The sequence below is a fragment of the Ornithinibacillus xuwenensis genome, from assembly GCF_039614845.1.
In the GTDB taxonomy this organism is placed as follows: Bacteria; Bacillota; Bacilli; order Bacillales; family Amphibacillaceae; genus Ornithinibacillus; species Ornithinibacillus xuwenensis.
In genome coordinates this window covers 288,357-346,027 of sequence record NZ_JBDIML010000002.1, presented here as the reverse complement: position 1 = coordinate 346,027, position 57,671 = coordinate 288,357, and the positions used below count along the sequence as shown (strand labels likewise).

At 37.4% G+C, this 57,671-nt stretch carries 62 protein-coding genes (2 of these 62 cut by a window edge); 16 read left to right on the top strand and 46 right to left on the bottom strand.

Annotated features, from left to right (window positions below; genetic code table 11):
- The 5 genes from ABC228_RS07570 to ABC228_RS07550 form a co-directional block, all read right to left on the bottom strand.
- Positions 1-741, bottom strand: the 5' portion of a protein-coding gene (locus tag ABC228_RS07570) for a Gfo/Idh/MocA family protein (RefSeq protein WP_345824503.1). Its footprint begins 288 nt before the window's first position; the window shows 741 of its 1,029 coding nt (coding positions 1-741); it begins with the start codon at positions 739-741; the stop codon falls past the left edge of the window.
- Positions 742-752: 11 nt separating this feature from the next.
- Positions 753-1,736, bottom strand: coding sequence for an ABC transporter permease (locus tag ABC228_RS07565; protein WP_345824502.1), 984 nt, complete (start codon positions 1,734-1,736; stop codon positions 753-755).
- Positions 1,714-3,240, bottom strand: a complete 1,527-nt coding sequence (locus ABC228_RS07560; RefSeq protein WP_345824501.1) for a sugar ABC transporter ATP-binding protein — start codon at positions 3,238-3,240, stop codon at positions 1,714-1,716. The genes ABC228_RS07565 and ABC228_RS07560 overlap by 23 nt, the downstream gene beginning before the upstream one ends.
- 67 nt (positions 3,241-3,307) lie before the next feature.
- Positions 3,308-4,261: a substrate-binding domain-containing protein gene (locus ABC228_RS07555; RefSeq protein WP_345824499.1), complete on the bottom strand. Its 954-nt coding sequence runs from the start codon at positions 4,259-4,261 to the stop codon at positions 3,308-3,310.
- Between the two features lie 118 nt (positions 4,262-4,379).
- The gene (locus ABC228_RS07550; protein ID WP_345824498.1) at positions 4,380-5,369 is read right to left on the bottom strand and encodes a LacI family DNA-binding transcriptional regulator; all 990 of its coding nucleotides are present in this window, start codon (positions 5,367-5,369) and stop codon (positions 4,380-4,382) included.
- A gap of 193 nt (positions 5,370-5,562) precedes the next feature.
- On the opposite strand from ABC228_RS07550, the gene ABC228_RS07545 reads away from it, so the two are divergent.
- The gene (locus ABC228_RS07545) at positions 5,563-6,531 is read left to right on the top strand and encodes a sugar phosphate isomerase/epimerase family protein (protein ID WP_345824497.1); all 969 of its coding nucleotides are present in this window, start codon (positions 5,563-5,565) and stop codon (positions 6,529-6,531) included.
- An 88-nt stretch (positions 6,532-6,619) separates the two neighbouring features.
- On the opposite strand, the gene ABC228_RS07540 is transcribed toward ABC228_RS07545, so the two are convergent.
- The 15 genes from ABC228_RS07540 to ABC228_RS07470 form a co-directional block, all read right to left on the bottom strand.
- The gene (locus tag ABC228_RS07540) at positions 6,620-9,106 is read right to left on the bottom strand and encodes a bifunctional diguanylate cyclase/phosphodiesterase (protein WP_345824496.1); all 2,487 of its coding nucleotides are present in this window, start codon (positions 9,104-9,106) and stop codon (positions 6,620-6,622) included.
- A gap of 153 nt (positions 9,107-9,259) precedes the next feature.
- On the bottom strand, positions 9,260-9,871 hold the full coding sequence (locus ABC228_RS07535) for a response regulator (protein ID WP_345824495.1): 612 nt from the start codon (positions 9,869-9,871) through the stop codon (positions 9,260-9,262).
- Positions 9,846-11,240: a sensor histidine kinase gene (locus ABC228_RS07530; protein ID WP_345824494.1), complete on the bottom strand. Its 1,395-nt coding sequence runs from the start codon at positions 11,238-11,240 to the stop codon at positions 9,846-9,848. The genes ABC228_RS07535 and ABC228_RS07530 overlap by 26 nt, the downstream gene beginning before the upstream one ends.
- A 32-nt stretch (positions 11,241-11,272) precedes the next feature.
- Positions 11,273-11,863, bottom strand: a complete 591-nt coding sequence (locus ABC228_RS07525) for a DUF6305 family protein (RefSeq protein ID WP_345824493.1) — start codon at positions 11,861-11,863, stop codon at positions 11,273-11,275.
- Positions 11,864-11,942: 79 nt separating this feature from the next.
- Positions 11,943-12,854, bottom strand: coding sequence for a nickel transporter permease (gene nikC, locus ABC228_RS07520; RefSeq protein ID WP_427902214.1), 912 nt, complete (start codon positions 12,852-12,854; stop codon positions 11,943-11,945).
- 115 nt (positions 12,855-12,969) lie between these two features.
- Entirely contained in the window at positions 12,970-13,974 is a 1,005-nt protein-coding gene (locus tag ABC228_RS07515) for an ABC transporter permease (RefSeq protein WP_345824491.1), read from the bottom strand.
- 96 nt (positions 13,975-14,070) lie between these two features.
- Positions 14,071-15,663, bottom strand: a complete 1,593-nt coding sequence (locus ABC228_RS07510) for an ABC transporter substrate-binding protein (protein WP_345824490.1) — start codon at positions 15,661-15,663, stop codon at positions 14,071-14,073.
- Between the two features lie 68 nt (positions 15,664-15,731).
- Positions 15,732-16,727, bottom strand: a complete 996-nt coding sequence (locus tag ABC228_RS07505) for an ABC transporter ATP-binding protein (protein WP_345824489.1) — start codon at positions 16,725-16,727, stop codon at positions 15,732-15,734.
- On the bottom strand, positions 16,724-17,722 hold the full coding sequence (locus tag ABC228_RS07500; RefSeq protein ID WP_345824488.1) for an ABC transporter ATP-binding protein: 999 nt from the start codon (positions 17,720-17,722) through the stop codon (positions 16,724-16,726). Before ABC228_RS07500 ends, ABC228_RS07505 begins: the two co-directional genes overlap by 4 nt.
- A gap of 213 nt (positions 17,723-17,935) precedes the next feature.
- On the bottom strand, positions 17,936-18,985 hold the full coding sequence (locus ABC228_RS07495) for a siderophore ABC transporter substrate-binding protein (protein ID WP_345824487.1): 1,050 nt from the start codon (positions 18,983-18,985) through the stop codon (positions 17,936-17,938).
- Positions 18,986-19,251: 266 nt separating this feature from the next.
- Positions 19,252-20,019, bottom strand: coding sequence for an iron ABC transporter ATP-binding protein (locus ABC228_RS07490; RefSeq protein ID WP_345824486.1), 768 nt, complete (start codon positions 20,017-20,019; stop codon positions 19,252-19,254).
- Positions 20,016-20,972: an iron chelate uptake ABC transporter family permease subunit gene (locus ABC228_RS07485; protein WP_345824485.1), complete on the bottom strand. Its 957-nt coding sequence runs from the start codon at positions 20,970-20,972 to the stop codon at positions 20,016-20,018. The genes ABC228_RS07490 and ABC228_RS07485 overlap by 4 nt, the downstream gene beginning before the upstream one ends.
- Positions 20,959-21,915, bottom strand: coding sequence for an ABC transporter permease (locus tag ABC228_RS07480; RefSeq protein WP_345824484.1), 957 nt, complete (start codon positions 21,913-21,915; stop codon positions 20,959-20,961). Before ABC228_RS07480 ends, ABC228_RS07485 begins: the two co-directional genes overlap by 14 nt.
- Positions 21,916-22,157: 242 nt before the next feature.
- Entirely contained in the window at positions 22,158-22,652 is a 495-nt protein-coding gene (locus ABC228_RS07475) for a DUF4188 domain-containing protein (RefSeq protein ID WP_345824845.1), read from the bottom strand.
- Entirely contained in the window at positions 22,648-23,202 is a 555-nt protein-coding gene (locus ABC228_RS07470; RefSeq protein ID WP_345824483.1) for a PadR family transcriptional regulator, read from the bottom strand. The genes ABC228_RS07475 and ABC228_RS07470 overlap by 5 nt, the downstream gene beginning before the upstream one ends.
- A 222-nt stretch (positions 23,203-23,424) precedes the next feature.
- Between ABC228_RS07470 and ABC228_RS07465 the strand changes: the two genes are divergently transcribed.
- A complete protein-coding gene (locus tag ABC228_RS07465; protein WP_345824482.1) occupies positions 23,425-24,672 on the top strand; it encodes an MFS transporter in 1,248 nt (415 codons plus the stop codon).
- Between the two features lie 107 nt (positions 24,673-24,779).
- On the opposite strand, the gene ABC228_RS07460 is transcribed toward ABC228_RS07465, so the two are convergent.
- The 3 genes from ABC228_RS07460 to ABC228_RS07450 are packed head-to-tail and all read right to left on the bottom strand — an operon-like array spanning position 24,780 to position 25,830.
- Positions 24,780-25,061 carry a hypothetical protein gene (locus ABC228_RS07460; protein WP_345824481.1) on the bottom strand — a complete coding sequence of 94 codons (282 nt, stop codon included), beginning with the start codon at positions 25,059-25,061 and terminating at the stop codon, positions 24,780-24,782.
- Positions 25,062-25,070: 9 nt separating this feature from the next.
- Positions 25,071-25,454 (bottom strand): hypothetical protein, encoded by a 384-nt coding sequence (locus tag ABC228_RS07455; RefSeq protein WP_345824480.1) that lies wholly within the window; start codon positions 25,452-25,454, stop codon positions 25,071-25,073.
- Between the two features lie 13 nt (positions 25,455-25,467).
- Positions 25,468-25,830 (bottom strand): DUF2089 domain-containing protein, encoded by a 363-nt coding sequence (locus ABC228_RS07450; RefSeq protein ID WP_345824479.1) that lies wholly within the window; start codon positions 25,828-25,830, stop codon positions 25,468-25,470.
- Between the two features lie 253 nt (positions 25,831-26,083).
- On the opposite strand from ABC228_RS07450, the gene ABC228_RS07445 reads away from it, so the two are divergent.
- Entirely contained in the window at positions 26,084-27,781 is a 1,698-nt protein-coding gene (locus tag ABC228_RS07445) for a methyl-accepting chemotaxis protein (RefSeq protein ID WP_345824478.1), read from the top strand.
- A gap of 104 nt (positions 27,782-27,885) precedes the next feature.
- Here the strand turns inward: ABC228_RS07445 and pstB are convergent, their stop codons facing one another.
- From pstB to ABC228_RS07425, 4 genes are all read right to left on the bottom strand, one after another.
- Positions 27,886-28,680: a phosphate ABC transporter ATP-binding protein PstB gene (gene pstB, locus ABC228_RS07440; protein ID WP_345824477.1), complete on the bottom strand. Its 795-nt coding sequence runs from the start codon at positions 28,678-28,680 to the stop codon at positions 27,886-27,888.
- 84 nt (positions 28,681-28,764) lie between these two features.
- A complete protein-coding gene (pstA, locus tag ABC228_RS07435) occupies positions 28,765-29,649 on the bottom strand; it encodes a phosphate ABC transporter permease PstA (RefSeq protein WP_345824476.1) in 885 nt (294 codons plus the stop codon).
- Position 29,650: 1 nt separating this feature from the next.
- Positions 29,651-30,607, bottom strand: coding sequence for a phosphate ABC transporter permease subunit PstC (gene pstC / locus ABC228_RS07430; RefSeq protein WP_345824475.1), 957 nt, complete (start codon positions 30,605-30,607; stop codon positions 29,651-29,653).
- 108 nt (positions 30,608-30,715) lie between these two features.
- A complete protein-coding gene (locus ABC228_RS07425; RefSeq protein ID WP_345824474.1) occupies positions 30,716-31,720 on the bottom strand; it encodes a PstS family phosphate ABC transporter substrate-binding protein in 1,005 nt (334 codons plus the stop codon).
- Between the two features lie 284 nt (positions 31,721-32,004).
- Between ABC228_RS07425 and ABC228_RS07420 the strand changes: the two genes are divergently transcribed.
- Entirely contained in the window at positions 32,005-32,580 is a 576-nt protein-coding gene (locus tag ABC228_RS07420; protein WP_345824473.1) for a YpjP family protein, read from the top strand.
- Positions 32,581-32,624: 44 nt separating this feature from the next.
- Here the strand turns inward: ABC228_RS07420 and ABC228_RS07415 are convergent, their stop codons facing one another.
- On the bottom strand, positions 32,625-32,804 hold the full coding sequence (locus ABC228_RS07415; RefSeq protein ID WP_345824472.1) for an H-type small acid-soluble spore protein: 180 nt from the start codon (positions 32,802-32,804) through the stop codon (positions 32,625-32,627).
- Positions 32,805-32,819: 15 nt separating this feature from the next.
- Positions 32,820-33,008: a small, acid-soluble spore protein, H family gene (locus ABC228_RS07410; protein WP_345824471.1), complete on the bottom strand. Its 189-nt coding sequence runs from the start codon at positions 33,006-33,008 to the stop codon at positions 32,820-32,822.
- A gap of 170 nt (positions 33,009-33,178) precedes the next feature.
- Here ABC228_RS07410 and ABC228_RS07405 point away from each other — a divergent pair, with 170 nt between their 5' ends.
- Positions 33,179-33,649 (top strand): outer membrane protein assembly factor BamD, encoded by a 471-nt coding sequence (locus tag ABC228_RS07405; protein ID WP_345824470.1) that lies wholly within the window; start codon positions 33,179-33,181, stop codon positions 33,647-33,649.
- Here ABC228_RS07405 and ABC228_RS07400 read toward each other — a convergent pair whose 3' ends face one another.
- The 4 genes from ABC228_RS07400 to ABC228_RS07385 all read right to left on the bottom strand — a co-directional run bounded on the left by ABC228_RS07400 (position 33,650) and on the right by ABC228_RS07385 (position 36,378).
- The gene (locus tag ABC228_RS07400) at positions 33,650-33,862 is read right to left on the bottom strand and encodes a hypothetical protein (RefSeq protein WP_345824469.1); all 213 of its coding nucleotides are present in this window, start codon (positions 33,860-33,862) and stop codon (positions 33,650-33,652) included. It lies immediately after the preceding gene.
- Between the two features lie 51 nt (positions 33,863-33,913).
- Positions 33,914-35,056, bottom strand: a complete 1,143-nt coding sequence (locus ABC228_RS07395; protein ID WP_345824468.1) for a glycosyltransferase family 4 protein — start codon at positions 35,054-35,056, stop codon at positions 33,914-33,916.
- Between the two features lie 32 nt (positions 35,057-35,088).
- The gene (locus ABC228_RS07390; protein ID WP_345824467.1) at positions 35,089-35,637 is read right to left on the bottom strand and encodes a phosphatase PAP2 family protein; all 549 of its coding nucleotides are present in this window, start codon (positions 35,635-35,637) and stop codon (positions 35,089-35,091) included.
- A gap of 342 nt (positions 35,638-35,979) precedes the next feature.
- On the bottom strand, positions 35,980-36,378 hold the full coding sequence (locus ABC228_RS07385; RefSeq protein ID WP_345824465.1) for a hypothetical protein: 399 nt from the start codon (positions 36,376-36,378) through the stop codon (positions 35,980-35,982).
- Between the two features lie 137 nt (positions 36,379-36,515).
- On the opposite strand from ABC228_RS07385, the gene ABC228_RS07380 reads away from it, so the two are divergent.
- From ABC228_RS07380 to ABC228_RS07365, 4 genes are all read left to right on the top strand, one after another.
- Positions 36,516-37,007: a GyrI-like domain-containing protein gene (locus ABC228_RS07380; protein WP_345824464.1), complete on the top strand. Its 492-nt coding sequence runs from the start codon at positions 36,516-36,518 to the stop codon at positions 37,005-37,007.
- A 124-nt stretch (positions 37,008-37,131) separates the two neighbouring features.
- On the top strand, positions 37,132-38,649 hold the full coding sequence (gene dacB, locus ABC228_RS07375; RefSeq protein WP_345824463.1) for a D-alanyl-D-alanine carboxypeptidase/D-alanyl-D-alanine endopeptidase: 1,518 nt from the start codon (positions 37,132-37,134) through the stop codon (positions 38,647-38,649).
- Positions 38,650-38,959: 310 nt separating this feature from the next.
- Positions 38,960-39,520, top strand: coding sequence for an NADPH-dependent FMN reductase (locus tag ABC228_RS07370; protein ID WP_345824462.1), 561 nt, complete (start codon positions 38,960-38,962; stop codon positions 39,518-39,520).
- A 182-nt stretch (positions 39,521-39,702) separates the two neighbouring features.
- A complete protein-coding gene (locus ABC228_RS07365; protein ID WP_345824461.1) occupies positions 39,703-40,263 on the top strand; it encodes an NADPH-dependent FMN reductase in 561 nt (186 codons plus the stop codon).
- A 58-nt stretch (positions 40,264-40,321) separates the two neighbouring features.
- Here ABC228_RS07365 and ABC228_RS07360 read toward each other — a convergent pair whose 3' ends face one another.
- The 11 genes from ABC228_RS07360 to ABC228_RS07310 form a co-directional block, all read right to left on the bottom strand.
- The gene (locus tag ABC228_RS07360) at positions 40,322-40,504 is read right to left on the bottom strand and encodes an H-type small acid-soluble spore protein (RefSeq protein WP_345824460.1); all 183 of its coding nucleotides are present in this window, start codon (positions 40,502-40,504) and stop codon (positions 40,322-40,324) included.
- Positions 40,505-40,533: 29 nt separating this feature from the next.
- Positions 40,534-40,653, bottom strand: coding sequence for a DUF4023 family protein (locus ABC228_RS07355; protein ID WP_345824459.1), 120 nt, complete (start codon positions 40,651-40,653; stop codon positions 40,534-40,536).
- Positions 40,654-41,478: 825 nt separating this feature from the next.
- Entirely contained in the window at positions 41,479-41,784 is a 306-nt protein-coding gene (locus tag ABC228_RS07350) for a TFIIB-type zinc ribbon-containing protein (protein WP_345824458.1), read from the bottom strand.
- Position 41,785: 1 nt separating this feature from the next.
- Positions 41,786-43,033: a hemolysin family protein gene (locus tag ABC228_RS07345; protein ID WP_345824457.1), complete on the bottom strand. Its 1,248-nt coding sequence runs from the start codon at positions 43,031-43,033 to the stop codon at positions 41,786-41,788.
- Between the two features lie 121 nt (positions 43,034-43,154).
- Positions 43,155-44,321 (bottom strand): TraB/GumN family protein, encoded by a 1,167-nt coding sequence (locus ABC228_RS07340; RefSeq protein ID WP_345824456.1) that lies wholly within the window; start codon positions 44,319-44,321, stop codon positions 43,155-43,157.
- Positions 44,322-44,480: 159 nt separating this feature from the next.
- Complete coding sequence (locus ABC228_RS07335) at positions 44,481-44,897, bottom strand: Spx/MgsR family RNA polymerase-binding regulatory protein (protein WP_345824455.1); 417 nt, start codon at positions 44,895-44,897, stop codon at positions 44,481-44,483.
- Between the two features lie 44 nt (positions 44,898-44,941).
- Positions 44,942-45,229 carry a hypothetical protein gene (locus ABC228_RS07330; protein ID WP_345824454.1) on the bottom strand — a complete coding sequence of 96 codons (288 nt, stop codon included), beginning with the start codon at positions 45,227-45,229 and terminating at the stop codon, positions 44,942-44,944.
- A 24-nt stretch (positions 45,230-45,253) separates the two neighbouring features.
- Positions 45,254-45,685 carry a DUF5392 family protein gene (locus ABC228_RS07325; protein WP_345824453.1) on the bottom strand — a complete coding sequence of 144 codons (432 nt, stop codon included), beginning with the start codon at positions 45,683-45,685 and terminating at the stop codon, positions 45,254-45,256.
- A gap of 18 nt (positions 45,686-45,703) precedes the next feature.
- The gene (locus ABC228_RS07320) at positions 45,704-46,387 is read right to left on the bottom strand and encodes a zinc metallopeptidase (RefSeq protein ID WP_345824452.1); all 684 of its coding nucleotides are present in this window, start codon (positions 46,385-46,387) and stop codon (positions 45,704-45,706) included.
- A gap of 241 nt (positions 46,388-46,628) precedes the next feature.
- On the bottom strand, positions 46,629-47,993 hold the full coding sequence (locus ABC228_RS07315; protein WP_345824451.1) for a HAMP domain-containing sensor histidine kinase: 1,365 nt from the start codon (positions 47,991-47,993) through the stop codon (positions 46,629-46,631).
- Positions 47,986-48,660: a response regulator transcription factor gene (locus tag ABC228_RS07310; protein WP_345824450.1), complete on the bottom strand. Its 675-nt coding sequence runs from the start codon at positions 48,658-48,660 to the stop codon at positions 47,986-47,988. Before ABC228_RS07310 ends, ABC228_RS07315 begins: the two co-directional genes overlap by 8 nt.
- A gap of 178 nt (positions 48,661-48,838) precedes the next feature.
- Here ABC228_RS07310 and ABC228_RS07305 point away from each other — a divergent pair, with 178 nt between their 5' ends.
- The 3 genes from ABC228_RS07305 (at position 48,839) to ABC228_RS07295 (ending at position 52,000) form a co-directional block, all read left to right on the top strand.
- Positions 48,839-49,579 carry a CAP domain-containing protein gene (locus ABC228_RS07305; RefSeq protein WP_345824449.1) on the top strand — a complete coding sequence of 247 codons (741 nt, stop codon included), beginning with the start codon at positions 48,839-48,841 and terminating at the stop codon, positions 49,577-49,579.
- 164 nt (positions 49,580-49,743) lie between these two features.
- Positions 49,744-50,805, top strand: coding sequence for a helix-turn-helix domain-containing protein (locus ABC228_RS07300; protein ID WP_345824448.1), 1,062 nt, complete (start codon positions 49,744-49,746; stop codon positions 50,803-50,805).
- Positions 50,806-50,968: 163 nt separating this feature from the next.
- Complete coding sequence (locus tag ABC228_RS07295; protein ID WP_345824447.1) at positions 50,969-52,000, top strand: serine hydrolase domain-containing protein; 1,032 nt, start codon at positions 50,969-50,971, stop codon at positions 51,998-52,000.
- Positions 52,001-52,119: 119 nt separating this feature from the next.
- Here ABC228_RS07295 and ABC228_RS07290 read toward each other — a convergent pair whose 3' ends face one another.
- Together ABC228_RS07290 and ABC228_RS07285 are read right to left on the bottom strand one after the other, a co-directional pair.
- A complete protein-coding gene (locus tag ABC228_RS07290) occupies positions 52,120-54,138 on the bottom strand; it encodes a bifunctional diguanylate cyclase/phosphodiesterase (protein WP_345824446.1) in 2,019 nt (672 codons plus the stop codon).
- A 371-nt stretch (positions 54,139-54,509) separates the two neighbouring features.
- Entirely contained in the window at positions 54,510-55,259 is a 750-nt protein-coding gene (locus ABC228_RS07285; protein ID WP_345824445.1) for a class I SAM-dependent methyltransferase, read from the bottom strand.
- 129 nt (positions 55,260-55,388) lie between these two features.
- On the opposite strand from ABC228_RS07285, the gene ABC228_RS07280 reads away from it, so the two are divergent.
- The 4 genes from ABC228_RS07280 to ABC228_RS07270 form a co-directional block, all read left to right on the top strand.
- The gene (locus ABC228_RS07280; protein ID WP_345824444.1) at positions 55,389-55,805 is read left to right on the top strand and encodes a hypothetical protein; all 417 of its coding nucleotides are present in this window, start codon (positions 55,389-55,391) and stop codon (positions 55,803-55,805) included.
- Positions 55,806-56,054: 249 nt separating this feature from the next.
- Positions 56,055-56,186, top strand: coding sequence for a putative holin-like toxin (locus tag ABC228_RS19100; protein ID WP_427902219.1), 132 nt, complete (start codon positions 56,055-56,057; stop codon positions 56,184-56,186).
- Positions 56,187-56,525: 339 nt separating this feature from the next.
- Positions 56,526-56,903, top strand: coding sequence for a DUF4440 domain-containing protein (locus ABC228_RS07275; RefSeq protein WP_345824443.1), 378 nt, complete (start codon positions 56,526-56,528; stop codon positions 56,901-56,903).
- A 431-nt stretch (positions 56,904-57,334) separates the two neighbouring features.
- Positions 57,335-57,671 carry the 5' portion of a CBO0543 family protein gene (locus ABC228_RS07270; RefSeq protein ID WP_345824442.1) on the top strand. Its footprint extends 101 nt past the window's final position, so only the first 337 of its 438 coding nucleotides appear in the window; it begins with the start codon at positions 57,335-57,337; its stop codon lies beyond the right edge, outside the window.

Sequence of the window (57,671 nt, the reverse complement as noted above, 5' to 3'; positions counted from 1 at the left end):
TTCTCCATAGTATGTCCAAGAAAAGGATGCTGTCCCTATACGTCCCTGCTTTGTTTTTAGCGTGCATACAATATTATCACATACCTCAATGGGGTTCCCTTGTTCATCCACTTTATCCAAGCTACCTTGAAAAGCGCTAACCATCTCAATTTCATCCTCTAGTAAGTAATGGATTAAATCAATCTTATGAATCCCTAAATCTCCGGCTACCCCAATGCTTGAACGATCTTTTTTGAAAAACCAGGTTGAATTTGTACTGTTAATACCCCAGTGTTCTGGTCCTTTATGTCCAAAGGAGGTCTTAAAGGTTAGCACATCACCAAGCTCTTTACGCTTAATTAGCTCTTTTGCCTTCTGATGAGCCTTTGTAAAGCGCTGATTATGATCAATCATTAATTTCTTTCCTGATTGCTTCTCTGCATCAAGAATGATAGCAGCCTGTTCAAGGCTTAGCGATATTGGCTTTTCACACAATACATGCTTACCACTCAATAGTGCTTTGGTAGAAAACACATGATGGCTTTCATTTGAAGTACAATCACTAATCATATCAATTGTCGTGTCTTGTAATAATTCTTCAACGGTCGTGACAAAGCTCCCTTCGAACAGCATAGCAAGCGCTTCTGCCCGTTCTGGATTCCGGTCATAAAAAACGATTTCATCAACATATGGATTTGCCTTATATTCTGGCGCATGGCGATATTTTGCAATCGAACCACACCCAATAATCCCTGCCTTCATTCTTCATCCCCCTATTCTCTCTTCTGGAATACAACGGCGACTATAATAATAAGCCCCTTTACAAAACCTTGGAGGTGCGGTGACACATTCATTAAGTTCATCATATTATTCAATATCCCTAGTATGAGAACACCGAAAAAGGTTCCAATGATTTTTCCGCGTCCACCCGTCATTCTAGTACCACCAATAATGACAGCAGCAATGGCATCTAATTCATATTGCATCCCTGAGCTCGCAGATGATATGGAATTTAACCGAGATGTTTCAATAATAGCTCCAACACTTACCAATAACCCCGCTAGTGTGTATACGCCTATTTTTACACGGTCGACAGGAATTGCAGATAATAGAGCAGCCTTTTCATTACTACCCAGCGCATAGACATAACGGCCAAATCGCGTTTTATGCATCAGTACGTATACCATTGCAGTCATTACAATGAAAATAATTATAGGATAATCAATTATCCAAAGTTCACTGTTAGCAATCGAAGTAAACCCTGCTACTTCACTAGAAATACTTCCACCACTCGAAATATAGAGCGCAATCGAACGTGCTGCAGCCATCATTCCTAGTGTAGCAATAAACGATGCGATTTTCCCTTTTGCTACCATTAATCCATTCAACATCCCAGCTAATACCCCAACTGCACATGCTGTTAATAAAGCTACGAATATACTCCCCGAAGCATTTAATGCAATTACCGTTAGGACACCCACAAGCGCAAGAACGGATCCAACAGATAGGTCAATTCCTCCTGATAGCATGACGACGGTCATTCCCAATGAAATAATTCCAATGATGGATACTTGCATTAATATATTCATTTGATTGTTTAAGTCCAAGAACCTTGGACTAATAATGGATGCCGCGATAAAAATTATTAGAAAAGCAATAATGACACTATATTCAGACCAGAGCCAGTTAAAGCGCTGTTTCCATTTTGACGTTGACGAATCCTGCTTGTTCTCCTCAAGTTTTGGTTTGGTAAGCATCTTTTTCTCCCCCCTTTATTGAACCTGTTGCATAGCCCATAATTTCGTCCTCTGTCGCCTGATGCCCATTTAAATTTGCTACTATTTCACCTTGGAACATCACATAGATGTGATGACATATTTTTAATATTTCTGGTGCTTCCGAAGATAAAATAATAATACCCTTACCCTGTCTAGCCAAGGATACAATATGGTGATAGATTTCTAGCTTTGCCCCAACGTCAATTCCTTGTGTAGGATTATCAAAAATAAGGATATTGGTATTTACTTCCAGCCACTTTGCTATTACTACTTTTTGTTGATTTCCGCCACTCAGCTTATCAATTGTTATATTGGGATTATGTACCTTTATATTAAGAAGGTCTTTATAATGTAGGAACTTTCCTTTTTCGCGATTTTCTCGAATAAATCCATATGCTTCCACATTCCCAATCGAGGATAGCGTCATATTATGCATCACACTTAAATCCTTGATAATGGCATTTTCCTTCCGGTTTTTAGGTACTAGGCCTATACCAGATTTCACAGCCATTTGTGGATGGTTTAGTTGAACGTTCTTGGCATCCACTTTAATTTCACCTGTGTATTTTTTTCGATAACCAAATAACGTCTCAAACAGTTCTGTCCTACCATCTCCCGACAAACCTGTAAATCCGACAATCTCTCCACGTTTCACTTGAAAATTTATGGAATGAAATAAACCTTTGCAAGTGAGATCACGTACCTCTAATACGACTTTCCCAAAGTTGTTATCATGCACAATTCTTTCTTCTGAAATGGTCTTCCCAACCATCATCGTGGTAATGTTTTCTAGTGTTTCATGTTGAATTTGTCCTGTCCCAACTAATTCACCATCACGTAAAACCGTATAGGAATCACATATTTGCTTTATTTCATTTAATTTATGGGAAATATAGATGAATGAGACTCCCGACTCCTTTAAGCTTTTCATCAATGAAAATAAGCGTTCTACTTCATGCTCTGCAAGTGCAGTAGTTGGTTCATCCATAATGATTAATCTTGATTGATGGAGTAGGGCCTTGGCAATTTCAATCAACTGTTTATAAGAAGTATCCAAATTACGAACATATTCTTTAGGATCAATGTCTACCCCGAGCTTCATTAGAATGTCACTTGTTTTACGGCACATTTCTTCCACTTTTACAATCCCCAATTTATTCCGAAGCTCCAGCCCTAAAAACATATTTTCATATACTCGTAGGTCTGGAACTACATTAAGCTCTTGATGAATAAAACGAATTCCATGATCTTGGGAAGCTTTAGGGTTAAACAAGTTTACTGCTTTCCCGTGAATAAGGATCGTCCCTTCATCAGGTCGAAAAACTCCCCCTAATATATTCATTAACGTCGATTTTCCAGCCCCATTTTCTCCAAGTAGTGCATGAATCTCTCCAGGTTCTACTTCTAGAGAGACGTTCATTAATACCGAGACACCATTAAAAGATTTATTTATTTTTTTCATGTGTAAAAACGGCTTTGACATACAATCTCTCCTTTTAAGGAAAAGAGGAAATACAATAGATAATCTTCTACCGTATTTCCAATGTTATTTAGAACTTTGAATCTGGATCATAGTAATCATCTACATTATCTTTCGTAACTTCCGTAGCTTCAATAATAACCATATCTTTTTCTGGCTCTTCACCCTTCGCTAATTGTGCGGCGATATTCACAGCCTCTTTGACCTGTCCAGGCGGATATAAAAATGTGGCAGAAATCAATTCTCCCGCTTTGATGCTCTCAAATACATCTTTCGCACCACCAGCCCCTGTTACAAACTGGATGTCATCTCTACCTGCCTCCTTAATCGCTTGAATAACGCCCAACGCCATGCCATCGTCTTGCGTGAACACAGCATCAATATCTGGCTCTGCCTGTAGGATATTCTGCATAACCTCTAATGATTTTTCAGTTGAGAAATCGCCACTTTGGGACGCAATAATTTCCATTCCAGGTTCACTTTCGACCGCATCTCTGAATCCAGCACTTCTTTGCTCGGTAACAGAATTAGGCGGACCTGTAATCTCTACAATCTTCCCTTGGCCATTTAATTGTTCCACAAAATATTTCCCAGCGTTTATGCCTATCCCTTCATTATCCCCTTTTACGACTACTGTGGCTGCGTCATTTTCTAGCTCACGATCAACAATTACAAGTGGTATCCCAGCATCTTTCACCTTCTGCCCCGCCGGAGATAGTGCTGCAGATTCAATTGGTAGCATTACAATTACATCCACTTCCTGTGCAATTAAATCATCAATGTCATTTGCTTGTGAGTTTGGATCTGCTGCGTTCGTCATCACATAGTTAATTCCTTCACTTTCCTTGAATTCTTTTGCTTGTTCTTCTGCAGCTTCAATTAACGCACCCATCCACCCATGGGTTGCATCTGGTAGAGAAATCCCAATCGTTAAACTATCATCACCACTACCCTCTTCACTACAAGCTGCAAGTGCAAGGACTGCCACAAATAAAATCATTAACATTACTAATTTCTTCAACATATTCACCCCTTTATTTAATATAGATGCTCTCCTTTATGTAATCGATTACAATTACATCTAAGGTCAGCGCTCTGTCATTAATAGAACTTAATAACAGAGCGCTGGTCTTAGATGATTATTATCCTGAAGTTGATTCACGCGTAATTAGTTCATGATCCAGCGTGATGCTTTCCACTGTTTTCCCCTTTATTTTATCAATCAGCATCTCTGCAGCTATTGAGCCCATCTTGTACATAGGCTGTGATATAGTGGTTAAAGTAGGGTTTGTCATATTTGAAAAGTCAATATTATCAAATCCTACTACCGCGATGTCATCTGGAACGTTTAATCCACTTTGGTTAATTTCCTTTAAAGCACCAATTGCTAATAGGTCTGATACAGCAAAAACCGCAGTTGGCTTTTCTTCAAGCTTTAAAATCTTTTTCATTGCTTGCTTACCATAATCAAACCCTAATTGATGTGTGTACAAGCTATACGAATCTCTTGGATTTATTCCATGTTCCGCTAGCGCTCTTTTATACCCCGCCAGACGCTGTCTTGCATAAAGAAATTTCTCATCCGAATTTATGATGGCAATTCTCTCATGCCCTAGCTTCACAAGATGCTTTACAGCACGATATGCAGCTTCTTCGTTATTAATTGTCACGTATGGGATACCACTGTCTTCTGCATATTCACTACACTGAATAATGGAGTGTGTCTGCGCTAGTTTTATCAAGGTTTCAATATTAACTGCTGGATCCATTGATATTATTCCATCAGCCATTTTCTTCCGAACAAGATCATAATAAATATTCTCCCGTTCTGGATTAGAATCTGTTTCACAAAGTAGAATATTATAATGTTGACTTAATGCTGTTGTCTCAATCCCTTTAATTATTTCTGTATAAAACGGATTGGAAATACTTGGGATTAGGATTAATAGAATTCTGCTTTCTGAGGTCCTCAGATTTCTCCCTAATAAATTTGGTTCATAATTTAGTTTCTTTATTGCTTCTTCTACTTTAATTCTTGTTTTAGCAGTAACTGTTTCTTGTTGATTTAATACTCTAGATACCGTTGCAACAGATACGCCTGCCAGCATTGCAACCTGGTGTATATTCGCCATCTCTTGATCCTACTTTCCCTACACAATACATGTAATCGTTTACAAGGTAATGGTATTATAATTAGAATTGTCTGTCAATAGCAAAATAAATTTTATTGAAAACTATTGATTAAATCTATTTATTCTTATATGGTATTAATGTAATGGATTACATAACTGTTAATTCTGAAAACTCGAAAGGAGTGGTCATTTCATGAAATTAGGAGTTTTTACCGTTTTATTTGCTGAGAAAAGCTTTGATGACATGTTAAATTATGTTGCTTCAAGCGGACTTGAAGCAATCGAGCTCGGAACAGGGGGCTATCCGGGGGATGCCCATTGTAAAGTAGATGAACTTTTACTTGATGAAGATCAAATCAAACGATTTAAGGAGAAAATTGAAGAACATGGTCTTAGCATTAGTGCCTTAAGCTGTCATGCTAATCCACTTCATCCACAATCTAACATTGCAAAACCCGCAGATGAATTATTTCAAAAGACTGTCCAACTGGCAGCTAAATTAGGTGTTCCAGTTGTCAATACTTTTTCCGGATGTCCGGGTGACCACGAGAATGCACGATATCCTAATTGGCCAGTTTCTCCGTGGCCTCATGACTTTCAGGAAATATTAAAGTGGCAATGGGAACACAAGCTTATCCCATACTGGAAAGAAAAAAATGACTTCGCTGAAGCACACAATGTGAAAATTGGCCTTGAGCTTCATGGAGGATTTTCAGTCCATACTCCTGCCACTCTATTGCGCTTACGCAAGGAATGTGGCACTGCTATTGGAGCTAATCTAGACCCAAGCCATATGTGGTGGCAAGGAATCGATCCAATTGAAGCCATAAAGATATTGGGAAATGAAAATGCTATTCATCATTTCCATGCTAAGGATACCATCATTGACCAAACGAACATGAATCGAAATGGTCTAACCGATATGACGGATTATTCTAATATGCGAGAACGTGCATGGTATTTTCGCACAGTAGGTTTTGGTCATGATTCGAAAACATGGGCTGATATGATAAGTGCCTTACGACTTATGGATTATGACTATGTTGTTAGCATCGAGCATGAAGATGGATTAATGTCTATAGAAGAAGGCTTCAACAAAGCTGTCCAAACCCTAAAGCCTGTAATGGTTAAAGACTCTGTAAAAGAGATGTGGTGGGTGTAACACGTAGAACAATTCTAACAAAGAAACCACGGGAGAACTTGTGACTACCTTACAATTCTCCCATGGTTTTTATACTGCTTTATTATTCCTATTTCTTAAACTTCATCCAATCTTGCAACGCTTCTGCACGCATTGGTTTTCCAAAATAATAGCCTTGAACCTCATCACATTTTTCATTTATAAGAAATGTCAGCTGCTCTTTCTTCTCTACACCTTCCGCAATCACTTCCAGATTTAGGGTATGCGCCATTGTAATTATAGTGGCAATTACCATTTCACTAATTCGATCTATTGCAATATCATCGACAAACGATTTATCAATTTTAAGTTTATCAATTGGGAATCTCTTCAAATAGCTTAACGAAGAATAACCTGTTCCAAAATCATCTAAAGATATTAACACACCAAGCTCTTTTAGCTCATTAATTTTGTTAATGGAATATTCATAGTCAACCATTGCAATGCTCTCTGTAATCTCTAGCTCTAGATGGTGTGAATCAATACCCGTTTGCCTAATGATTTTTTCCACTGTTTCGGCCAAATTCCCTTGCTGAAACTGTCTTGCAGAAAGATTTACAGCAACTCTGAACGAGCCTAAACCAGCTGAATGCCACTCCTTTATTTGTGTACATGCCCTCTGCAGAACCCATTCTCCTATTGGAATAATTAAGCCTGTTTCTTCGGCAATCGGAATGAATTCAGAAGGAGAAATAAGGCCTAATTTCGGATGGTTCCACCGAATTAACGCTTCTACTCCTACTAGCTTATTGTTCTGAATATCGATTTGTGGTTGGTAATAAAGGAATAGTTCCTCTCGCTCTAATGCTTCATGCAAATCCTTCTCTAAAAGCTTTCTTCTTACAAACGAATCATTTAATTCTGGCGTATAGAATTGATACGTATTTCTTCCACTTTCTTTCGCTCTATATAATGCCACATCCGCATTCTTAAACAGGTCTTCAGCATTATCCGCAATATCTGGGTACACTCCTATCCCCATGCTAGCAGTCGTAACCATATCATAGCCATTAATGATAAAGGCTTCTGATAGAGAAACCATAATTTTTTCTGCTAAGCCTTTCGTCAACTCTTTGGAGGCACCTGAAAAAATGATGACAAATTCATCGCCACCTACACGATAAAGCGTTTGATTCGTATCCAAAATATTGGCTACCCGATGACCTACTTCCTTGATTAGTAAGTCCCCCACACCATGTCCAAATGTGTCATTGATAAATTTGAATCGGTCTAAATCTAAAAATAGAACGGCTACCTTCTGCTCTGTTAATTGTGCTTCTCCGAGCCTTTCTGCTAGATTACGATTAAACATTCTTCTATTTGGTAGTCCCGTAAGTTCATCATGATACGCTTGGAACTCAATGGTTTGTTTATAATTCTGTAAGTATGTAGACATTTTATTAATGTCATTCGTTAAACTTCCAATTTCATCGTTTCGTTTATGTGTAAGTGATACGCCGAAGTTACCCGAAGATATTTGTTTCACTTTATTCGCTATTTCGATAACTGGTCTGACAATTCTTCCTGAAATATAATAGATAAATGCAAAGACAATCATGACTAAAATAGCAGATGCTATGATACTCTTGAGTAAATATTCCTGCAGAGGTTCACTAATCATCCTGTAGTCTAATACTAATTCCATGACATATGGGCGACTACTTAAGACAGGGTGAAAGTATTTAATTAATCGTTGACTATTCACCTCTGTTTGATAATGAATCATTCTATTTTCATTCATTGCTTGATCGATGAATGATACATCCTTATTTGTAAGGTACTGGTTATTACCAAATAGTAGTGCGTTATTTCCGAAAGCACGGAAGTCTGTCGTATCTTCCACAACCGAATACGGATTACGATAAGGATTGAATACAGCTATTTCTAGTAATTCAGATCTGTCTGATAGGATATGACCAATTATTTCCTCGGTCTTTTGTTGATTTTCATACTGTTTCAAGATAGTCGTTTTGGTATGCAGGTTAATCATATAGTTTGTCGTTCCGTCAAAATAAAAACCATATTCATCACTATATTCTGGATCACGTTGAGATATACTAGCAGGTGCTGACCAAAAATTTTCCAGCCCTTGACCTTCCCGAATTGTCACGTCTTGATTCGTGAATAACTGGTCCAGTGCTGTATACCAATATCCCCATTCTTTTGTTCCCACACCAATCATATTGGGGTTTGATGATTTCTTTGCTACAATATCCGTTCCTTCCCTTTTATATAGCGTAATATCGGTAATCTCTAAGCTTTCACTTAGTTCTTTAAGCTCCTCATTTGTTACGTTATCTATATTCGGATCCAATTTATTTCGAATAACCTGTGCACTTAACTGAAGAGAGTGTCCCAACATCTCTTCTAACCTCTTAGACTCTAACTCCAAATCCTTAATCGCTTGTGTTAGTCCCCCTGTTATGGTTTCCGCTTGCTGCTTACTACCATTTATCAAATTATCTTTTGTTGTATAGTAGCCGATTGCTGTATTTATCATAAGAATTATTATCATGACAAACGTAAGTACGAATGATAGTTTTGTCCGTATCGACAATGGTGGTTCCCCCATCTTTTGACTTATCTAAGTATAAAAAAATTGCCTATGTATGTTCCATACGTAGTGGTTTATTATTACTATTTCCCTTAAATTATAAAAAAAACACCTATTGGTTATAGCATTGTAATAGGTGTTTTCAGCGCGTTTACATCAGACCAACCGATACCGGTTTTTGGGTCTTCCTTTTTTTCCATACTGTATCATCACTTCAACCTCACCCTTACTCTCTAAATAGTTGAGGTATCGGTGTACAGTTTGATAGGCAATTGGCAAAGCTTCTTTAAGTTGATCGATCGTAATGGCATCTTCCTGATTTAACAAATGGTTTTTAATAGACATGAGCGTATCCTGTTTGATCCCTTTATCCACAAAAGCACTGTGATGATCCTCCGTTAGCTTACTTACCTTTAAGTTTAATCGGATTCTTGATATTAAATCGGGAGCCTTAATTGGCTTCAGAGCAAAATCCGTTGCGCCAGCTTCCATAAAAGAATCAGCAATTTCTTGTCGTTCATCAACAGTTAAAATAATAATCGGTACATGTTGATTTAATTTTCGTATTGCCTTTGTAGTCGTAATACCATCTCCATTCGGAATATGGTAATCGAGTAACAGTAGATCCGGTTTCATTTTATTAAAGATGGTTATCGCTTCTTTACCTGATGCAGCCTCTATCACATTCCATTCGGCAAAATGACATATTTCCTTAAGCGTAAAGCGAATACTTTCATTATCATCAACGACTAAGATGGTTGTACCCATTTGTTATCTCACCCTCTTCATAAACTGGGAGTGTAATTTTCATTTGTGTATGACTACCAGGTACACTACTTACATGTATCGTACCATTATGGTTCTCCACCACTGTTTTTACAAATGATAATCCGATACCAGATGAATTTTTTGTACTAAATCCTTCTCTCCAAATCGATTCTATATGAGACATCTCAATACCAGGTCCATTATCTACGATTTGAAAAACGATTGAATTATCTTTTCTCTTCACTTTGATTTGAATGATTCCTTCACTTCCAGCTAATGAAGCAATAGCATTCTCCAAAATATTTGATATTGCCCGGGAAAACCTTATTTTATTAATATAAATTAAAGGCATACCTTCTTCCAATTCAAGCTGAATTTCAATGTTCTGCTTGGCCAAGATTAAATGACTTGTTACATACTCCAAGAGTTCCTTTACAGCAATCGGTTGCTTTATATCCTCATAAAGTATCTCCGATATCATATCATTCATCTTTTGAATTGCTGCTTCCATCCTACTTATGTAAATACTGATCGAAGATAGTTTGTTATTCTTATACCGCATATCAAGTAATGAGGATAGTCCTTCTAAGGTTGATAACGGTGTTTTCAAGTCATGAACCAATGAATTTATCTCTTCATACACCTTTGATTCGACCAATGCAATCCTTGCTTCTTTCAATTCCTTTTCATTTTCTTGAATTTTTTCCATTGCGGTAATCTGCTTATGGAGAAGATGGACTAGAAAGACCAATATTACCGAAATAATTAAAAAAACGATAAAGAAAATGGCAGCGAGTGTATTTAGAAGTGAATGATTTGTTAGATAGAGATCAGCAATTTTTATGCTTGTCGCAATATCACTAGTTCCTATTCCAAGCTTTGATAACAGGGGAATCAATTGCATCCAGCTCATGGCCATTAAAATAGAAAATAAAATAACTGCGTAAATTACATAGAAGTTTTTTTGTTTCGGTATGTAATGATGGATAAACAAAATAATAGAAAGTGTGATGAGATGGCCGATATAGGAAAAGCCTTCATGATGGAGGATATTATAAACAACGATTGTTACCATAACGATTCCTGCATATATAAATAGCCGATAAAACATATCAGTTCTACCTAATAGTCCATTTACTAGAACCATCGCTCCAAAAAAGATAAAGAAATTTGAAATGCTATATTTAGCAGTAAAGATAAGAGAAGTAATAACCAATTTCCCACTATCTTGTAACTGAATGCTTGCTTCAATATTTTCGACGATATAATCTGACCATCCGTCAAAAATACTCGGAATCAGTATTCCGATTAACAGTAATATGCACCCCGTTAATCCGAGTATTGAAATAGGATTATCGTTCGTATTCATAGTCCACACCCTTTATTCGATTACATATTCTATTAGCGATATGCCGAGTTAAAGGGGACCTCTATCCCACTAATATCGTCAACTAACGTCGTAGGTACTTTGTTTTCTTTCAACATAAATCGCAAGTAATCCATTCGCTCCGAGCTTTTCATACCAATATAATAGGTTGTATAGGGTATCAATTCTTCTACTAATTGCCAAGACCTATTATCATTCCGAAGCATACCAGAAATATCAACAAGGATAACCGATAACGAAGATTTCTCCGCCTCCATTACTAACGCCTTCACACGATTTAACTCCTCTTTAAAATTTCGGACAGTTTGTGAAAGACCATGCTTGCTAAATCCTACTACAATAACAACACTCTCATATTCATATAAATCTGTTGCTAATGCTCTTGGACGATAATCCGCTTGAAGATTTAATTTTTCTGCAATGGATTGTAGAATGGAGCTTTCGACTGCTTGTCCTGCAGAGGTTATTAAAATTTCTTCCTTTGCAATAGGTGCAGGTAGGTTAGGATATGTATTAAATTTGCTATTGGCTGAGGATCCTGCTGAGAATGGCAGTAGCATTAAAGCCACCGTTAAGCAGGTCAGCGCTGGTAGAAACCGTTTCATGGCAAGCCTCCCTTCATTAAAAAAAGGATAAAGCTTTAACTTTATCCTCTATCATACTATGAAATTATCAAAAATGTCACTATTGTTTTAATTTTGGGTCTAAAGCATCACGCAGCCCGTCACCAAATAAATTAAAACCGAGAACAAATAAAAAGATGGCTAATCCAGGAAACCCTACTACCCAAGGGGCATTTTGGATGGCTGCTCGCCCATCACTTAGCATTGCTCCCCATTCCGGGGCAGGTGGCTGAGCTCCTAGTCCTAAGAAGCTAAGGCCAGCAGCATCTAATATCGCCGTTCCAATTCCTAATGTTGCTTGAACGATAATTGGCGCCATACTGTTTGGTAGCACATGGCCCATTAATACTCTTCCATGTTTTCCACCAATAGCACGAGCCGCTTCTATAAATTCAGTTTCCTTCACAGACAATACAGCAGAACGAACAATCCGGGCAAATTGCGGTACGCCAACTATTCCAACCGCAATCATTGCATTCCGCAGGCTTGGTCCAAGGACAGCAACAAGGGCAATCGCTAGTAATATACTAGGAAATGCCATCATAATATCGATGATACGCATAATAATTTGGTCAACCCACCGACCAAAGTAGCCCGCTACAGCACCTAATAGGACCCCAACGATCAAGGAAATACCTACTGCAATTAGTCCTATCTGAATCGAAATACGTGTTCCAAATACAATACGACTAAATATATCCCGACCAAGCTCGTCTGTCCCAAGAAAATGCTCTCCTGATGGAGCTTGGTATCGATTCGGTATATCCGTCGCAGTTGGATCATGCGTAGCAATTAATGGTGCTAATATAGCGGTTATAACCAAGATAACAATTAAGCTTATTCCGATGATAGAAGTCTTACTTTTAAAGAGTCGTAATATCGCATCAACCCACAGGCTTCTTGACTTCGTTACCTTTTGTTTTTCCGCTTGGTTCGTTGTACTTGGAATTGGTTGAAGTGACAATTGATGCACATCCTTTCGTTTGGTCTATAGCAATATCGAATATTGCCTTCAGCTGATCCGCTGACATCTTGCTTTTACTGTATGGAAAAAGCAAAATTTCTACCAGCTACATAGGGTCTTTAGTCTATTCAAACTTAATCCTTGGATCCATATATTTATACAAGATATCCGTTATTAGATTTACGAGTACAAAGATAGCCGCAATCACTAAAATGGTGCTTTGCACTACCGGATAATCACGTCCAAGTACGGCTAAATAGACATATCGACCAACCCCAGGCCAGGAAAAGATGGATTCGGTTAGCACAGCACCACCAAGTAATAGACCAAACTGCAAACCAATTACGGTTAATACTGGAAGGGAAGCATTTTTCAGAGCGTGTTGAAAGATAATAATTGTTTTTTTCAAGCCCTTCGCATTTGCAGTACGTATGTAATCCTGGCGCATGACCTCTAACATACTAGATCTGGTCATCCGGGCAATAATTGCCATTGGGATTGTCGCTAAAGCAATTCCTGGCATTAATAAGTGTATAAACGCATCCTGAAATGCAGCCCAGTTCCAGGTAAGAATACTATCTAGCAAATAAAAATTTGTGATGGTATGTAACTCTACCCCAGTTGTCAATCTCCCACTTGGAGGTAGAATATTAAAGGTAACAGAGAATAACCAAATCAACATGAGGCCTAACCAGAATATCGGCATTGAAACACCAAATAGTGCTCCTGTCATGCTGAGATTATCAAACCAGGAATATTGCTTTACTGCCGCAATTACTCCTGCCAACACCCCAATAACAATTGCTAGTATCATAGCGAAAATGGCCAATTCCATCGTTGCTGGTAGCTTGTGAATTAGCTCCGTTCCAACGCTTTCCTTTGACTGGATTGACTGCCCTAAATCCCCCTGTACAATATCCCCTAAAAACCTACCAAATTGGATTGCATATGGATCATTTAGCCCTAATTCTTCCCGTAGCGCTTCCAATTGATCTTCTGTAGCTTTTTCTCCAAGCATGCTCCGAGCTGGATCTCCAGGTACTAAGTGAATAAGGGAAAAGGCAAGGATGGAGACGCCAATCAGTACGGGGATTAGCATGAGTAGTCTTCGAATAATGTATTTTAACATTGCTCTATTCCTCCGTTTAATAAGGAATAAGGTGCTGTCTCTCACGGTTGCGCGAGAAACAGCACGATAAAATTCCTTTAGCAATTAGTCTTCATTCTACTCTTGAATATCTAATAGATTGAAAGGTTCGCTTCCTGTTGGATGTGGTACATAATCCATAACACTACTACTTGCTGCCAGTGCTGGTGTTGTGTGCGCGATAGGTAACCACGGAGCGTCCTCGTGAATAATTTCCTGTGCTTCTAAATACAACCCTGTACGAACATCTTGGTCCATTTCAACCTGAGCGGTCTTCAGTAAATCATGTAGCTCATCATTCTTATAAAATGCGATATTACCAGCAGAGCCTACTGTGGCATTATCTTTATCTAATAATACATACATAAAGTTATCTGGATCACCATTGTCACCAGTCCAACCAAGAAATGCCATATCGTGCTCTCCGTTTTCTGTTGTAGCTAAATGTGTATCCCAGTCACTTTCAATAATTTCTACATTAATATTAACCGCTCCAAGCATTTCTTGAATTGCCTGTGCCGTTACTTTTGGCTGTGGCATATATGGTCTTGGATTAGAGAACGTGTGTAATGTAATGTCAAAACCATCTGCATATCCTGCCTCAGCAAGTAATGCTTTTGCTTGCTCTACATCATATCCATAATCTTCAATTTCATCATTATACCCCCATAAAGATGGCGGAATAGGATTTTTTGCCGCTTTTCCAATACCTTCATATAACTCGATTAATTGGTCCTTATTTACTGCTAAGTTAATTGCCTGACGGACACGCTTATCCGCTAACGGACCTTCTTTATCGGTATTCATTGCCATATACGCAACGTTCATAGATGGTCTGCGAATCACTTGAAGTGCTTCATCACCTTCAGCAGTCGAAATATCCTGTGGATTTAGACCTGTCATTAAATCAATTGTTCCTGCTTGCAATTCCATAAAGCGAGCTCCGTTATCCGGAATCACTCGGAATACTACTTCATCAACCTTTGCAACTTCACCAAAGTAATCTTCATTCTTAGAAAGGGTGATACTATCATCTGGAACCCACTCTTCAAATACAAATGGACCAGTTCCAACCGGGTTTTTGAAATAGTCTTCTCCGGATTCTTCTACTGCATCAGGACTTGCAATACCAAATGGTGGCATTGCTAGCGTTTGTAGGAATGGAGCATTTGGCTCAGATAGGGTTATTTTAACCTCATAATCACCTGTAGCCTCTACACTCTCAATAATTCCACCCATGTCTTCTTCAGAAGCACCAAACATGTAGCCGTAATATACAAATTCAGCTGATGTTGTCCAACGCTCAAAATTAAACGCAACATCCTCTGCTGTAAACTCTGTGCCATCATGGAAGGTTACCCCTTCACGAAGCTGAAATGTCCAAACAAGCCCATCATCACTTACTTCCCACTCTGTTGCTAAAGCAGGTTTTACTTCGGTATTTTCTTCCTCGTAACGTACCAAAGTATCATAGATTTGGTTTGTTACATAAATGGATTCACCATCGGTTACCTTGGATGGATCAAGCTGGATAGAGTCAGCACCGCGACCAAACACTAGTGTTTTCTTTCCACCATCATCACCGTCTGAGTCGCCTCCTGCATCATTACCACATGCGCTAAGCACCATGGCAATAACAGCTAGTAGCATAAACAAATAACGTTTCTTCAACTTATTTCCCCCTCATTTGATTGCTAAATTTATTAAAACTCAGGATAACTTGTAGACTCCTGAAGTTTTTACGAAAGTTGCTTTTCTACGATGACTTCCTTTGCAAAATGGCACGCAGCCATTTGTCCATTTTCGGATACTGGTTTAAGCTCTGGTTCTTGAAGTCGGCATATCTCTTCTGCAAATGGACATCTCGTATGAAATTTACATCCTACCGGTGGATTTGCCGGAGATGGTAAGTCACCATTCAAAATGATTCTTTCCTTCTCATGGTGTGGATTGGTTTCTGGTACTGCAGATAATAATGCCTGCGTATATGGATGTTTCGGGTTACTGTAGAGTTCATTCGCCTCACCAAGCTCGACTATTTTCCCTAGATACATCACAGCAACTCGATCACTAATATGGTGTACAACACTTAAATCATGCGCAATAAACACATAGGTCAAATTAAATTCCGCTTGAAGGTCTTCCATTAGATTAATTACCTGTGCTTGAATAGATACATCTAATGCTGATACAGGCTCATCACATATGACTAATTCTGGCTCTAAAGCAAGCGCCCTCGCAATTCCAATCCGTTGTCTCTGTCCACCACTAAACTCATGAGGATAACGACGTTTATGATAAGAACTCAGTCCAACCACATCAAGAAGATAGTCGACTTTTTGCTTACGAATATTCTTAGGCGTACCAAATATTTTCATAGGCTCCATCAGTGTTTGCTCTATTGTTTTTCTAGGATTTAAGGATGCATATGGATCCTGAAAAATAATTTGCATTTCCTTACGAAGCTTACGTAACTGTTCGCCTGAATACGATGTAATATTGTTTCCTTTAAACCAAATTTCTCCGTCAGTTGGTTCCAATAATTTCAAAGCCAGTCTCCCAGCAGTCGATTTTCCACAGCCACTTTCGCCAACAAGTCCTAATGTTTCACCAGGATGTACTGCTAACGAGATTCCATCTACCGCCTTCAGTACCGGCTTCTCTCGAGTTAGAATTTTTTCGCTTTTTAATGGAAAATGTTTTTTTACATTCTTCAGCTCTAATAATGCACTCATGTCGTTACCGCCTTTTTCGTTTCTTCATATAACAAACAGCGAACCAAATGGTTATCGTCTACCTTTTGAAGGCTAGGATCAATAGAAAGGCAGCTCTCCATTGCATGCTTACATCTTGGTGCAAAACTACATCCTGTTGGTAAAGCACTTAGATCTGGTGGTAGACCCGTTATTGGCTTCAGCTTTTCTTTATTTGGTGAAATTTTCGGTATGGAATTCATGAGCCCAAGTGTATACGGGTGCTTACCGTTATCAAATAACTTCTTCGTCTCGGTAAACTCAGCAGGCTTTCCAGCATACATGACCATTACACGATCACATACCTCGGATACAACCCCTAAATCATGAGTGATCATAATAATTGCCATATCTAGTTCCTTCTGCATTTTCTTAAATAGTTCTAGAATTTGTGCCTGTATCGTCACGTCCAATGCTGTCGTTGGCTCATCCGCTATTAATAGGGAAGGATTACATGAAAGCGCCATGGCAATCATGACCCTCTGCCTCATTCCTCCGCTAAATTCATGAGGATAATTTTTCAGGCGTTTATGCGGGTCAGGAATACCAACAAGGTTTAATAATTCCGTCGCCCTTTCCCTAGCTTGCTTTTTCGTTACTTTTTCGTGCGTTACAATGGTCTCTATCATCTGCTTTTCTACCGAAAAGACTGGATTCAAGGATGTCATTGGATCCTGAAACACCATTGAAATCTCTTTTCCTCGAATTTGTCGCATTTGCTTCTCGGTTTTCCCTATTAAATTCTCACCCTTAAAGAGAATTTCTCCATCTACAATTTTTCCTGGCGGAGAAGGAACTAGCCCTAGAATAGACATGGCTGTGATACTTTTTCCTGATCCAGATTCCCCTACAATACCTAAGGTTTCTCCTGGTTTCACATCAAAATTGACGCCATCAACAGCTCGAACAATTCCTGACTTTGTAAAAAAATGTGTATGTAAGTTTTTAACCTCTAACAGAGGTTTTACGGACTCCATTAAGTATCCTCCTTTGATGGCTTGATTTAATTAACTGATAAATTAGAATTATATACATTATACATACGATTTAAATAATTTATGTTTTTTCTCTTTTTTCTCAAAAATAATATAAAAAAACTCGCTACCTCTCCATAGGATAAGTAGCGAGAAAAAAAGCCCTCGTAAAGTCAGCGTTCCAACTTTCCGAGAGCTTTTTACGTTATGATTTCCTTACTTTAACTCAGCAAGAATTTCTTCAATTTTTGCAAGCTCAGATTGTAAACCGCCACCACTTAAATACCATAGCGGTCCATCTAAGTAGATTACACGATCGTTTTCATAAGCAGTAGTTTGTTTGATAATATCATTTTCCATATCTTTATCAATATTTGATTCGCCACCAATAGCCGCAGTGCGGTCAATGACAAATAATACTTCTGGATTAAATTCTAGGATTGCTTCGAATCCAAAGTTTGAACCATGTGTTGAAGCTTCAATATCTTCTGTTACCGGTTGGAATCCGTATACGTCATAGACGTAACCAAATCGAGAGTTTGTAGAAAATCCAGAAAGGCTACCCTCATTGTACATGGTTACAAGGCTGCTTTCATAATTGCCTGCTAGGCTCTTAATCTCTTCTAAAGATGTATCAAACTTAGCGAGGAATTCTTCTGCTTCAGCTTCTTTTCCAAACATCTTCGCTGCGATATCAACAGACTCTAAGAATGTATTCCAGTAGTCATCTTGTTGTGTACCAACAAATACAACATTTGGCGTTATCTCTTTTAGTTGGTCATAGAATGCTGATTGGCGACCAGAAATAAAGATAACATCTGGCTCTAATGCTGCAATATCTTCTAGCAATGGCTCTTTTAGAGTACCAATACTTGTGTATTCATCACCTGAATATTTTTCAAGGTGTTCTGGTAAAGTAGAATCCTTTGCAACCCCAACAATTCCTTCTACACCAAGTGCATCTAATGTATCTAAGAAACCATAGTCAAACACGACAATATTTTCAGGCATGGAATCAAACGTTACATCCTCGAACGTATAAGATTCACTTCCATCTCTGCTTTCACTTGAACCAACAGTAGGCGATACTGTCAATGGATATACAGAACTAGCTTCATCTGTCTCCGCTTCATTTCCTTGCTCATTGCTTGTTTGTTTACTTGCAGCTGCTGTCTCATCTTCTTTTTCAGAATCATTTCCACCACATGCTGCCAGAACGAACAGAAGTGTAATAAATACGATACTAAGTAATTTCCAGTTTTTCATTATGCTTCTTCCCCTTATATGTAATTTATTAATAATGATAATCATTATCACTGATAACAATTCTCATTATAAGTGGCGGATTATCATTCGTCAACAGAAAAATGAAATATTAGAAAAATAAGCCAAAATACCCTGATTATGAAATAGCCGATGATGACATACGTATTCCCCAGGGTTAGGGGCAGGAAATAAAGAAACGCCTTAATCAAATCGCTACTTTACCAAGCTCTTTGTTTAAGACGTCTTCCTCTTACTTTATAAAATTGTTAGGCATGAGAATTAAAATACACACAAATTCGGCACCCATCTTGTACTTGAACTGGAATATCCATATCGTAAATATCACGGAGTGAAGCAGAGTTAATAATATCACTCGTAGGTCCATTTTTCACTAATTTTCCATCCTTCAAAGCAACAATACGATCTGAATAAACAGAAGCAAAATTAATATCGTGCAATACAATCACAACGGTTTTACTAAGCTCATCGACAAGCTTACGTAAAATCTTCATGATTTGTACAGAATGTTTCATATCTAAATTATTTAATGGTTCATCCAGTAATATATAATCTGTATCCTGTGCAATGACCATCGCAATGAATGCACGCTGTTTTTGCCCGCCAGATAATTCATCGATAAATTGATGTTGCATATCACGTAGGTTCATATAATCAATGGCTTGATCCACATGCTTTTCATCGATATCTGTCAAACGCCCTTTGGAATAAGGATAACGTCCGAATGAGATTAGTTCTCGAACCGTTAAACGCACATTCATAAAATTTGATTGCTTTAAAATCGATACACGCTTTGCAAACTCATCTGATTTCCACTTCATCACATTGTTTTGATCAAGCAATACTTCACCTGTATCTGCTTCTAATAGACGACTAACCATTGACAGTAAAGTTGATTTACCGGCACCATTTGGACCAATAAATGACGTAATGGTTCCAGGCTCAATTGTAAGGGAAACCTTTTCCACCACATTTTTCTTCCCATATCGCTTCGTCAATTCTTTAATTTTTATCATCTTGCAGCCCTACTTTCTTTTAGTAATAAGTAAATGAAGTATATACCACCGATGAAGTTGATAATAACACTTAATGTTGTGCGCAATTCAAGTATATGCTCGACCAGGAATTGCCCACCAACTAATGCAATAATACTAATTAAGCTTGCACCCAAAATCAAAATAGAGTGCTTGTAGGTAACTAAAAACTGATAAGACAAGTTTGCTACAATTAATCCAAAAAATGTAATAGGACCAACTAATGCCGTAGATGTGGCAATTAGTACCGACGATAAAATTAAAATATTCATTACCATACGGTCATAGTTAATTCCAAGGTTCATCGCATTTTCACGACCAAGTGACATAACATCTAGCTTCCTCATGATGCGGAAGCCATACAGAAACGCAACAATTAATATTGCAATAGAAATATATAACAGCTCTGCTTTAACCTTTGTAAAACTTGCGAACAGCATTGTCTGTAAACTTAAATATTCTACCGGATCGATTAATACTTGTAAGAACGTGACAAAGCTCCCTAGAAGCGTTCCTATTATCATACCGATTAATAGTAGTAGATAAATAGGATGCTTATCGGAACGGAAAAGGAAGCGGTATAGAATAAGCGCAAATAAAACCATTGCAATAATTGCTGCTGCAAAATTTAAATATTTATTAACCACCCATACCGACATCGATCCGGCAAAGAAATAAATCAACGTTTGGACAACTCCATACATGGAATCCATCCCCATAACAGATGGTGTCAATATACGATTTTGCGTGATCGTCTGGAATACAACGGTAGCATACGATATCGCGATCCCAGTCACAATCATCGCTGCAATTTTGATAACACGTCTTGGGAAGGCATAATCAAAGCCACCTTTTATATCATAAAACGCATACAGCAGTATACAAATAATGGCCAATACAAGTAGAAAAACTAACTTCGAACTATTTTTTCGCATATGCTCTCCCCCTAAATAGCATTATTAAGAAGATCGCACTTCCGATTACGGCAACGGTTACGTTTACAGGGATCTCATATGGATGAATAATGACGCGTCCAATAATGTCGCATATCAATAAAAAGACAACCCCAAGTGCCATCGTATGGGGAATGGTTTTTCGTAGATTGTCACCCATATAAAGCGATACGATATTGGGAACAATTAGTCCCAAAAACGGAATTACCCCGACAGTTAATACGACAGATGTCGAAATAATGGCAACGAGCACTAGCCCGATATTTAACACAACCTTATAGCTTAGCCCTAAGTTCTTCGCAAAATCTTCGCCCATTCCAGCAACGGTAAACTTGTTCGCATATAAATAAGCTAAGATGACAGCCGGAATGCTTACATATAGTAATTCATAGCGACCAGCGATAATTAGTGTAAAGCTACCCATTAGCCAAGATGAGATATTTTGAAGGATGTCTGCTTCGTACCCAAAAAATGTCGTAATTGATGACAAAATGTTCCCATACATGATTCCGATTAATGGAACGAAAATGACATCTTTAAATTTAATACGATCTAAAATTTGCATAAAAACAAATGTTCCAGCTAATGCAAAAGCGAAGCTGAAAATGACTTGCTGTGTATACGTGACATTCGTAAGGAAGAGCATCGAAATCATAATTCCTAACTTAGCCGCATCTAATGTCCCTGCCGTTGTTGGGGAGACAAATTTATTCCGACTCAAGCTTTGCATAATTAAGCCGGCAATACTCATTCCAGCACCTGCTAATATAATCGCCAATAAACGTGGTACCCTACTGACTAAAAAGATTTGTAGCTTATCAGATTCCAAATCTAGCAAATCACTTAAACGAATATCGATAGCACCAATAAATAACGAGATAATGGACAAGACTATACCTAAACTAATTAACATCCACAATTTCATATGTAATCCTCATAACTTGTTTATTCTTAGAATGTTAATTGAAAATGATTATCATTCTAAGTACAGCTTAATTATATAAAGAGAAAGTTATAAAATCAAGCACGTAACGAAACCGTTATTGTTACTACTAAACATGGAATCTACTATTCTACAAAAAATGCCCAGTAAAAAAACAACTCCAAATTCACCATTCTGGAGTTGTTTTCCTACTTTTTACAGTTACCTTGCGATTTAAATTTTCATCAAATTTTTTTATGCGAATAGATACCATTTAATCGTTTTTTCGCTGTATTCATATCTTTTGTAATTGGTTTATGTCCAATTGCTTTTGCAAGTCCATATTGTGGCATATTACGATAGAATGTCTCGTATTTTCCTTTTTCAATAACATAGGTTTCATGGTAAATTCCCACCGCTTCATTATTTCCTATCTTGGTGTTAAATTCCTTCCACGCCGCCAAGTGCTTTTGACCTCTTGCATAGGCTAACAAGTCCTCCGAGGATTTCCAATACGATATAAGCACCGTAGTTCGTAACCCAATAAAACTCTCAGACGACAAGAATCCTAGCGCATCTTTATTTTCATGTAGTTCTCTAATCATTGGGGGCATTGCTTTTAAGACTGGAAACCATTTTCGTATTGCAAGTCGCTTATTAATTCGCATTCCAATTAGAAACACTACGATATCCTGATCATTTTCCGTTACATACTGATCTGAAAATACTTTCAACTTAATCCTCCTCTTGTATTAATGTATGAATCGTATGCTGGCACCAATCGATTTCTGCCGAAGTAATTCTTTTTCCATAATCGAGTGTAAAAAACCAGAATTTCGCATCCGGTTCCATACTGTCATGAGACTTTATGGATTCCTCAATTCCGGAATAAATAGCATAACGTTCTTCTAATATCTCCTTATAACTTTCTAGTTGATTAATCGTCTGCGTATTGGTTTGGTTTCGGCTAAAAAACAACTTGAGTAATACTTCATTCTTTGAAACCGGAATATCATCTAGAGGAGATTCCAACCACCTGCGTAAAGCTTCCCCTCCTTTAGATGTAAGGTAATACTCCTTCTTATCTGGCTTTCCCTCTTGTGCTTTATCTTCTACTGTAGCCAATCCTTCTTCTACGAGCACTTTCAACGTTGGATAAATTTGCCCATAGCTTATTTTCCAAAAATGATTCAGGCTATTGTCTATCATTTGTTTTATGTTGTATCCAGTGTGAAAGCCAGTTGCAAGTAACCCTAATATGGCGTACTTTGTATGATTATTTCGTTTCACTACACCTATCTCCTTGATATATATCATTTAGATATATTATACCCAATTATTCAATTAATTGGAAATGATATTTAGAAAATTCTTCTAAAAATACATACGAATCTAAAGCCCTTCTATTCTTATAAAAATTAACGTTCTTTTATCAATTTTTTATTTACAATTACTTGATTTGATTGTAGTATTACTTAGGGACACGAAATATTAAAAGGCGGCGAAACTACGATGGCTCTATTCTTCAAAGAATGGTCTGCACAAATGAAGACTTATAACCAAAATATTAAACTAGCAATTTGGGCGAATATTTTCTCACAAATTGGCTTAGGAATGTTTATGGTTATCTATAATATATATATCCAGGAGTTAGGACTGAGCCATGAGGTAAATGGACAGGTTATTGCTTTAACTTCTTTAGCTACCGCTATTATTCTTGTACCTGCAGGAATATTAAGTGATAAATTAGGGCGTAAGCGTATTATGGCATTTGGCGTAATCGCTACAGGGGCAATACTGCTACTACGCAGTATTGTGGAACTACAGTTTCTACTGTTATTAACTGGATTTGGTGCAGGTATCTTTACAGCATTTCTTCAGGTTTCTTCAATTCCATGGTTAGCGGAAAACTCGGTTCCTAAGCAGCGCGTCCATCTATTTAGTTTGCATTCTGCAATTATGACAGCTGCCAATGTAGTTGGAAGCTTGTTAGGTGGTACACTAACAGACTTCTTTACACTCTTCACCTCAGAATTAACCAGTATTCGTTATACCTTAGTAATTGGTAGTATCTTTTATCTACTAGCCTTCTTCCCAATCATGAAGATGGTTGAAAAGAAGAAAGCGACGAATAGTCAAAAAGAAAAAGTACCATTTCGAGAATTTTTTAAAACAAACAAAGTTGGCTTTAAAATTATCGGATTATTTGCTGTAGCACAGCTTCTTATTGGATTTGGTAGTGGACTTGTTATCCCATATCTGAACCTATATTTTGCAGACCGATTTGCAGCATCGAACTCTGTTATCGGGCTCATTATATCCTTAGGCCAAGCAGCTACTGCAGTTGCGATGTTTATCGGACCTGTAGTCGTTAAAAAAGTTGGCGAGGTGCGAGCGGTTGTTTACTTACAGCTTGCATCACTTCCCTTCTTATTGTTAACGGCATATACCGAAAATTTATTACTTGCAACCCTTGGTTTCTTATTCAGACAGGCTTTAATGAATGCTGGTAACCCAATTCAAGCATCCTTAATGATGTCTAAGGTTGGGGATTCGGTAAAAGGACTAGCTAACTCCATTAACCAAATGGTTTTTCAGCTTGGCTGGGCATTTATGGGACCTATTTCCACATCCATCGTGATGCTGAACGGGGCTTATTGGGGCTACGCTCACGTATTTACCATTACAGCGGGGTTATATTTAATCGGATCACTGTATTTCCTCATTGTATTCCGCTCCTTAAAGACAACAGAGGAATAAGCTACTTCCTTTATACAGCTATATCGTATAGCCATGAAAAACAGCAGGAATATGAATCCTGCTGTTTTCTATTGCTCTCAAAGCTTGAGTTCATGAAAGTCATTACGTTAAAGCTTAATCAAAACTTCCGCACCATTTTGTTCCTTTAATTCTACGATGGTAATTCCCCTGTAGGTTTGAATTTCTTTTATGGTGTTCTTTAGTAGTGGCTTTATAAGTTGTTTGTTTATTGGAGGATATATACTTGATGTGGGATTTCCTTCTATTTTCACAATCTTATTCCATACAAAATTGGAACAGACGATGGAAGTAGCAATATGAAGTGCGAAGTATGGTAAGGGTATTGTGATGCGAAACGATTTATTGGATTTTATTGTTATCTTGACCATACCTGTCACCTATTCGATAAAAATGGCAACTTTATCACCATTTCCAGATACAATATCTACTATTTGTCCTTCAAGCTCCTGATCAATTGCTTCTAATATAAGATCAATGTCCAAATCCTTCACATACTTCTCTGCTTCTGGAATATTGGACGCAATACCATGCCCTGTCTTTAAGACAACTTGAAAAAGTCTAATTGGCAAATTAACATTTACATTATCATTCTCACTCGAGTTAATGCGAACTTTCAATGTCTTATCTAGATAGTTAGGGGATTTCTTAGGTTTTCCATTCTCCTCTTTTTCCTTTAGAAGTGAAATTAACTCAGCAGCTTTATCTGCATCAATTTTCCCTTCTTCCATCATACTTAGTATTTTTGCAATCTCATCCTTCATTTTCCTTCCTCCCTTAATCTTTAAGCATTTTTATCGCTTCATCAGGAGTTATTTCTCCCCGCTCTAACATACCAACAATCTTTCGTTCATCTACTATAGACTTTTGTGCTACTTCATGACCTAGTGCGCTGATGACATCCTGCAGCTTTCCTCTTACTGTTGGATAGGATATTCCAAGTTCCTTTTCTACCTCTTTGATATTCCCTCTACAAACAATGAAGGTTTCAATAAATTGAAGCTGCTCCTTTGATAATAAGGCAAGCTTCGAGAACTCAAAATCATTTTCAATTGTTGTGTGGCAATGATTGCAATGTAATCTTTTTACAGTAAGTGTATTGCTGCAAACTGGGCAGCTCGTAAGTAAATCGTGTGTCATAGTGAATTCCTTTCCTTAATTTGGTTTTATTATATACATTATTTTACTGTTTGTAAACTTAATTTTTAAATAATTTAATATTTTTTGTCATTAAAATTAATTATATTAATGTAAATATAAATATATTGAAACGAAACAATAATCCAGGCTAAACAACTCCTTCTTTATACCTAATCTTCACACTGGCTTTACAGTTAGTTAACATTCGATTGGTATAATTTTACTATCAAAATCATTGCATGGGGGTTAGACTTTGAGCAGCAAGGCATTGAAAAAAGTTCATAACAAAAGGGATTTTAGTCTTAGAAGTCGTTTATTAGCCATCTTTATCGTATTACTAACAATAGCAATTATAGCAGTAGGAATTAGCTCCTATACGATTACACGTAATTTAACAAAAGAGTCTATTGAAAACAGATTGGTGCGTGAAGCAGAGTTAATGGGTTACATAGCAGATAATCTAAAATTCTTATATGTCAGTGATGATACATACTTCATGCAGCAGCTAGAATTGAGCATACGTGACCAACAAGACAAGCTTAAAAGTGATGGCATTGAGTCGGATTACTTTTACATAGCAAAGGATAACGTTGTCCCGTTCGGTGTCAGTCAAGACAAGCTCCCAGAAATTCCAAGCTCCTTCATTAGTAAGATAATAGAAACAGAAAATGGGATATTGCATCGATCCATTAATGGAGAGGATTATACATTTAGCTTTCAAGTGATGGAGGAGATTAATGGAACCTATGTCTTAGTTGTTCCTACCGCATCCTATATGAGCACCATTAATCAAATGGCATATGGAATGCTTGGTATTATTGCCATTAGTATTGTCATCGCTACCATCGTTGTTATCATCTTTGTTCGAAGTATTGTGAAACCACTAACCCTTCTTAGAGAAAAAATGAAAAAAGTCAGAAATGGTGATTTGCGCGAGGATTCCGTTACCGTACACACAAACATTCCTGAGATATCCTCTTTGAATAAAAGCTATCATGCGATGATGGATCAAATGCGGACAATGCTACAACAAATCAAGACCATCACTGTCAATTTAGAGCATACGGGTAATGAACTCCAGCATTCATCAGCTGGAACACTTGCATCTAGCCAGGATCTTATCGAAGCAATTCATGCTGTTAAAGCTGGAGCAGAGCAAACCGCAAGTAGCTCCGAGGGTAGCTCTGAATCATTTAGAGAAATGAAGGAAAAAATCGAACAAATGATAAAAAGTATGGAAATCATCTTCACCAGCGCTAAAACCATGAACGACTCCGCTCATCACGGTGAACAAAACATGATCGAATTAATCAATACTGTCAACACGTTTAAAATCGATTTTGAACATCTGACCAAAACCATTAAACAGGTGCAAGCTTATTCCAGTTCTATTAACAAGCTTGTCGGAATGATACAAGGAATTGCGGAACAAACAAAGCTACTTTCGCTTAATGCATCCATTGAAGCAGCACGTGCTGGTGAAGCTGGTAAAGGCTTTGCTGTAGTCGCTGATGAAGTAGGCAAGCTAGCTCAGCAATCTTCTAGTGCGGCAGAACAAATTACCGCATCCATTTCAACAATGGAAACGATCACGCATACAGCGACAGATGAATTTGAAGAAATGCTTACGAAAACCAATACAACTCTCGCACAATCCAATGAATCAAAGGTATCCATTGATTCATTAATGCAACAAATCCTAGAGGTAAGCACTGAGCTTCAAGGTGTACAAGGAGAGCTTAAGGATTTAGAACGTGCTCTTCCTTCTTTAGAAAAAGAAACATTAGGATTTTTATCCGTTTCACAAGAAACCTTAGCAAGCGCAGAGGAAATGCTAGCTAGTAGCGAGGGACAAGTAAAACAAATGGAGCATACACATGAGATAGGGGCAAAGCTAACAGCTATTTCCACATCACTATCTGAGAGCACGAAGCGATTTGAAATCGATTAAGAAGTAATAAAACCCATTTCCATACGAAAAGGACTGGCATAAGATTAGCCAGTCCTTCATTTATATTTTCATCAGGGGGAAGATGAAATTCAAAAAATTGTTTTTTATCCAAATCGACCAGAGATATAATCCTCTGTGCGTTTATCAGTTGGATTTGTAAAAATTGTATCCGTGACATCCAATTCAACTACTTCTCCATTTAGGAAGAAAGCGGTACGATCTGAAATACGTGCTGCCTGTTGCATGTTATGCGTTACAATAATAATCGAATACTCTTTTTTAAGCTCTTGAACTAAATCCTCTATTTTTAATGTGGATTTAGGATCAAGTGCTGATGTTGGTTCATCCATTAAAATAACATCTGGTTCGATTGCCAGTGTTCTAGCGATACAAAGACGTTGCTGCTGCCCACCAGATAGCCCATAAGCATTTTCTTTCAAGCGGTCTTTCACTTCATCCCAAATATATGCACCACGAAGGCTTTTCTCCACAATTTCATCAAGGATCTTTTTGTTTCGAATCCCGTGTATTCTTGGTCCGTAAGCAATATTATCATAAATTGATTTCGGGAATGGATTTGCTTTTTGGAATACCATACCGACTTTTGTTCGCAAATCCTCTACTTGGAAAGATTTATCTAGGATACTTTTTCCTTTATACGTTATTTCACCAGTTGTACGAACTCCAGGGACTAATTCAACCATACGATTTAGTGTCTTCAGATAGGTTGACTTTCCACAGCCTGATGGACCAATAATTGCCGTTACCTCGTTTTCATTGATTGCCAGATTAATATCCTTTAATGCATGTGTTTCAGAGTACCAAAGATTTAATTCCTTCGTGTCAAAAACAACCTTATGATTCATTGTATTCGTATCCGTGTTTACGTTGTTTTCCATTCTTATATTCTCCTTAACTGTTAAAAGACTCATCATTATTCCTCCTTCTATTTCTTCGTACGAGGAAGCAAACGAACAATTTTCTTAAAAACGTTGTTGGAATTTATTTCTGATAAAGATTGCAGCTGAGTTCAATACAAACAACAGAATTAGTAAAACAACGATTGTTGCAGCTGCTAAACTTGCATATTCAGCTACTAGTGATGAATCTAATGTCCAATAGTAAATTTGCATTGGAAGAGCTGTAAATTTATCAAATATTCCTTCCGGGAAGGGAATAATTAAAGCAGGAATACCGATTACAGTTAGTGGAGCCGTTTCACCAATTGCACGAGAAAGTGCTAATATTGCCCCAGTTAAGATACCTGGTAATGCTGCTGGTAAAATAATATTTTTAATGGTTTGCCATTTTGTTGCTCCCATACCATAGGATGCCTCACTCAAATATTGCGGTACTGAGCGAATTGCTTCCTGTGCTGCAACAATAACGATTGGCAATATCAATAATGACAATGTTAATCCGCCTGCTAAAATAATGTTTCCCATATCCATTGCCCGAACAAAAATAGTCAATCCTAAAATTCCATAAACGATAGACGGAACGCCTGCTAGGTTCGATATATTGGTTTGAATAATGGCTTGCAGCTTTCCTTTTTTAGCATATAGCTCTAAATAAATAGCTGTCCCAATTCCTAGTAACAACGTAACCGGGGCAACTACCGCCATCATCCATACGGTACCTAGAATTGCTCCCATGATTCCTGCTCGTTCTGCACTAGTAGATAGTCTTCCGGTGATAAAATCCCAGTCGATCCATCCGACACTGTCAGCCACAACACGATAAATCAACACAACTAATACAATAAGTCCAAAAAGCGTTGCTAGGAAGAACAGTGCCTTTAATAGATTGTTTTTAACAATTCGTCCACCCATACGTTTTGATACTTGTTCTGCATCTATATACTTCATTTTAGTATTCCTCCCTGAACTTACGAGAGACATATCTTGCAAGTAAATTCATCATTAACGTAAAGACAAATAATGTCATCGCAACTGCATATAAGCTGTAATAAATTGTTGATCCAGCAGCAGCTTCACCACCAGATACCTCAACGATATATGCGGTCATCGTCTGCATCGATTCTGTAATATCGAAGGTGAAATTCTTTGAGCTTCCGCTTGCAATGGTAACAATCATGGTTTCTCCAATCGCACGAGAAATTCCTAATACAAATGAAGCAATAATACCAGAAAGCGCCGCTGGAATAACCACTTTGAATGTCGTTTCTAGTTTTGTTGCCCCTAACGCTAATGCTCCCTCACGCATGGAATTAGGAACAGAATTCATCGCATCTTCTGACAGGGAAGCAATCATCGGGATAATCATAATTCCCATCACAATACCTGGGCTTAATATATTGGTTGCTTCTACCTCCGGCCAGATAGAACGAATCAATGGTGTTACAAACGTGAAAGCAAAGAATCCATATACAATTGTCGGAATTCCAGCAAGAATCTCAAGCATTGGTTTTAATACTCTTCTCACTTTATCGGATGCATATTCACTCAAGTAGATTGCAGCCATAATACCTATTGGACCTGCTACAAGCATGGCAATTAACGATGAAATAATGGTTCCATTAATGAGTGGTAGTACACCAAATTCAGGATTTTGACTAAGTGGTTTTAGTACCGTACCTGTGAAAAACTCCCCTATTGGGACACGCTTAAAGAATTCAATTGTTTCGGTTAGTAAGGTTGCAACAATTCCAACTGTTGTGAGTATCGAAATGATAGCAAACAAGAAGAGCAAGAACGGAATAATTTTTTCAATCACATTCGATATGCTCTTTGATTGCTTGTTTTTTTGAATCATTCCTTTAACATCAACAGCATTATTTTTGTTTAGCTCGCTGTTTGCTGCCATATCTCGCAGCACTCCCCTTCCAAATCTAAAAGTCACAATAAGATGAGAGCATATTCGAGCCCTCATCTTATAGGAATTATGTTTTTAAGTTTCCAATGTTGTATTCAATTATTGTAATGCTTTTAACTCATCCACTAATGCTTGTGCTTCCGCATCAGGAATTGGAGCGAAGCCAGTTTCACCAGCGAAGTCATTCGCACTTTCCATTACATAAATTGCGTAGTCTAGAACTTGTGATTTTTCTTTCGCCATATTGACATTTAGGTAAGTAAATACCGGGCGAGTAAATCCTGCATAATCTCCATCTTCAGCAATTGTGTCTAATGATGGAAGAACTGCACCTTCACCAAAGTCAATTCCAACAGCAGCAACTTTGTCTTTGTTGCTATCATAATATCCGAATCCGAAGAAACCAATTGCATTCTTGTCTTCAGAAACTAGTGTTACAAGGGTTGAGTATTCTTGTTGAAGATTAATGTCACCTACTAAATCTTGCTCTTCAAGAATGTTTTCATAAAAGAACTCATAAGTTCCGTGGTTTTCATTCGGGCCATATGTTTGAATTTTTTCTGATGGCCAATCTGGATTAATATCAGACCAGTTTGTATACTCACCAAGGAAGATTCCTTTTACTTGATCAACTGTTAATTCAGTAGCCCAGTCATTTTCTGGGTTTGTTACGATGGTTAGACCATCAAGCGCTACCTTTAATTCCTTCACTTCAATTCCAAGCTCGTCTGCTTTTGCTTGTTCTTCATCTTTAATTAAGCGAGAAGCATCATTGAAATCTGTTCCATCTTCTTGCAAGAATTTTTCAAATCCTGCAGAAGTACCTGCACGACTTACCTCAACTGATACTTCAGGTTGTTCGTTAATCATATATTCTTCAGCCAATCTAGACATCAACGGATAAACTGTTCCAGATCCGTCTATTACAACGCTACCTTCTAGTTCTTCTGAAGCTTCGCTGTCACTTCCGTTATCTTTGTTTTCTGAAGCCGCGCCTTCAGATCCATTATCACCAGAGTTTGTTTCTTCGCTATCCCCACATGCAACTAGCACTACTGCTAATGCTGCAACAAATAGGAACATTAAATACTTTTTGAATTTCATCTAAATTGTCCTCCCCAAAGTGCAATTTGTGTTTTTAAGGGTTATCCCTCTTACAACCCTAAGTATAAAGAACGATTATTAACTCTATGTGTGAGAAATGTAAAGGGTTTGTAAATTTCTATTAGACTAGAAAAATGAATTAATAGACATTTGTACGAAAACATACCATATTCATATGTACATTTAAGTCTATCTTCCTATTATTCAAGGATTACCGAGAATATAGTAGACATCTTCTAGAAACGTGATAAAATTTATGTAAGTCAGTATAAGGGGAAATTCTTATGAAGCTATGGATGAGAAAATTAGCTGTTGCACTTATCGCGATATTAACCTTTGGGTTGTATACACCTACATATTTGATTGCAGATGAAGAAAATAATGAGGTTGTATCTCCTGAAGAAGGCACACAAAATGACCTAACTGCAGAAATCCTATCAACACAAGAAGCAGTTGAGTTAGTCCAGGAATCTGAAATAACTACCTTTACTGAAATGGCAAAACAACAAAGCCTCGCAAAATTCGGCCCAAAAATATCTGAGAAGGTTGAGGATGAATTCACACAGGTTATTTTGCCTAATATTGAACACGCATTAGAAACGATCCTGGAAAAACAAGATGTTGCCTATATCTCCATTACAGAGCAGCCGTCATCAGGATATGGAGAGCGAATCTTCAACGTCTATAATGAATTACTAAAAGAAGATATTGCGAAATTCCACGTTAGACGTGACAATCGACCACAAGACGGATATTGGTTTAACTTCCATTATCACCTAAAAGAAGATAATTTTGAAAAACACCATGCATTAGGTGAAATTTATTGGGATAAAAATACGCCACCAAAATGGATGGCATAAGATAAAAACAAAAGCAAAACCTCCTAACATTAGGAGGTTTTTTATTATAACCTTTCATATAGATTGGTCAGCTGTACATCGAATTCATGTTGAGGATCATCTAATGGAAATATTCGCGCGGTATTATTTTCATTTACCTGCTGAATATAGATTTGCTTTCCATTATACGTAACATGCTTCATGTCGGCTGACTGCGCTATCTCTTCTGCCCGCATTCGATTCATTGCTTCGACCTCCATTTAAATACTAATTGGACCTGATTCATTTAAGCCCTCAACATCCACTTCCTGCACATTGTGAATGGCGTCTAAAGGAAATACCTTCGCCGTATTTTGATAAACATCCTCTATATAGACTGGAATCCCGTGGTAATTTACATTTACAAATACATCTGCACTCACGATTTCATTCGCTCGGTTTGCATCCATGCTTCCCTCTCCTTTTGCTCTTTTGCTATTAATTTTCAACAAATTGCATCTTCATATACAAGGGGAAATCGGGATGAATTGATACATATTACCAGACATAAAGTTGTATCCAATTATCGTAACAAAACATATATTGAAACGATTATTTTGAATAGTGAAGGGAGAAAATAATGAAAAATCGTTTCTACAGCTTTTTTGTTGTTATACTGTTTGCACTACTATTAACCGCATGCTCCAAAAGTAACGAGAGTTCCTTTGAGCATCCATCGGAGGAAATAGCCTCTACTTATTATAGTCATCTCCAAAAAGGCGATTTTGAACAGGCAATACGGTTAATTGATTCAAGTTACCTTAACTATATTGGCTATACAGAACGTGATTTTATTCATGTATTCCAGAATGAGCAAACATTAAATGGCTGGGCAGTAACGAAAATAGAAATTCGATCATCCGATAAAATTACAGAGGACATAAACGTTCCTCCCCTATTACAGCCACTACTAACAGACCATGAAAATTACCTTGTAATCCTTGATTTAGAAATCAAAAGTCAAGGTGAAACAATCGGAGTAGTCGACCAAGTTCTGATTTCTACTGATGATAACGATGAATGGAAAATATTTGGGATTGTATCCTATTAGTTAAGAGAATTCGCATGGGTTCAGACTGTGATTATTGCGTGCTTGTTTAGCATAGTGGAGCGTATTCTTTAGCTTTTTTAGCTCCAGTTTCAGCTTTTGCAATATGTTCAGCTTTTCTACCTCGTCTTCAGCCTTTGGGGCGCTGTCTTTAGCTTTTGGAGCAAATATTTCAGCACTTTCCGCTTCAGCTCCAGCATTTAAACTAACCCACAAAAAAGGTCACGTCCCATAGCTCATGCTACTGGGACGTGACCTTTCACTATTTTACGCAAGCAAACCAACTTGTGTTTTTTGAAGTGCGTCTTCATAATTCTCTAATAGCCGTTCAAATATTGATTCCCATGATTGGGTTAGAGCATAATTTCTTCCGTTCCACCCCATTTCCTTCCGATTCGGATGATTCTCTAATAAAGTCTGTATTGCTTGGGCAAACGCTGCTATATTTTTACGTTCACATAATAAGCCTGTTACCTGATTCTGTATGATTCCTCGAACGCCACCAGCATTGGCACAAACAGCTGGTGTTCCGCTCGCCAAGGATTCAAGTACGACATTACCGAATGTTTCAGTTGAGGAAGGAAAGACAAATAAGTCCGCAGCAGCATATGCATGCGCGAGATCAGTTCCGGTTAAAAAGCCTGCAAAGGTCATATTATGTGGGGCTTGTTTTTTTAAATCCTGCTGCTGAGGGCCATCTCCAACAACGAACCAATGCACATCATTTTGTATTTCTTTCGGCAACTGTGCATGAATAGATGGAAGAAGCATCACATCTTTTTCCGGTGCAATTCGCCCTACGTACAATAATATATATTTTTCTTTGATTCCATATTTATCACGAATAGACTGTTGGTCATAACTAGGGTGAAAGACGGAACAATCAATTCCCCTTGGCCATATCTCCAAATTCGTAAATCCATGCTTTTTTAAATGAGTCATCGTGTCTATTGAGGGGACAAATATCTTGCGGAGAGGTCTGTGAAACCAGCGCATATATTTCCATAATAATTTTGTTAAAAATTGAAGATCATAATATTCCAAGTACTTATCAAAATCCGTATGATAGGACCCAACAACCGGAATATTTAGCTTTTTGGCGTAGTGTAAGCCACATAATCCAATATTGAATGGTGTCGCAACATGAATGATATCGGGTTTAAATTGTGTGAGCTCCTCCTTTACATGCAGCATATTCGGTAAAGCGAGGCGACAATCTGGATATAGAAAAAACGGCAGACTTCTAAATCGATGAATTTCAGTAGAGAATAAATTATTTGTTGAGCTTTTTGGTGCAAACACCCGGTAAGCTATTCCGCGATCTTCTAAATAATCCGTAAACCGTTTTAAGGTTTTAGCTACACCATTCACATCTGGAGAAAACGTATCCGTAAAAATAGCTATTTTCATGATATACCTACCTCCATACTTCCTTTATTTTATTATGAAAGCATTTGTGCGTATTTTCCCATTAACAGAAAACAAATGATTCCCGTTGTTAAACCAAGCAACCCACCGGCAATGATATCTGATGGATAATGCAACCCCAAATAAATACGAGAAATACCAACTAAAAATCCAATCGGAAATAAAATACTAGCAAGCACAGGATTAAGCAGGATAAAAGGAGTAATAATCGAAAAAATTGCTGTTGTGTGACCGGAAGGAAAAGAACAATCTGTTAAAGGCTTCTTTGTAACACGACAATTTTTGAGGACTAAATATGGGCGTTTACGAGGGTAGATTTTTTTAAATATCGCTACAGGAATATGACTCATCATAAGTGAAATGCCACTTGCAATAGCAGTGTTTTGAACTGTATCGGTTGCAATAATTGTCATGATTAACACCGCAACTATTGTAAAGGTTGCTCCACCAGCATGTGTAATTTTATGAAAGAAGGAATTCAAAAATTTATAATCAAAATAACGATTAATATAACGAAAGGATTGACGATCTAATTCATACATGTAATCGAAGTACTTTATCATAGAAGTACCACCTACCTTTAATAGGTAATATAAACTAAAATTACGGATAGACAAACAGCAACCCGAATGAGCAATTTCATGAGCACACCTCCATGGAAATGAACTGGCAGAATTTGATTTGTCTACGGTAAATGATTACTAGTATAAAAATATTCAGCTTTCATTTGTTAGATTTGTAATTACGTCTATAATTGAGTGTTTTATGCCTCCATATTCTTCTTCCTTCAATTTCATTGTATATGATTAAGATTAACGTATCGCAAACTGAAAATAAATTTACTGTAAACTTTCGAATAAAAAAAATAAACTAGCTACAGGAAATAGCTAGTTTAATAAGTGAGCCTATCTTGAAAATGTTTCTTTCACCACAATGGTTTGTGTTACTTTCGACTTCTTTAATTCCTTAAATTCATTTTCCTCAACCAGCCCTAGTTTAATAGCTGACTCGAGCTTCTCCGTATCAGGCGTTCTTTTTTCAATAATAAATTCGCTTAAATTAAGCTCATCTAATTTCCCTACCGTACCTGCTTCATCATAGGAAATAGCAGTTCGTATTTGACGCTGTAGCTTGTAGTTCCCGCGCTGTATTTCACCTTTTTCTTGTTTTCCAAATGAGGTATCCAGTAATTCATGAAACTTCTTTTTAAGATGATTCATTTCTTGTTCAATCTCTTTTTTCTGCTTATTTAATTCATAATAACGTTTGATTTCTTCCTCTGTTATGGATAACGCCTTCTCCATATTTTAACTCCCCCACTTTAAATTGTTTATTCATATGTATGATGTTTTCAGCTAGTTCATGCCAAAAACCGAGACGAGTCACCTTAAGAAATAGCGAATATTTTATTGCATCTCGGAATAAATATGGTGGGTAAACGATGGAGGTGATCAGTTTGATACCAAAGATTATTAAAAGAGATTCTTTTCAATTAGTTGGATATCATTTATTCACAAACCTAAAAGAAATGGAAGAAACATCTATTACCGATGATACGGTATCCAGGTTAACGAATGTTGCACCCAAAATTGAAAATAGGCTAGGGGATCACATCTATTTTTTGCAAATCTATCCGATGATGGAGCAGTTTAATCCATTTCAAGATAAATATAGTCAAATGATTGGTTACGAAGTAGAAAACGCAGAACATATCCCGGAGGACACCATGATTTATACAGTTGAAGAAAATATGTACGTATGCTGTAAACATACAGGACCCCGAACAGAAATTTATAATACGTATGACTATTTATATAATACTTGGATGATAGAAAACCGTTGCATACCTTTAGGCTATGATATGGAAGTCTGGAACCATACACACACTACTGATTCAGAAGTGGAAATCTACATCGCTATTAATAAAATTTAATTAATAGATGATTTTGCTAATAGCTCTCCTTCCGATGGAAATACTAGCAAAGTAAACTTTGGACCTAGGATATGCCTATTATTCATTGCATATACTTGTAAAAATGGTTGAAGGAGTGTCAAAGATGAGTACGGCTAAACAATGGAAGAAAGGTATTTTGTTTTTCATGTTGGCAGTGTTGGTGGTTTTACCTATTCCTGTACCGGAGAAATCATTATCAGTAAATGCCTCCAATGAAACTACCGAAGAACATTCCTTAGCAGATAAGCTGAACACTATTTTGGAAAATGATTTACTAGACGGATCCACGACTGGTGTGAGTGTTCGGAATGCAGATTCAGGAGAGCTACTATATTCCTATTACGGTGATCACCGATTACACCCTGCATCCAATATGAAAATATTAACGACCGTTGCTGCGTTAGAAAAGCTTGGACCAGACTACCAATTTACGACAGAAGTATTAACAGACGGCGTCATAAAGGGAAATGTCCTAAAAGGGAATTTATACTTAAAGGGAAAAGGAGATCCAACCCTATTAGAAACGGATCTCGCTCATTTTGCTGACCAATTAAAGGCGCAAGGTATATCAAAGATTAAAGGTAATCTGATTGGTGATGATACTTGGTATGATCGTGTAAGACTTTCACAGGATTTAAATTGGTCAGATGAGCCCTTTTATACCGGTTCACAAGTTTCTGCTTTGACACTATCTCCAAATGAAGACTATGATGCAGGCACCGTTATCGTTGAAGTATTCCCGGCAGAGTCGGTTGACGAGAAGCCAGTTGTAAAGCTTACACCACATACTGATTATGTAAAAATTGAAAATAGAGCAACGACCGTTGGCACAGACCATAGTCGCTCCATCTCTATTGAACGAGAGCACGGATCGAATACAATTGTTATTGAAGGCGTTATTCCTTTAGAGGGGTCAAAAGCTAGGTCATGGGTATCCATTTGGGAGCCCACAGGTTATGTAGTAGATGTTTTCAAAAAGTCTTTAGAAGAAAAAGGCATTACATTTATTGGCAAATCAAACCTTACAGTTGGAAAGACACCCACAGATGCTACGGTACTTACTTCTAAAAAGTCGATGACACTGGAAGACCTGCTCATACCATTTATGAAGCTTAGCAATAATGGACATGGGGAGACGCTTACGAAGGAAATGGGGAGAGTTGTCTATGACGAAGGTAGCTGGGATAAAGGGTTGCAGGTTATTGAGGATGTCGTGACACAATTTGGAGTCAATGGTGAAACCATATTACTTCGAGATGGCTCTGGTATGTCACATAAGAACATGATTCCTTCTAATCATCTTTCCTACCTACTTTATAGTGTTCAACAGGAAGAGTGGTATCCAGCTTTTGAGCGCTCTTTACCGGTAGCTGGAAATTCAGAGCGTCTAGTAGGAGGAACCTTACGCTATCGAATGAATGATGGACCTGCTGCAAATAATGTAAAAGCAAAAACTGGATCCTTAACGGGGGTTTCCACTCTATCAGGATATGTAACAACAAAGGATGGTCAAAAGTTAACCTTTTCCATTATGATTAATAATTACTTAGGAGCTTCAGTCTCAATAAGAGAAATTGAAGATGCAATTGCCACAGCATTAGCAAACCATGAATTTGAATAATGATATTTGACCTCTGGCGGCCTTAGTGGCCGTCTTTCTTATTCCTTAAACTAGTGAATACTATCCCTTTAATTACTTTTTGTAAGTTTATAATAAAAAACAAGTAATAATTGTTGCAAAAGATAATGGAAGGTGCTACTATAAAAACGTTGAATTCAAATATATTGAATTAGAGATAAAATGAAAGTCTTGAATAAGACAAGCCTTATGCAACTGATTAGGTCAAGTTGTGCTGGGAATTTATCTCAAGAGATTACTTTCTTTGTCTTTAATCCAACAAAAAATAAAAACAACTTCGGGAGGAATTTTTATGTTAAAGATTGGTATTGTACTAGGTAGTATTCGTCAAGGTCGTAACGGGGAAGCCGTAGCAAATTGGGTATTAGATTTTGCAAACAATCGTCATGAAGAAGGAGTAGAATATGAGATTGTAGATCTTGCTAACTACAATTTACCATTATTAGGTGCATCTGTTCCTGAAGCACAACAAGAAGAGGCTCAGGCTGCAATTAAAGGCTGGTCTGAAAAAATGGCATCATTTGATGGTTATATCTTTATTGCACCAGAATACAATCATGCTGTTGGTGGAGCTTTGAAAAACGCATTAGATTACCTAAATCCTGAGGTGAATAATAAAGCAGCAGGATTTGTTGGATACGGAAGTCTTGGTGGCGTTCGTGCTCACGAAAACCTACGTCTTATCTTAGGTGAACTTCAAGTTGCCGATGTTCGTACGGCTGTTACGTTCTCCCTATTATCTGACTTTGAAAATATGAGCGTGTTTAAACCAGCAGATTACCATGCTGCAAATGCAAACGGGATGCTTGACCAAGTTATTTCATGGAGTCGTGCATTAAAAACAATTCGATAAGGCTATATAGGGATTACTGCTTCTTTAAGCAGAAATTTGGACAAGGGATTTCTCCCTTGTCCTTTTTTATTTAGTAGGCATAATTCTTATTTTCTTTTTCTAGAATCGTTATAATTAATATATGGCATACATGATATCGTAACTTATCGATAAAATGCCTCGATTAGAAAGTGGGGATTAACTTGAAAATAATTGGGATTTCCGGTTCTATAGTCGGCTCAAAAACAAGAGTAGCTGTTGAACTGGCACTTCAATATATACAGAATAAACAGAAGGATATTGACATAGAGCTGATTGATTTAAGTGATTATAACCTTGTATTTTGTGATGGCAGAGACTATCATGACTATAGTGGAGATACGAAGATTGTTCTGGAGAAGATCCTGTCAGCAGATGCATTTATCATTGGAACACCTACATTTCAAGCATCAATACCAGGTACTTTAAAGAACCTTTTTGACTTACTCCCGAGAGATGCCTTTTGTGAAAAAGCCATTAGCATCTTAGTAACTGCTGGTACACCGAAGCACTTTTTAGTTGCTGAGCAACAACTAAAGCCTATCCTAGATTATATGCAAGCTGTTGTCATACCAAAATATGTTTTCATAGAAGGTAAGCACTTTGATCAGAAGGTAATTGTCGATGAAGGTATACTTAAACGTATAGACCGACTAACACAAGACACTATAAATTGGGCAAAGGCACTTGAGGAAATGAAAAATCCGATCGCCTCTACTTTATAGACATGGAGAAATCGCAATGCAAGTGCAAGCATTGCGATTTTCTTGATTTCAGGATTCTCTATGCTCTTTCTTGCAGATTAGAAATTTCAACATCAAACTCACGATGTAAATTGTCTAACGGAAGCACTCTAGCTTTATTTGTCATTGGGTCAACTTGTTGTAAATAAACTGGGTTACCCTTATAACTAACAGCAATCAAGTCTAGAGACTGATGTATCTCCAACGCACGTTTCCTATCCATCTATAACCTCCTTTAATACGCGACTCTCATTAGTGTCGTTTGTTAGGTAAGTGTCTTTCTCGATTAGCACCACTTTGCCTTTTCCTAATCTGTTCATCTTTTCTTTTTCTCTCATTGAATTTCGCGACAAAGGTAGATGTATCCTCCACTAATTCATACCTCCTTTAAAAATTTTGGTTAGTATGAGCATTGACTGAAAAAATATACACGTATGACTGTAAAAAGTTACTAGCTGCTTTACCGCTTAATACATGTATGATGGCTATTCTCATGCGCTTTTTGAGGTTACTTTTCGTTTCAAATATGCATGAGGGGCGCTCTCATGCACTTTTTGTGGCAACTTTTCGCGCAAAACATACATGAGAGGTGCTCTCATGCACTTTTCATCCGGATTTTTCGTGCAAAACATACATGAGGCAACCTCCCATGCACTTTTCATCTGGATTTTTCGTGCAAAACATGCATGAGACTCCCTCTCATGCACTTTTCATCTGGATTCTTCGCGTAAAACATACATGAGAGGTGCTCTCATGCACTTTTCATCCTAATTTTTCGCTCAAAACATACATGAGACTCCCTCTCATGCACTTTTCATCTGGATTTTTCGTGCAAAACATACATGACAACCTCTCTCATGCACTTTTCATCTGGCTATTCCGCTCAAAACATGCATGAGACTCCCTCTCATGCACTTTTCATCCGGATTTTTCGTGCAAAACATACATGAGACTCCCTCTCATGCACTTTTCATCCGGATTTTTCGCGCAAAACATGCATGAGACTCCCTCTCATGCACTTTTCATCCGGATTTTTCGTGCAAAACATACATGAGACTCCCTCTCATGCACTTTTCATCCGGATTTTTCGCTCAAAACATACATGAGGCCACATCTCATGCCAAAACCGAACGGCGGGACTGGTTTTCCTCATAAAAAAAAGACCTCTTTGTTTGGATAACAAAGAGATCACATCACTTAGAATAAGTCACTAAATACATCGAGCATGGTTTTCTTCTTGCTTTTTTTATAACCATGTTGACCGTGTTTCGAATCATATCCATTGTGGTAATCATTCTTTTTGGTTGGGCGTTCACGATAATCGCGTTCGTATGCGGCAAAGGTTTCCTCATAATATTTTCGGTCTTCATTTAGACCAGAGGTGATTTTTTCTAATTCACCACGATCTAGCCAAACTCCTTTACAGCTAGGGCAAATATCAATTAATACGCTACCTTTTTCTACTTCCTTCATTCGGACTCCATCACAAATTGGACAGTTCATATTATCCCTCCTCCATTTCGACTATATCTTCTTTTAGGATTTGAATTTGTTTTAAGGTTCTTCCATCGACTTCTAATATTTTAAATTTCAGATTATCTCTTTCAAGCTCGTCACCTTGCTTTGGAAATTGTGTGAACTCTGTTAGTAAATAACCTGAAAGGACATCCTCTTCCTCGGGTATATCCGTATCAAAAATGGAATTTAGACGATGTAATGTGATTTTGCCATCACAGATAATTTCTGTTTCTGTAAGCTTCTCGACTAGCTTCTCACTTTCTAAATCCATTTCATCTTCAATTTCTAAACCAATCATCGCTTCGATGATGTCTTCATGTGTTAAAATACCTTCTGTTCCACCATATTCATCTAGAACAATTGCGAGATGTTTTCTTTCCCGTGTCATTTGTCTAAATACCATTTCAATTGAATGGAATTCAAAGAAAACCATCGGATCGAGATCACAATAGGACTCGAGCGTTTTCTCCGGTTCTATAGACCAACTCAACAGGTATTTGGAATGAAACACCCCTATGATGTTATCGATTTCCTCATCATAGACAGGATAACGCGTATATTGATTTTGTATCACAATATCTCTAACCTCTTCATAAGTAGCGTCATGAGGTACAGCTACGATATCCATCCGAGGTGTTTTTAGTACATCCTTCACATTTAAATCCTGAAAGTCCAATATCCCCTTTATACGGTAAGACTCCTCTTGTTTAAAGGTTCCTTCCGTACCGGCAATATCCACCATTGCTCTTAGATCTTCCTTTGATATGGACACATTATCCTCATCATCCTTCGCTAGCAATTTGATGATAAGACCAGTCATACCATTTAGAAGTAGTGTTAAAGGCTTAAAAATAATGGTAAAAAATCGGATTACGGGATACACAATGTATGCTATTTTATCCGGAAACGCTGCTGCAATTGATTTCGGTAACACTTCTGAAAATACGATGATCGTTACCGTTAATATTGCTGAAGCAATCGCCACATTAACGCCATACTCTAATGCAACCATTGTTACAAGAGTAGGTAAAATAATGTTCGCAATATTGTTTCCGATTAATATCGCCGTAATAAACTCACTCGGCTTTGAAACCAAGTTCAATAGATTCTCAGATCTTTTATCATTATTATTTGCTTTTGTTTGTAGCTTCATCTTATTCGCTGCAGTAAGTGCAGTTTCACTACCAGAGAAGAATAAGGATACAAACAATAATATGATGATCGCAATGATCACTAGATAGTTCCCCCTTAAGATTTACAATACCTTAATATATTTATTGTTACTTATATTCTAATGAATTTAGAACAGTGTTAAAAGGAAAATAACCCTTTCAGTTACACTATTTATTTCCGATTTATAGGTGTTCTAAAAAGACTCTTATGACATCTGCTCCACCTATAAACGTACCGATTGAACTACCGATGTTTGCAAAGATAACAACGAGAAGTACACGGGTTACTTTGTTATTCCAAAATCCTTTAAAACTATGAACATCCTCCGATAGGTTTTCAAAATCCCTTACATTCGGCCTACGGAAATACGCTTGTACAAATCCTGCGAACCATCCGGCAGCAAGAAACGGCTCTAATGAGGTTATCGGAGCTGCAATAAACGCAGTAAGAACTGCAAGCGGATGTCCAAACGCCACTAGCGTACCTAGTGCCGATAATGTTCCATTCCATAAAATCCAACTAATTATTTGTTCAATACCTGCTGCTGAATTTGTCATAAATGTATAGACAATAAGGGCAAGAATGAATATCGGAATGGACCATCCAATCATTTTGGGAATTTTAGATTTTGGTGGGAGCTTTGATAATTCCTTAATGTCATGATCTTGTTTAATTTGCTCCTTAATTCCAGGTACATGCGCTGCACCAAGAACAGCAACAATCTTATCTCCAGGTGCCTCCTTAATTTTTTGAGCTAGATATTGATCACGCTCATCAATAAGTGGCTTTTTTAGCTTTGGAAAGCTTTCTGTAAATTCCTGTAGCATGGAATCAATCATATCTTGTGTCTTCATTTTTTCCAGATCGTCTTCCGAAATCGTTTCTTTGGTGAAAATACCTGCAATTACTTGAGTCAAAAGCATTGCCTTTCCTTTTAAACCAATACCACGCCAGATACGTGAAAAAGTTGTTTGGATATTACGATCTGCTAATACAAGATCTGCGTTGACTTCTTTTGCGGATTCAATCCCTTGGATCATTTCCTGTCCAGGGTTTATTCCAAACTGGCTCGCCATACGTTTTTGAAAAGAGGAAATAGCAAGATTCATGAGTAGTAATGTTGATTTCTTTTCTTTAATTACTTTAAAGATATCCGTTTCTTTCCATTTATTTCCTTCTGTAATCGATTTATACCGTTGTTCGTCTAATTCGACGCAAACCGAATCAGGATTTTCCGCTTCAATTACGGCTTTCACCTGTTCAGCACTATTTTTGGATACGTGTGCCGTACCAATAAGAATGATTTCCTTACCATCAATCTCCAACCGCGATATATTTTCTTCCGACATAGAATACCTTCCTTTTTAAACAACATCTATATAATTTTAATAATAAACTAGTTTGGAATAAAATAGAATTATTTTAACATTTTGTCTGATAAAAAACGTAACCTTCAAAAAGAGGGTTACGTTTTTCCCTTAACAACTATTACGAGGTCTATCTCTATATTATTTTACAATCTCCGTCATTGGAAGGTAATTCATACGCCATTGTAGCCATTGTCTCTCTCTTGTTTTACGAGGTAGAAACTGTCTTATATCATCTACATGGAAGCCAACTTGAAGCCTTTTTTCATCTAACATGATAGGACTTCTTAGTAATCTAGGGTGCTTATGAATAAGTTCTAGTAGTTCCTGCAGTGGAAGCGCATCAATATCTACGTTAAGCTCCTTGTAGGCTTTGGATCTAGTAGAAATGATTTCTTCTGTACCATCAACAGTTCTACGCAGAATTTGCTGCAATTCGTGAACCGTTAATGGTTCTTTTAGAATATTTCGTTCTACAAATTCAATATCAAATTTTTTAAACCATTCTTTTGCTTTTCTAGTTGATGAACATGCTGCTCCATAAATCATAACAGACATTTGTCATTCCCCATTTCAATTCGATTTTTCACAAACGTTGCATGCTACTTGTTAACATGCTCTTTGAAGATATCCATAAAATGCTTTGGAGATGATTTCACAGTATAGGAATAAACGCCTCGGATCGTATGTAGGTAAAGAAGACCAGCTCCTTCACCACCGATCTCGCGATAGGATATATCTAGCACGTCTTGTATCGGAAATTCACGGTGCTGACTCGTGATTTTATCTGTATACAAATGAAGGAAGCGTTTATGCTCGATGTCAACTTGCTCAATACTATAGACCTTTCTTTCGATCTTTATATACTCCTGTTTCGCTAGTAACTCCACGAAATCCCTCCGGCCTTTTTAAGCTTATTCTCTGGCGATAAATCGATTCTCTTCTTCTAAGAATCGAATAAAGTTATTCATTGCCAGCGCTGGCTGCTCTTTAATTGATTTAATATATCGTTCTTTTATCGTATCTGTTACAACATTACTTTTCTTAATCCGTTTAACGATAAACGACTCACTTACTTTCAAAATCTCTTTTCGTTGAAACTTTGCTTCTTTGGATAAAGCAAATCCAAATGCACCAAGCACTGCATAGATTATTAAAGAAATCGTTGTCCTTGTTTCAGGCATGACAACTAGCATAAAAAATAAATTGATAAGCGATAATGTAATGAAAGGAAATGCCCAAAACGAATATTTCGAAACTTTTTTGATGAAGGGTGATAGCGTTTCATTCAGACTATCTACTTCTTTCTTAACAAAATTCGGCATATCTGTGATGGGTAAATTCATGTTAATTCCCTACCTTTTTTAATTTTGTCTTTCTCTAAAAATTATTATATATTTTATAAGCTCCAAAACTGCTATCAATGTGCTCGCAACATACGTTAATGCTGCTGCGTTTAGGACTTTTCCTACACCTTTTTCTTCTTGATTCGTAATCATACCTAGTTCTAATAATTTATTCTTAGCACGCCTTGATGCGTCATATTCAACTGGTAGTGTCACAAGTTGAAATAATACAGCTGCCGCAAATAGTATGATTCCGACCCCAATTAAATTAGTCCAACGGAGTAAAAAGCCTCCAATGAGTAAGAATGGTGCCATTTGAGAGCCGATATTTGCAAATGGAACTAATCGATGTCTTAGTACTAACATAGCGTAATGGTCTGCATGCTGAATTGCATGTCCTACCTCATGTGCAGCAACAGCAAGAGATGCTAGTGAATTACCTCGATAGACTGGTTCTGATAATCGGACCACCTTCGCTTTCGGATCATAATGATCGGACAAAGCTCCTCGTCTTGAGAGTTCTATTCTCACATCAGTTAGACCTTCATAATCTAGAATTTTTCTAGCTACTTCCACACCAGTCATTTTTGATGTAGCGATAACCTTGGAGCCCTTATGAAAGTTACTTTGAACTCTCGATTGAGCCCACATTGCTAGTACAAATGCAATGATGATTAGAAAATCCATTGGATGAAAGAACATTTCGTATTCCTCCTAGAAGTTACCTACATCTTGTATTTCTATAAGATTTGCCATTTTCATCCCAGGTTTATACTATTTGTCTTTTTTTATTCTTATATCTATACGAATCAACTTTGTGTTTTGTTGCACATAATGATAAAAAAATAGATAGTTTTCTGGGTGTACTGTTAGTATAGAAAATAATTATGAACTGAATATGAACTAAAAAAACTACAAACAAAAATGTTTGTAGTCCTTTAAATCATTGATTCGTTGGGATTTTCACCGTAAAGGTAGAGCCTACGCCTTCCTCGCTTTTAACATCAATACTAAATTTGTGAATGGTAAGGATTTTCTTCACAATCGATAACCCTAATCCATTCCCCTCATCGGAGCGATTGCGCGCGCGGTCCACTTTATAAAATCGACTAAACAAATTGCCAATAGCAGCTTCTGGTATACCAATACCGTAATCTGTCACTTGAACACGGATACGACTAGCGGTTATACGTATGCCAATATCTATTATGCCACCATCTTCTGAATACTTGATCGCATTTGTGATTAAATTGAGCCAAACCTGCTCCATTAAATCCTTATCCGCATAAACTTCGACAGGCTCTAGGTCTAGATTTATTGTAATATTTTTTTTATGCCATAAAGGCTCTGTGGTCAGGACGGACTTACGCAGCTGCTCATCCAAACGATAAGATGTTGGGTTATAAGGATGATGCTCCGAATCAAGTGAGGCAATCCTCAATAAGTTATCACTTAATCGCGACATTCGCTCAATTTCCTGATAAATAATATTCAAATACTCTTTTTGATTTTCCTTTGGTATGACATCATCCATGATTGCCTTTGTAAAACCTTTAATTGACGTAAGAGGCGATTGGATTTCATGCGAAACATTACTTACAAAATCTGCACGCATGGTATCCAGTTTTTCTAGCTCTGCAGTCATGTGATTAAAGCTGTCAATTAGTTCTCCTACTTCATCTTGGTTTTTGCGGTTCTTTTTCTCTACTCGAACAGAAAAGTCCCCTTTTGCAATCTTACGTGCAGCAAGTGTTAAATTTCTAATTGGATTAACTAAATAGGTGGATGCCAGGACAATTAGTAAGCTTCCAACAAGGAGCACTAATAATAAAGAAATGAATATTCCCTGTTGCATATCCTCAAATTCATCTTCATAGTCAATTCTTGTGACAAGGGCATAGTTTTCTCCAGACACATGAATGGGAACACCAACTATTCTCGCTGACGACTGATTTTCATCCATTAGAACAACTGGGTCGTTTAATGTATGTGTTAATATTTCTTTAATTTCATCCTGCTTTATATGAATAGAGGATTTTTCTTCCCTTTGATAAAAAACCTCTCGCCCATTGGTAATAATAACGTCAAATTCGACATCATCAAATTCCTTCATTAATTCAGGGATATCCTCAGGACCTGCCATCTGAATAACCTCAGCCAAACCAATTGATATTTTAGATAGCTCTTCTTTAAATATCTTCTCCTGATCAAGTGAATAAGGTGTTAACACATAGGAAAGACAAATACTAACAATGACAACACCAATAAAGGTACCCACAAATTTTAAATACAAGCTTTTTTTAATCATCCATTGCCTCCAAACGATAACCAAGACCTCTTACAGTCGTTATCGTTATGTCATTCAGAACTTCAAGCTGTTCCCGTAATCGCTTTACATGAACATCTACCGTTCGCTCATCACCTTCGTAATCATAACCCCAGATTTTCTCAATTAACTGATTACGTGTGAATATCTTTCCTGGCGAGCTAGCTAAAACAAATAGTAGTTCACACTCCTTCTTTTTAAGCGTAACTCGATTATCACCTGATTGAACGATAAGCCTATCCTTATCAATAGTCGTATTACCTAATTTTATCACGCTCTCCGCATTGATATTGTATCGCTTTAAAAGTGCTTCCACACGAAGAATTAATTCAACAGGATCAAACGGCTTAACAAGGTAATCATCTGTCCCAGCTCGAAATCCTTTCACTTTATCCTGTGACTCACCCTTGGCGGTCACCATTAAAATAGGAATATCTATAAAGGATCGAATATCCTCTGTCAGCTCATAGCCATCAATTTTTGGCATCATCACATCGACTATTGCTAAATCAAGGGAATGCTTTCCAAGTATATCTAGTGCCTCTTGTCCATCGGAGGCTTCTATTACCTCATAATTACTATTTTCTAAATATAAACGAATTAATTTTCGAATGTGGGCATCATCATCAACAACGAGTATTGTATTCATTATTCGTTCACTTCCTTACTTTCATAAAAAAAACCCTTTTCTAACGATAAGTTTATCGCAGGAAGCACCTGCCGTAAAATTGCAGCTCTCTCATTCCATATATTTACTTAAAAATATCATCAATATTTTTCCAAACACCAACTAATACTATGAACAAACAAAATAAGGAGTGATAGAAATGAAAAAACATCTTGTACAGCTTTTCTTAGCTGTTGGGCTGTTCATTATGCTTTCTGCTTGTAATACAGATAATGCAAATGACGACAATAATGCGAATGCAAATATCTCCAGTATGAGCACCGACCAATCAAGTGGTGATTATCCGCATACTCAGCCAATTAAGACCCAGGATGCTAAATTTAAGTTTCGGCAAGTAGAAGATGAACCCAATAACCAACAACAAGGACAAGGGAATCGTCAGCTTCCAACGGGAGATAAGGTACCAAACACCAATAATGGAGCTAATCAACAACAGCAACAGCAGCCTCAACCACAACAACAACAGCAACAACAGCAACAACCACAACAAGGGAATTATTCCTTAAGTGAATTTGAAAATGAGGTCGTAACATTAACGAATCAAGAAAGACAGCAAGCAGGCCTTTCTATTTTAAAGGTAGATAACAGCCTCAGCAGTGTTGCAAGAGAAAAATCGAATGATATGCAGCAAAAGGGTTACTTCTCGCATACAAGCCCAACCTATGGGTCACCATTTGATATGATGCGCGACTTCGGTATTACGTATCAGTCAGCTGGGGAAAATATTGCTAAGGGTCAACAGAGTGCCAAGGAAGTGGTGCAGGCTTGGATGAATAGTGAAGGACACCGAGCAAATATTTTAAATGGTGATTTCACACATATTGGTGTTGGTTATGACCCTAGTGGACATTACTGGACACAAATGTTTATTCGAAAATAAACGAATTAGGGCACTTATAATGAGTGCTCTTTTTTTATGGATTCTACCACAGGTAGAACGCTTAATGGATCCATTCAACTAACAGTTGATAGGCGTATATAACCTCCTATGCTATGCTTGTTGTAACAGGGCGCACTGTTCATTAAATAGTAGGAGATGTTTCTATGTTGAATAGTCAATTAATCGGTTCTTATATTTCAAAGCTCAGAAAGGAAAAGGATTTTACACAGGTAGAATTAGCAGAGAAATTAAATGTCAGTCACCAAGCAGTCTCAAAATGGGAAAAAGGAGATTCCATCCCTGATGTTGGTACACTAATCACATTAGCGGAAGAATTTAAAATCTCTGTAGATGATATTTTAAATGGTGGAAGGCAGAATAATAAGCTTCATAATGTTGGCATGATTGTTCATAAAGTTGCGGAAGAACAACCAGTTGAAGCAGCAGCACTTGTTAATACAGGAGAAGCAGATATGGAAGGCCTTGTCTCGATTGCACCCGTCTTGAAATCCAGTTCCTTGGGGAAAATCACAAATCAATTAGATGAAGTTTCCTGGGAATATATCGCTAGACTTGCACCTTTTCTTGATGAAGCCTCATTGGAAGTACTTTTTCATAAGGTGAAAAACAGTGATACTTATTCCTGGAAACATGTTGTGAGATTAGCTCCATTCATCCAAAGTGATACTTTATTTCAACTTGTTCAGGAGCAGAAGGATTCATTAAGCATCCATAATATTGCTCAGATTGCACCTTTTCTAGGAAGTAAAGTCGATGAACTAATCCAAGAGACACCACTAGAGGAAGTTTCAGCTGAGTATTTGGTAAGATTGGCTCCATTTGTTTCACAAGAGGTCTTACATGGACTAGTTGACCAACTGGATCAAGATCTCTCACTCGATAAGCTAACGGCAATTGCGCCTTTTCTTGATCAGGAAATGGTTGATAAGCTTTTACTGGAACACGACATAAAGCAGATTAACTCCCAGAAATTAACACGGCTTGCACCTTTTGCAAGTAAAGACGTGATATCTGAGATTGCACGTTCATTAGACATTGATGATAAGACACTGATGGCAATTGCTCCATTTGTTGACCGACAAGTATTAGCTTCTATGGTAGAAAATGCTAGTATGCATGACATCAGTCCTTCTGCAATTGCTAGACTAGCACCATTTTTAGATAAAGAAACATTAGCAAAGCTGATAACCACTATTGCAAAATAACATCGCAGCCAGAGATTTCTGGCTGCGTTTCTTCTGTTTTAGAATTAGCAACAGTCATATCCTGAATAACGATATATGGTAAAATTTAGCTATAAAGATACTAAAAAGGACCGGAATTAAATAAGAACTACCAATATAATTAACTTTGGAGGAATTGACTAGCATGGTAATGATAAAAGAACGAATGGAAAATTATGGTGTACAAGGAATAAGCATAGCCTCTATTAAGGAGGGGGAACTTGATTCAGTACAACATTACGGGCTTCTTGAAAACGGCACATCTAAAACGGTGAATGATGAATCTATTTTTAATGCTTGCTCCATCAGTAAATTCGTAACAGCAGTCTTAGCCCTTAAATTAGTAGAAGATGGGTACCTTAATTTAGATGAGAATGTCAATACTAGACTGAAGACTTGGCAAGTTCCCCAAAATAAGTTTACCCAATCCAGTAGCGTTACACTTCGAAAGCTCTTATGTCATCAAGGTGGATTCATTGACCCAAAAGATAGCTTTGGGCTTCTAGAAGATAGTAGCATTCCCTCGATGCTTGAGTTATTGGAAGGAAGATCTGCTTATTTCCCTTCTCCGCTAGAAGTTTCCTACGTACCCGGTACTGAATTTCACTATTCCGATGCTGGATTTTGCCTCATTCAGCATTTAATCGAGGATGTAATGGGAGATAGCTTTGAGCATTTAATGGATACATTGCTTTTTCGACCATTACAAATGGATAACAGCACCTTTAACCCGATTATTTTGACAGAAAGAAATATAAACGTTTCAAGTGGCCATCACAAGGATGGGCAGGTTGTATTGGGCAATTACCCCATTTACCCATACCCTGCAGCAGCTGGTCTTTGGTCTACTCCAAGTGATTTAGCAAAACTTATGATCGAACTTATTTCTACATTAAAAGGTCCCAATAAACTAGGAATTGCACTAGAATTAATGCAAGCTATGTTTTCCCCACAGGGCTGTGCAGACTGGTCTGGCTTAGGAGTGTTTCTCGATAACACCAAATCTAGTCTTGAACTATCATCTTTAGGATGGGGAGTAGGATTTCAGAGCGCTATCGTTGCATTCCCTGAATCAGAATCGGGGATTGTTATCATGACAAATACGGACTTGGGAGTACATCAAACAGAGGGGTTAATCGGAGAAATTATTAAGTCTCCTATGCTGGAAAAAGTATAATAAAGTAAAACTATCCTTAAAAACAAAAATAGAAGCAAAAGGTCCTATTGGCGTATACCGCGTACCATTCATACGCTTCTCCTAATGACCTAATGCTTCTTTCTTTCTCTCTATTAAAGCTATATTGAACTTGTTACAATAGTCGTATTGTGATTATTAATCCAGTCCTTAATCTCTTCTACTTTCATTGGTTTACCGTAGAAATATCCCTGCATGACATGACAACCTAACTGAGTCAATTGTTCAATGTGATCATGGTTCTCTACGCCTTCTGCTATTACATCCAAATTTAGATCCTCTGCCATTAAAACAATTGCATTAATAATAGCATGCTTCTTAGGAGTATTAATGTCCTCCGTAAATAATCGATCTAATTTAAGTGCATCAATGGGAATACGGTCTAGTAATCCAATTGAAGAATATCCAGTTCCGAAATCATCCATCGATATTCTAACGCCCAATGAACGAATCCGATGAAGCTGTTGAACAACGTCGTTTATGTCAAATAAAACCATCGATTCTGTAATTTCTAATTCAAGCAAGCTCGGATCTAATTTCATTATCCCTAACACATCTTGGATCATTTCAACCAAACTACTTGTTTGAAAAAGACGGGTGGATAGATTCACAGAAACCGGCTGGGTTAATCCCTTTTCATGCCATGCATTGCACTGATTACAAGCATTTTCCAAAACCCATCTTGTAATAGGTACAATTAGTCCAGTCTCTTCGGCAACAGGGATAAACTCCCCTGGCGAAATAATTCCTAATCGGGGATGCTTCCAACGAATTAATGCCTCAAAGCCATATAAACTATTCGATTTCACATTCCATTTCGGCTGGTATACAATATAGAATTGCTCGTTCTCTAGTGCTAATTGTAGGTCTTTTTCAATCTCCATCCTACGTACCTCTTTAACACCCATTCCATCATTGTATACACAGTATTGGTTCTTTCCTAGACTTTTCGCTTTATACATTGCTGTATCAGCTGTTTTAAGGAGAACAGATCGATCAGCTTGGTTCACAGGTCCAATGCTGATTCCAATACTACCGGTCACATATAGTTCATTTCCTTCTATTCGAAAAGCATTCTTCAGTGTAATGAGTATTTCTTCTGCCAATTGTTCTGCTTGTGTTTGATCACAATCCTCTACAATAATTAAAAACTCATCGCCACCAATACGATATACTTGGAGGTCACTCCGGATAAATTGTTGCAAACGCGCTCCAACCTCTTGCACAAGCAAATCACCGATATGGTGTCCTAACGTATCATTAATTGCTTTGAACTGATCTAAGTCTAGAAAAAGAACGCCGATGCTCTCTGTACTTAATTTCGTATCAAAAAAGCGATTCATTTCATTCCGATTTGGTAAGCCGGTTATGGAATCTTGATAAGCCATCTTTTCCAGTACATGTCGATCAAAGTATTGTGCAGCCCAGGACACAAGTAAAATAATAAAAATGGTTACTGTGACACCATAAAGAAGGAAAAAGTCTATCGATTGCTCATGGTTCATTACCATGTCACCATGATGTTGAAACTCAGCTGCTGCCATACCCGTGTAATGCATGCCACATATCGCAATTCCCATAATAATAGCGGAGCATAGCTTTAACCAGCTTGATCCGGATTGATTTCGAAAACGAAGAAATAAAAATAATGCCCCATAGGATGCAATGAAGGCCACACCAGCAGATACGAGCCACATCGTGAAATCGTAAGTTAGCTCCACATTCATGATCATTGCTTCCATCCCGATATAATGCATCGAAACAATCCCAACACCCATCACTAAACCACTTAACGCAATTCGATACCGTTTAATATCGATTGGCATCGTAATACAGAAGGCAATAAATGAGGTAATCATACTTGCTAACAAGGACAATACCGTAAGTCCGATATCATACTTTACTGATACATGTAGGTGAAACGCTAGCATTCCAACAAAATGCATCGACCAAACGCCACTCCCCATCACAAATGAACCTGCCACAAGCCAGAATAGCTTCGTCTTTCCACTTGCATGCGAGATTTTTCCCACAACGTTAAGTGCTGAATAAGATGCTAAAATTGCAATCACCACAGACAATGCAACAATATAAAAGTTATAATTTCCTTCCACAAACATTACGATCCACTCCATCTGTCTATACCAATGAATTATATATCCAATTCTAATGCAACATTCTACAGAAATATCAAATAGGCTGCCAGATTATATCCGACAGCCTTTTTATTTGCTGTAATATTCACAGTACAGACAGCTTGTCGCCCTGTGACCCATTTTTTTGTAGTTTATGTGCCCATTTTCACTTCAACTTCAAGGCCATCTATTTCTTCTTGGGTGCTTTTGGATTATCTAGTACTATTTTATCATTTTCTGTTGCCTACTGGTATCACTTCATTTAATGTTTGACTAATGTTATTATTCTAATTTAATAGACATCTTCCATCTTCAAAATTAAAGCTACCCCCGACCAATAATAAATAATGGATGAGTTACTTTTTCCTTGCTTTCATAATAAAGGTTGCTGGAATCAATCTTGCCTTATCAACAGAATACCAGCGTCGTTCATCCCCATCAGGAACTTTATCAGGCAACACAACTTCATCTATTACATTTTCAACCTCAAATCCGGCTCTAATTAAAGCGGTGATATAGGTACTTAATTTGCGGTGATAAATGATTACTTCATGATGCCATGCCTCATTGTATTCTGGACCTTCATTCAGATAGGATTTATCAACGTAATAGGTGGAGTCCACACGTTTTACACGATCATGTAGCGGGTGTTCCCAGCTAAAAATTAGTATTCCGCCTGGTTTTAAATATTGATGGATGTTGGATAGGGTTTTATCTAAGTCTACTGTCCATCCCAGTGCATAAATAGAATATGCAATATCAAAATAATTCATTGGCAAACCTGGATTATCTTCCATTGCAGATTCAAATAAATTCACAGGCACAACCTGTGTTTGAAGGAGTTCATTCGCTGTTTCAATCTGCTTTGTTGTGAGGTCTAACCCCCAAAGCTCCTTCGCTCCTCTACCTCCCATATATTGCAAGGAATGTCCACTTCCACAACCAATATCAAGCACCTTTTTATCGGAAACGTCGCCAAAGAGATGTAAGTCCTCCTCATTTGGTGCAAGTGGTCCAAATTCAGGTAATGCCGTCCTTCCGAAAAAGCGCTCCGCATTAATTTCCCAGCTTCCTTTATTCATTTCTAACATTTCCTTTGTGTCCATGTGTTTACTCCTCAACATTTATTTTTTTATTATGAAAAGTATAATTTTCATGACACCAAAATACAATGCATCTCGTCTAAATGTTAAGAAGAAAATAAATCAGATACCTTCATAGTTGGGAGAATAGATATGAAAAAAACAGTTATTTTTTTATTCATTTTAACACTTCTAGGATGTAGCCAACTTGATGAAACAAAGTCAAAGGATATGAAATTTCTGTCTAGAATAGACATTGCATTTCTAAATGGTGAACAGAGAATGATTCTAGATAATGCTGTAATTAATCAAATTAGACCAATGATTCAGGAGATAAAGTGGGAGAATCAGAATAATATTCCAATCCGTAATAAAGCAGCCGCACAAATAACCTTGTTCTATCTATTTGACAAGAATATGCCAGAAAGACTTGAAACTTATGTAATTTGGTTCAAACAAACAGGAGCAATTCTATACAATCAGGAGGAAGATTTATATGGTAAGCTGGACCAGAATCAATCTAATGTACTAAAAAATATTCTTGAGAAGAAATCTGTAAATGGTTTGTAAAAGTTAGTAATAATTGAACACATCATTCCTATAAAACCAGTGTCAATTATTTTATATTCATATCGAAACAGCTTATAGATCCCATTATTTGGATAGAAGATCGCGGAGAAGCAGATAGGTACAATATACCATTTATGTAGCTTGTGACTATCTGTGGATTACCTATGGATTCGTTTTAGGCTACAATGATAATATGCATGGTAAGTCGTTACGGTGGGATTTTCGCTCCCCCCTCTAAGCATCAATTTAATGATGAAAGGGGGGATGCCTTTGGATTTCATGATAGCCATTTTGATGTTACTGTTGGCAGCGGGGTCTTTCCTCGTTTCTTTACTCGAGTTCATCAGGCAGTTAATCAACGACAGGATTAACAAAAAGTGAACCCCCACCCGTGACGGCTAAATCACTATAGGGTGAGGGTTCTCTGTTCATTTTTTTATTGTTAGATGTTCAGAGGGGATTCCACACCTGAACTTCTACCATGCAGGCCGGGGATGTTTAAAGCATCCTCGGTTCATATTATGCTAGTTTGGCTTTTATTATACATCCCACATCATCTTATGTCTATTCATATATCCCCTTATTTTATTAATAAACACCTTAATTCATTCCATTCATAAACAGGTAAATCCTTCATAACCCTATCTAAAAGCAATTATATCGTTTTAATATTTATGATACAATTTTATTGGATTAAAATTCCTTTTAGGGAGAACAAAGATGACTATTAAAGATGCTTTATCGGACTATTACAATAGCTGGAATGAAGGATTTAAAACAAAAAATGATTCAAAGATAAAAAAATTTATGGCGACAAGCTTTGTCGGGTATTGGGCCTATTCAACGATCGAAAAACCTGAAGAATACGATTATCACTATGATATAGTTTCGGTTTTAAACCAGTATCCTGAATCAACTCAAAAGGAATTTGATTTAATCTCCATTACAGAGCGAGGAAATGGGGATAACTATTTAGTGTATGGGACAGAAACAAGTCTTATTAACGGGCAGCCACATCTAGCAAAATGTCTATACGTGTGGGCGGTTGAAAATGGGGATTGGAAATTACTACGTGAATATATTGAAATAGAGCAATAATTCAGGAGATCATCTGAGAACGTGCTAAAACCTCTTTCAATTCATGAAATATCGGAAAGAGAAATAACTCGTACTATAGATCGAATTAGGAATACAAGAATCATTTCAGACTTAAACGCGAGTTACTTTAATTAAATAGCGAGGCAGCTTGTAATATTACATTTACAACTGCTTCATAACATGTAAGCATAACATCAAAATATAAATGATAAACAAGATGACGGCTAATGGTATCCGCTTCATGTTGTCCTCCAGTAATTAATCGTTATCTACTCATATGCGAAAATATTCGTAAACATTCAACCTATTATCTGTTAAGCAATCGATTTCTCTATATTTAATACATAATTGTATTGTAAATACGAAAGCTATATTGAAAAGAATACGTTAAAGATTGAAGCAAAAATCTTCTAACTAGGATGATTACCAACATGTGGTGGCTTGCATCTTATCTAGCATTAGTGATAAACCTTTTTATTATCTGGTTGATGCCAAAGCGTTTAACCAAGAAAGAGATTTACGTAACATGGTTTGTAATCGCACTGATAAACTTGAGTACAGATGTATTATTGAGTTTAGATTTTAGGCTTTATGAATTGGCCGAACCTGGCGTTCAACTCAGTGTTCACGTAATAGAATTAACACTTGGTCCCTCGTACGGAATTATCTATCTTAACTTCATGCCAGAACAAAACCGAAAGTTTTACCCATATATAGCTGCTTGGGTTGCATATGCCGTTATCTTCGAATTCATAATGGTCCAAGTGG

What these genes read in the sequence shown, in the direction of transcription:
- ABC228_RS07565 (WP_345824502.1), bottom strand. Translation starts at nt 1,736, where the DNA reads ATGCTTACCAAACCAAAACTTGAGGAGAACAAGCAGGATTCGTCAACG.
- ABC228_RS07560 (WP_345824501.1), bottom strand. Translation starts at nt 3,240, where the DNA reads ATGTCAAAGCCGTTTTTACACATGAAAAAAATAAATAAATCTTTTAAT.
- ABC228_RS07555 (WP_345824499.1), bottom strand. Translation starts at nt 4,261, where the DNA reads ATGTTGAAGAAATTAGTAATGTTAATGATTTTATTTGTGGCAGTCCTT.
- ABC228_RS07550 (WP_345824498.1), bottom strand. Translation starts at nt 5,369, where the DNA reads ATGGCGAATATACACCAGGTTGCAATGCTGGCAGGCGTATCTGTTGCA.
- ABC228_RS07545 (WP_345824497.1), top strand. Translation starts at nt 5,563, where the DNA reads ATGAAATTAGGAGTTTTTACCGTTTTATTTGCTGAGAAAAGCTTTGAT.
- ABC228_RS07535 (WP_345824495.1), bottom strand. Translation starts at nt 9,871, where the DNA reads ATGGGTACAACCATCTTAGTCGTTGATGATAATGAAAGTATTCGCTTT.
- ABC228_RS07530 (WP_345824494.1), bottom strand. Translation starts at nt 11,240, where the DNA reads ATGAATACGAACGATAATCCTATTTCAATACTCGGATTAACGGGGTGC.
- ABC228_RS07525 (WP_345824493.1), bottom strand. Translation starts at nt 11,863, where the DNA reads ATGAAACGGTTTCTACCAGCGCTGACCTGCTTAACGGTGGCTTTAATG.
- ABC228_RS07515 (WP_345824491.1), bottom strand. Translation starts at nt 13,974, where the DNA reads ATGTTAAAATACATTATTCGAAGACTACTCATGCTAATCCCCGTACTG.
- ABC228_RS07505 (WP_345824489.1), bottom strand. Translation starts at nt 16,727, where the DNA reads ATGAGTGCATTATTAGAGCTGAAGAATGTAAAAAAACATTTTCCATTA.
- ABC228_RS07500 (WP_345824488.1), bottom strand. Translation starts at nt 17,722, where the DNA reads ATGGAGTCCGTAAAACCTCTGTTAGAGGTTAAAAACTTACATACACAT.
- ABC228_RS07495 (WP_345824487.1), bottom strand. Translation starts at nt 18,985, where the DNA reads ATGAAAAACTGGAAATTACTTAGTATCGTATTTATTACACTTCTGTTC.
- ABC228_RS07490 (WP_345824486.1), bottom strand. Translation starts at nt 20,019, where the DNA reads ATGATAAAAATTAAAGAATTGACGAAGCGATATGGGAAGAAAAATGTG.
- ABC228_RS07485 (WP_345824485.1), bottom strand. Translation starts at nt 20,972, where the DNA reads ATGCGAAAAAATAGTTCGAAGTTAGTTTTTCTACTTGTATTGGCCATT.
- ABC228_RS07480 (WP_345824484.1), bottom strand. Translation starts at nt 21,915, where the DNA reads ATGAAATTGTGGATGTTAATTAGTTTAGGTATAGTCTTGTCCATTATC.
- ABC228_RS07465 (WP_345824482.1), top strand. Translation starts at nt 23,425, where the DNA reads ATGGCTCTATTCTTCAAAGAATGGTCTGCACAAATGAAGACTTATAAC.
- ABC228_RS07460 (WP_345824481.1), bottom strand. Translation starts at nt 25,061, where the DNA reads ATGGTCAAGATAACAATAAAATCCAATAAATCGTTTCGCATCACAATA.
- ABC228_RS07455 (WP_345824480.1), bottom strand. Translation starts at nt 25,454, where the DNA reads ATGAAGGATGAGATTGCAAAAATACTAAGTATGATGGAAGAAGGGAAA.
- ABC228_RS07450 (WP_345824479.1), bottom strand. Translation starts at nt 25,830, where the DNA reads ATGACACACGATTTACTTACGAGCTGCCCAGTTTGCAGCAATACACTT.
- pstB (WP_345824477.1), bottom strand. Translation starts at nt 28,680, where the DNA reads ATGGAAAACAACGTAAACACGGATACGAATACAATGAATCATAAGGTT.
- pstA (WP_345824476.1), bottom strand. Translation starts at nt 29,649, where the DNA reads ATGAAGTATATAGATGCAGAACAAGTATCAAAACGTATGGGTGGACGA.
- pstC (WP_345824475.1), bottom strand. Translation starts at nt 30,607, where the DNA reads ATGGCAGCAAACAGCGAGCTAAACAAAAATAATGCTGTTGATGTTAAA.
- ABC228_RS07425 (WP_345824474.1), bottom strand. Translation starts at nt 31,720, where the DNA reads ATGAAATTCAAAAAGTATTTAATGTTCCTATTTGTTGCAGCATTAGCA.
- ABC228_RS07420 (WP_345824473.1), top strand. Translation starts at nt 32,005, where the DNA reads ATGAAGCTATGGATGAGAAAATTAGCTGTTGCACTTATCGCGATATTA.
- ABC228_RS07415 (WP_345824472.1), bottom strand. Translation starts at nt 32,804, where the DNA reads ATGAATCGAATGCGGGCAGAAGAGATAGCGCAGTCAGCCGACATGAAG.
- ABC228_RS07410 (WP_345824471.1), bottom strand. Translation starts at nt 33,008, where the DNA reads ATGGATGCAAACCGAGCGAATGAAATCGTGAGTGCAGATGTATTTGTA.
- ABC228_RS07405 (WP_345824470.1), top strand. Translation starts at nt 33,179, where the DNA reads ATGAAAAATCGTTTCTACAGCTTTTTTGTTGTTATACTGTTTGCACTA.
- ABC228_RS07395 (WP_345824468.1), bottom strand. Translation starts at nt 35,056, where the DNA reads ATGAAAATAGCTATTTTTACGGATACGTTTTCTCCAGATGTGAATGGT.
- ABC228_RS07390 (WP_345824467.1), bottom strand. Translation starts at nt 35,637, where the DNA reads ATGATAAAGTACTTCGATTACATGTATGAATTAGATCGTCAATCCTTT.
- ABC228_RS07385 (WP_345824465.1), bottom strand. Translation starts at nt 36,378, where the DNA reads ATGGAGAAGGCGTTATCCATAACAGAGGAAGAAATCAAACGTTATTAT.
- ABC228_RS07380 (WP_345824464.1), top strand. Translation starts at nt 36,516, where the DNA reads ATGGAGGTGATCAGTTTGATACCAAAGATTATTAAAAGAGATTCTTTT.
- dacB (WP_345824463.1), top strand. Translation starts at nt 37,132, where the DNA reads ATGAGTACGGCTAAACAATGGAAGAAAGGTATTTTGTTTTTCATGTTG.
- ABC228_RS07370 (WP_345824462.1), top strand. Translation starts at nt 38,960, where the DNA reads ATGTTAAAGATTGGTATTGTACTAGGTAGTATTCGTCAAGGTCGTAAC.
- ABC228_RS07360 (WP_345824460.1), bottom strand. Translation starts at nt 40,504, where the DNA reads ATGGATAGGAAACGTGCGTTGGAGATACATCAGTCTCTAGACTTGATT.
- ABC228_RS07350 (WP_345824458.1), bottom strand. Translation starts at nt 41,784, where the DNA reads ATGAACTGTCCAATTTGTGATGGAGTCCGAATGAAGGAAGTAGAAAAA.
- ABC228_RS07340 (WP_345824456.1), bottom strand. Translation starts at nt 44,321, where the DNA reads ATGTCGGAAGAAAATATATCGCGGTTGGAGATTGATGGTAAGGAAATC.
- ABC228_RS07335 (WP_345824455.1), bottom strand. Translation starts at nt 44,897, where the DNA reads ATGTCTGTTATGATTTATGGAGCAGCATGTTCATCAACTAGAAAAGCA.
- ABC228_RS07325 (WP_345824453.1), bottom strand. Translation starts at nt 45,685, where the DNA reads ATGAATTTACCCATCACAGATATGCCGAATTTTGTTAAGAAAGAAGTA.
- ABC228_RS07320 (WP_345824452.1), bottom strand. Translation starts at nt 46,387, where the DNA reads ATGTTCTTTCATCCAATGGATTTTCTAATCATCATTGCATTTGTACTA.
- ABC228_RS07315 (WP_345824451.1), bottom strand. Translation starts at nt 47,993, where the DNA reads ATGATTAAAAAAAGCTTGTATTTAAAATTTGTGGGTACCTTTATTGGT.
- ABC228_RS07310 (WP_345824450.1), bottom strand. Translation starts at nt 48,660, where the DNA reads ATGAATACAATACTCGTTGTTGATGATGATGCCCACATTCGAAAATTA.
- ABC228_RS07305 (WP_345824449.1), top strand. Translation starts at nt 48,839, where the DNA reads ATGAAAAAACATCTTGTACAGCTTTTCTTAGCTGTTGGGCTGTTCATT.
- ABC228_RS07300 (WP_345824448.1), top strand. Translation starts at nt 49,744, where the DNA reads ATGTTGAATAGTCAATTAATCGGTTCTTATATTTCAAAGCTCAGAAAG.
- ABC228_RS07295 (WP_345824447.1), top strand. Translation starts at nt 50,969, where the DNA reads ATGGTAATGATAAAAGAACGAATGGAAAATTATGGTGTACAAGGAATA.
- ABC228_RS07290 (WP_345824446.1), bottom strand. Translation starts at nt 54,138, where the DNA reads ATGTTTGTGGAAGGAAATTATAACTTTTATATTGTTGCATTGTCTGTG.
- ABC228_RS07285 (WP_345824445.1), bottom strand. Translation starts at nt 55,259, where the DNA reads ATGGACACAAAGGAAATGTTAGAAATGAATAAAGGAAGCTGGGAAATT.
- ABC228_RS07280 (WP_345824444.1), top strand. Translation starts at nt 55,389, where the DNA reads ATGAAAAAAACAGTTATTTTTTTATTCATTTTAACACTTCTAGGATGT.
- ABC228_RS19100 (WP_427902219.1), top strand. Translation starts at nt 56,055, where the DNA reads ATGATGAAAGGGGGGATGCCTTTGGATTTCATGATAGCCATTTTGATG.
- ABC228_RS07275 (WP_345824443.1), top strand. Translation starts at nt 56,526, where the DNA reads ATGACTATTAAAGATGCTTTATCGGACTATTACAATAGCTGGAATGAA.